This window comes from Bacteriovorax sp. BSW11_IV (genome assembly GCF_000447755.1).
Classification (GTDB): domain Bacteria; phylum Bdellovibrionota; class Bacteriovoracia; order Bacteriovoracales; family Bacteriovoracaceae; genus BSW11-IV.
The window spans coordinates 115,343-173,013 of record NZ_AUNE01000045.1; the positions used below are offsets into that span (position 1 = coordinate 115,343).

The following is a 57,671-nucleotide window of genomic DNA, read 5'->3' on the forward strand; positions in this document are numbered from 1 at the left end:
ATCGAGGGAGAGAAACTTCTTATTTATGCTAAAAGAATTTGTAATCTTATCAACGAAGCGCATGATCAAATCAAATTTGATATGTCACATGGTTTGATTCGCATTGGACTTCCAGAAGATATTGCGGGGTCATTTATTGCACCTGCCTTGGCCAAAATTAAGGCCAAATTTCCTAAAACACAGTTTTCTATAACCAGTGGTCTTAGTGCATTTTTATGGAGCAAGTTTAAAGAGGGGGATTTTGATATTGTTTTAATCAAACAACCAGAGGGTGAAACGACAGGAATCGCTAGCTGGGAAGAACCTCTTTGTTGGATTGATAATAAACAAATCCACAATTATAAATTAGATCCAGTACCTTTAGTTGTTTTCCCCTCTGGAGCTCTATATAGAGGGGATATGATCCACTATATGGATAGCATTGATCTGAATTGGCGTATTTCCTATGAAAGCTCAAGTGTGGCCAGTATTTGTTCTGCTGTAGAAAATGGATTTGGAATAACACTATTACCGAAGAGATTAGTGAAAAAAGATCATAAAATATTGAATGCAAAAAATGGATATAAGAGTCCAAGGCCATATGAGCTTGTTATGCATACACAAACAAGCTCTTCGTCCTTAGCAAGAGAGATTACTAAGGACTTGATTAGCGCTTTGAAGAAATACTAGTCGTATAGCTCTCCAACAAAACGGTTGAACTGTAGAGAGTGTGGTTCGTAGGCAAAGTTTTCAATATAATCATATCCAATGACTCCATATCCTTCTTGACCCCACTTAGGACCCCAGCTGTTCTTAAAAAGAAATTGTTTCTTAACGTCATCATACCCAACAAGTAAGATGGCGTGCCCAGCACAAAAGATTTCACCACTTTCACATTTATCATCAATTTCTTTATCAAAGTGGGCAAGTCCTGTTTTATCATCCCAGTTTTCTGGATTTACTTTTGCTGTAATCACCACAGGTCTTTGTTGTTGTAATCTGTCTTTAATAATTTCCACCTGAGTTTTAGAAGTCCAAAGTCTAGACATGTGATCGACTTCTAATCCAGAGTATCTTACTGGTTTAAATTTACTAAGATCTTCTACTGGTAAATGAGCAAAGCAATATGCCGGAGCTTTCTCTGGTTCTTTTAAAAACTGCGCACATGGTCCACCGTCTTCAAAAAGAGATTTTTCATAGGGAACATCTTTTTCCATGAACTGAATAGAGTCGCTTTTTAATTGAAGAAGAATATCATAGGGGTCACCATGTTCTTCGCTTACTCGGTGAAGGTGATGCGCCTTCGAGCGATGAATAATGTACTGTTCAGAAAGTTCAATATAGCGATTGAATTTCGAAATGAATAAACTTTCTAATAGGGCCGTACATGAGAAGTAAGCGCAGGTATTTCTGTTACACTGGTCTTTTACACGTGTTTGGTATGGCCTTAGGTCAACATCCCAAGCAGAAGCTTGAGCGATAAATAAAATAAAAAGAGCACTGATTTTAATAAATGATTTCATGCTCTATTTATAGTGGTTTATTGGGTGTTTGCTAAGGTTGCATGTAGAATATACTGGCGCTGTCTAAAGAATAAACGCCACTAAATATCTTTAATTTTAGAGGCTTATCCCAGCTTCCAAGGCGGCTTTATCGAAATCGGGAATAATAAGTTCAAGATCATTTATATTAATATTTTTAATATTTTGCATCCCGCTTCCCGTGTCAGCGGCTTCAAAAACTCCCGTGCAATTTTTTTTACATTTTAAAAAGATAAAACCATTATTATGACCGACATGGGCACCGCGATTTGTAGAGGAGAAGTAGCTACCGGCCGGTACGATACCATCCTGCATAGTTTCTTTAAAGCGTTCAAAGTCCACGGCCCTAATATTTCCTTCATCACCTAGTTGTTTTTTTATAGCGATATAGAACTTTTCAATTTTTTCACTAGGGATTTTATTCGCCTTAGCGAGTTCGGTGACTTCAATGAATTTATTTGTAATTGTCTCAATTGCTCTATAATGCTTCTGTTGCGCTGCTTGTTTGAATAGAGATAAATCTCTTTTAAGTTTTGGGGATACAGTAGCTCTAAGAGTACTAGCTTCTGATATCGTTCTTGTTGAAGATGCCGATGGACTTTTGGCATACTGCTCAAGCATTGACATGATTTCTTCATCAGTTGAACCATCATCGACGAGATAGAATGAACCATCATCGTGAGGAAGTTTACCTGTAATCCCTTCTCTCATGAGTTCATCTATCTGTTTTTGAGAAAGGCCGGCTTCTTTTAATATCCTCGCCTTTTCACGAAGCTCTTGTTGTGTGTATTTGAAAATTCCACTATCGCCATGATTGTGGGCAGTGATGATTGCCGCTCTCTGTTTCGCCGTTAAGGAGTCAATTGTTGTTAATTTTAATGCCGCAGCTATTCTCTTTTCATCTGTCAAAGTTGAGTTTTTAAGAACTCGACTAACTCTTTGCAATTCAGCCTGAGTCGTAATTTCTTTACCAGTAAGAGTACGATAGATACTTGAAAGTTTTTCATTCTGTTGATTGAGTTTTACTTTGTTTACAATCGCCGGAACAAATGGAAGAGCACCTAAAGCTGCAAAGGAAGAAGAAATAAGACATGATTTATAATCTTTTACTTTTTGTGCATTGGAATTGCTTGATGCATTGGAGCAAGTGAGCTGGCTCCAGTTTTTTGAAAGTTGCTCAGAATTTGATGTTGTTGCAATTTCATAATCAGAGCAAACATGGGCAGCATCTTTAATTCCCTGAGCAAAGAAAAAGGAGTCAGCGCTTAGAATTGCCGCCTTTGAAATTGTGGCCACTCGAGTTGCCGTTAACCCAAGTCTTGTCGCTAACATTGTTCCAGTAAAAGCTCCACCAACCCCAGTGGTCGCAGTAAGGGCCCCTGTTGCAATCGTTAACCCTGCATTGATTGCGAGATCTTTTGTGAAATTAGAAGCATTATCTTTGAGGCCGCGATACGAATCCATACACCAATGGAAAGTTGAAACATTTCTTATTCCAAGACCTTTGAGCTTTTCAGATTTTGCTGCATTTATATTTTCTTCGTGTGAATAGGCCTTAAATAAATCTGCCGATGGAGCATTTGAAATATGTTTTACAACTTCACTACAATCTCCTTCATTTCTGAGAAGACATGATTGATCTGAATTATTTCTAGCTATTTCTTTTATGAGGTCATTCTTGTTTTCTGTAAGTTGGGCCTTGAGAGCTTTTTGGAAATCTGCTTTATTTCCTTTGTTAAGATAATTTTGAATCTTATCTCCCATCACAAAAGGATAAGTTGCTTTTATTAATTCTTCATATTGTTCGAGCTCTTTTTTTCTTTCGGAGGTCGTTGTTCTCTTTTTCTTTTCTGCTTTTAATGCCAGAAGGGGTTCAATTGCATTTTCATAGATCTCTTCTTCGAAGTTCTTTGCAGATGAGACTTGCTTACAATTATTTGCCATGGCCAAGCAATCTTCTTTCAGTCTTGGGATAGAGATGTCGCTACAGCTGATTCCATCTAAGGCCGAAGTGTCGAGTGTTGCATTGAGATAGGCTAATTCTTGTAAAAGGTTTTTTCCTTCACGCCCAATTCTTAGAAGTGATCCATATGTGTCAGCGACCAGTGCTTTTTGAAAAGTGTCTCTTCTTTGATTCTGATTTCCCGGAATCTTTGAAATTATGGAATCAGGATCTTCGCCTGGAAAGCATGATTTAAGAGAGCTCTTTGAAATAAAATTATGAGAAAGACCAAGTTTTGAGTACTCATTTTTTGATAGTCTTTCTTCTAGTTCTTCAGCATCGTTAAAATCGCCTAGGTTGTTCAGTGCCCATTGGCATTTATCCCAAGGGGAGCTCGCCTCAAGAGAGAGAAAACCCCAACCTTTTTCAAAGTCATCTGCTAATTGTTTACCTATGGAAGATGGACAGGATGTTTTTGATTCAAATTCATGACAATTGAAAGTGAGTCTCGGGTTATTAAATTTAGAAACCTTGTCTTGTGATAACTCTAATGATGCTCCAAGAATATCTGATGTGAATTCTTCATCACATTTAGAAATGGCAATTGTATTTGTAAGTTCAATTTTTTGACCAGAGCTTTTACAAAGGCATTCTTTCTGATTAATAGGAGGGCAGCTCTGGGCACCACTATAAAAACTAATGGTCCACAGAATTGTGAATATGATTAATGTGCCTACTCTCAAATCTTTCACCTCAATAGAATAATGTCTATTCGGCATTTTTAGTTGAGATCTTTAGTAAACTATTGGACTTGCGATGGAATCATCAAGATTGCGTGCCCATGAAATTGGGCACTTACAAGTAGTCTTTCGCGAGAATTACTTTTGTTTGTTCATATCCGGCCTTAACAAGTTCTTCGAAGTGAATGGCACTTGTTCTAGAGTACTTGAAAAGATCCAAATTTATCGCTAAGTCGGCATCTTCAATTTGATCGCGAGTTCGTTGATCAATGGCAATATCGAGGGCATTGGTGGCAACATCAATAATGCTGTCTGGTTTCATGTAGGAAAAACTTCCATTTAGATTCACGGCCATAATAAAGCCTGATTCAAGTTTATGAAGAGCTGAGATTGGAACATTTTCGGTTAACCCGCCATCTACGAGAACTCTACCATCTATAATCTGTGGTGTATAAATTCCAGGTACACAACAGGAGGCGAGTAGGGCCTCTTTAAGTCTGCCTTGGCTTAATACTATGGCTTCTCCTGTTTCAATATCTGTCGTATGAATGGCCAAAGGAATTTCGGCCTGTTCAATAAGTGCATTCTTGGGCAAATAAGTTTCGATAAGTTTTATCAGAGGTCCATTTTCAAAAACACCAAGTGCGCCAATTTTAATTGAGCGTATATCAATGGGTCTTAATGTTTTAAGTGTTTTTTCTAGCTCATTAGGCTTCATTCCAAATGCATATAAAGCGGCGACGATGGCCCCTGCACTCGTTCCAGCAATATTTCGAATATCGATACGATTTTCTTCTAAGACTCTTAGAACGCCAATATGGGCAGCTCCGCGGGCCCCGCCGCCACCTAGGGCAAGTCCGATATTTCTTTTTAACATTCTATCGATAAAGCTAATCATTTTGAGTCCTTATTTTTAACCATCAATTGTCTCTGGCCGATGACAAAGGCGGGGGCAATTGATATATTGCACTAAGCATCTAAAGTGATAATAGCGAAAGGACTTAAAAAATGTCTAAGAAAATCAGCCTAACTGGTATAAAGCCTACAGGGGCTCCCCATTTTGGAAATTATATTGGCGCAGTAAGACCAGCTCTTGAAATGGCCAATAGTGATGAGTATGAAGGAATTTACTTTATTGCCGACTACCATTCACTAACTTCGGTTCACGATCCAAAACTTTTAAACGAATACATATATGAAGTTGCAGCAACATGGCTTGCTTGTGGATTAAATCCAGACAAGACGACAATTTATCTTCAAAGTCAGGTTTCTGAAGTGATGGAATTCAATTGGATTCTTTCATGCTTTACTTCAAAAGGTTTAATGAATAGAGCGCATGCTTATAAAGCATTCGTGCAAAAAAATGAAGAGCTTGGTCGCGATGAAGACCAAGGTGTTAATATGGGATTGTATACATACCCAATCCTTATGGCCTGCGATATTCTTATTCATAAGGCAGATGTTGTGCCTGTGGGTGAAGATCAACTTCAGCACGTGGAAATTTCTAGAGACATTGCGAATGCATTTAATCACAACTATAAAAAAGAACTTTTTAAGCTTCCTGAAGGGATGGCAAGAAAAGGCGTAATGCTTCCTGGTCTTGATGGACGCAAAATGAGTAAGTCTTATAATAATCACATTCCATTATTTTTGGATGAGAAAAAATTGCGTAAGACAGTCATGAAAATCACGACAGATTCAACTCCTCCAGAAGCACCAAAAGATCCTAATGCCTCTTTAGTTTTTGATCTCTTCAAATTCTTTGCAAATGAATCGCAACAAGCAGAACTTGCAGCTTGGTATAAAAGAGGGATTGGCTGGGGTGAAGCAAAAGATGAGTTATTCAAAGTGATGAATAATGAAATCGGCGAAGCAAGAGAGAAGTATAATCACTATATGAGTAACAAGCATCTTATAGATGAAATTCTTCATGCAGGTGCAGCTAAACTTCGTCCAGGTATTCAAGAATATCTAAAAGAAGTGAAAGAAGTTATTGGAGTAAGATAAAGTGGGGCGCATTAAACTTCGCCCTTACAAAAACCCTCCTCTCTTTAGAAAAGTTGCCATGGGAACATGGAGGACTGCTAAGGATCCCTCTGTCTATGGACTGCTAGAAATTGATATGAAAGCTGTCCTCGAACTTCTACCAGAATACGAAAAGAAACATAATATCAAAGTAACGGCTTCCCATCTTGTTGGGAAGGCCATTGCTTTTTGCATGAGTAAAAGACCAGAAATTAATGGTATGATTCGTGGTTCTAAACTCTACCTTCGCGAGAATATTACAGCGTTTTATCAAGTTAATGTTCCAGGTGCAAAAGATGAAATTGGCGGGGCCACTTTATCTGGGGCAACAATTGAAAAAATGGAATTAAAGACTGTTGGTGAAATTGCAAAAGAATTAAATTCAAAGGCAAGGAGAGTTAAAGAAGATCAGGATGACGATATTTCTAAAAATATGAGAATCTTTAAGTATCTTCCTTGGTGGTTGTGCTCAACCTATTTGAATATTTCATCATGGTTGGTTTACGGATTAAATATTAATCTAAAATTTTTAGGAATACCGAAAGACCCATTTGGTTCTGTGATGATAACCAATGTCGGAAGCCTCGGTATAGATATTGGTTTTGCTCCCTTATGCCCGTATACTCGGGTTCCCTTGATTTTATTAGTAGGAAGTATTCAAAAAATGCCATGGATAGTTGACGACGAAATTCAAGTAAGACCAATTCTAAAAGTTGGAGTTACCTTTGATCATCGTTTTATCGATGGGATACACGCTTCACAGATGGCCCGAGACTTTAAGAAATGTTTTTCCCATCCGGAGCAATATCTATTAAATGATTAGAATTCTGGTAAAGGGCCGTTAAAAATATGACGATAAGCTCTTTATGAAGAGTTTGAATGGTCTTATTTTATTATCATTAATTATTAATCCACTTTATGCGGATCAATTTCCAGTTGATGTTTCAATTCCTAAGTTACAAGGAAAAGATAGAGTAGATATCGCAAAAAATTTAATTAATGACCTAAGTCGTAGGGCCTCTTCATTAGATACAATTTTTGTTACAGTTCCAGATGAAGATTTAAATAAAATTGAAAATGAAATTTGTGTTGAGTGTGAAAGACTCACTCCTTTAGCATCTGAAATTAATGCTATCCTTAAAAAACAAGCACACAATCTTCCTGATTCAGACGAATTGAAACTAGAGACACAAAGTTTGGAAGGTATTATTTCTTACGTCAATATAGTTGAAAGTAATGGACAAACGAAATGCCATAAAATTGAAAATTTTGACACTACAGAAGAATTTCGAAGCATCAACAATGAAGAGTTAGTTTTTGTATTCAAAGAAGAAGTTGATGGTTTTAAAATGAGAACTGTAATGTTTTCAAATTCTGGAAACCAAACCGCCTATTTTCGTGGAAAAGGAAAGGATGCTGATAAACTTGTTCGTGTCGATATGGATGGACAGGGGAAGTCATACATTACTTACTACAGGATAAAAAACGTTAAAGACATTATTACTTATGCGGATGAAAAAAGAAAATTAGAACAAGACTTGGCCCTTCCTTCATTAGGAGATGGAAAAGCTCAAAAAGAAAGAATTGGAAAAGGTGTTATCGATTCATCTTTGAATACTCATTGGACGGGTGAAAATGGACATGTTCGTGCTTCTATTGGTCCAAAAGTGGAATACAAAAACTTTCTTCCAAATAAAGTAACAGTTGTAGACTTTGATAATGAAATTCAGCTTACAAGTAAAACGACAATTAAAAGTGATGCCATGGTGACCTCATCTGGAACTAAGGCGACGGCGACTATTGAGGATGAGAATATTCCTGGGGCGAAGGTTAAAACATCATATACATTTGAACCAGATAAACAATCTGTTGGGATGTCTGTAAAAGCAAAAGACGGCCCAGGCATTGCAGGAAATGTTGAGATTATAGATGAAAAAAGAAATGTTGATGTGAGACTTGTGAAAAAAGACGATAATCCTTATGTGTATATGAAGCTTAAAGATGAAGGGGATTATCTTGTGGGTCTTCCTTATCAATTAGAGTCTGGAGACTACGGTATAGGTGGTGAGCTTCAATATCAAAATACCGGTGAGCGCAGAGTGAATATGAGTGTTATGCACCAAGGAAAGTCTGTAGTTGATACTTCATTGGCCGCGACTGAGACTTCACGCTCGATAGGTGTGTCTAAAAGCAAAACCTTCAAAGATAATTCAACGTTGAGTATTAAGTTTGAAAATACTCGCAACACAGTCTCAGATGCGAGTGATAATACCTTCTGGTTAAGTTATAAGAAACGCTTCTAAAACAATGGATTTGAAAGAATTACTCATTCCAGGAGTGCCAAAGCTCTTGAATTTTCGTGATATTGTAATCATTTCCTAACCCCTTATGTTTATTTCTGGAAAAGATATGATTCCTCTCGAACGCTAGAGAGGGAGGGGGAAATGAAATTTTCAGTTATTTTTCTGGCCATGATTTTATCAATGCTTTCTCATGCAAATGAAAAGATGAGAATTACTGATCGAGAACTTCAAAGTGCAAATCTTTGCTCACTTTATGCCGTTTATAAAAATGGCAGTGAATTCAGTGAGGGGATCCCAAAAGTTGATTGCGATAATGGATCTTATATTCTGCCAATGACAGGAGTCATAATGGGCGGAGATCAAGATGCGGTACTTAGTGAAGTGAACATGAAAATGGAAACGGCCGGACTTTCTTATAAAGGCAAATTACCAATTACGCCTACAGAGTCAGACATCGAGAAAGATCAAAAAGTCGTCCAGCATCTATTTATGCGTTAAGACTATTTGTGGTAAGGGTGGCCTTGATAAATTGTCTGAGCACGATAAAGCTGCTCAATGAGAATTAGCCTGGCCATCTTATGTGGAAATGTTAACGGCGATAGCGAGAGTTTTGCGTTTGCCCTCTCGATAACCTTAGGTCCATGCCCTGAAGCGCCACCAATGACCAATACGATTGTCTCACTACGATTTTCTATTAGATCGTAATACCATTTTGAAAATTGCGGACTATCATAGATTTTGCCATTCTCTGCAAGAAGAATGACGTAGGCGCTGCCACCTTTACAAATGTCATCTATTCTTTTTAAAACCTCATCACCTTCAAGAGTGAGATTTTCTGCGTGTGATTTAACTTCGTGGAGTTTTAAAAGAGGATTCTTGAGGCGCTTTAAATAATCGGCCTCAAGAATATCTATATTTTTATCTTTGATTTTTCCAACAGAGATAAGGTGAACTTCTTTCATTTACTAAAAGTAGCCTCTATCATTGCTAGATGATGATGGGTTTTCATCAGAAGAGAAGTAGTATGATTGTGGGATCTCAACAGTCGGAGCACCTGTCCATAGATTATCTAGGTCATAAACATCTCTAGATGATTCAAGGAATACGTGAACGATGATGTCACCAAAATCGATAAGAATCCAATCAGCATCACTCATACCTTCTTTAGAAAGAACTTCGTGACCTCTTCTTCTCATTTGGAAACCAATTTCTTCTGCCATTGATTTTGCTTGAGTTAAGTTCGTAGCAGAACCTAAAACATAGTAATCAGCAAGAGAGCTTGTTTTAGAAACATCTAGGATTTTAAGATTAATCCCTTTGAAATTTCCTAGTACCCAAGCGGCCGATAGGGCCATATTTTTTGGGAAAGATAAATTTTTATCTTCAAAAATTTTATCAACTTCTTTTGTAATGAATTCTCTACTCATAATTAATTTTTTCCTTAACCGTTCAAGCTTGTAAGCATGAGGCCTTTGAGTATATCTATATTTCTTCCAGAACTAGATGAGATCGGAAGGACTTTTCTATCAATTTGTTCTTCGAAGAATTTTACAAATTTTTCAATTTCTTCTTCGGTCATAGCATCGATTTTTGTGAGGCAAACAATTTCACGCTTATTCAAAAGCTCTTCGTTATATTTTCCAAGCTCTTGTCTAATTATAACATATTGCTCAAACGCCTCAAATTCATCCAAACACCAAGAAACGTCTACTAAATGGACAAAGGCCTTAGTTCTTTCAATATGTTTTAAGAATTTAATTCCTAATCCTTTACCCTCAGAAGCATCTTCAATCAAGCCCGGAATATCGGCCACAACATAAGAAACTTCCTCGTCCATTTTAACAACCCCAAGATTTGGCTCTAGGGTAGTGAATGGATAGTCTGCGATTTTAGGCTTCGCCGCAGAAATTCTTGAGATTAGAGTTGATTTACCTGCATTTGGTAGACCGATAAGAGCGATATCAGCAAGAAGCTTGAGTTCAAGTTCTAGTTCAAACGTTTCACCTTCTTTACCTTCTTGGGCATAACGAGGGGCCTGGTTTGTAGAAGACTTGAAATTCATATTTCCTAAACCACCACGTCCACCTTGAGCGATAAGAACCTTCTCTTCGTGGGCCGTTAGGTCAGCAATAATTTCACCAGTATCAGCATTGCGAACGATAGTTCCTACTGGAACTTTTAGAATAAGATCTTCACCGTAACGACCATGCATTTGACGGTTCATACCATTCTCACCATCTTCAGCTTGATGGTGTTTTTTTCCGCGGAAATTTACCAGTGTGTTTACACCTTCATCAGCTTGGAAATAAACGTTTCCGCCACTTCCGCCGTCTCCGCCATCTGGACCACCGAATGGTACATATTTTTCCCTACGGAAACCTACGCAACCATTACCGCCACGTCCTGAACTTACAACAATTTTAACTTCATCTATAAAGCGCATAATGTCTCTTCCGTCTCATCGACTGTAGATATAATATTTAGGGGCGTTATATAATAAAAAAGGGGAATCTAAAAGATTCCCCTTTAATTATTATAACCTTTTTAGGTTTTTTAATTAAGCATCTACAACAGAAACGATTTTTGTAGTTTTGTTGTAGTAAGAGAACTTAACAACTCCATCTTTAAGAGCGTAAAGTGTCTTATCTTTACCAGTTCCTACGCCTTGTCCAGCGTGGATTTTAGAACCTTTTTGTCTAACGATGATGTTACCGTTAATAACTTTTTGACCACCGTAGATTTTTGTACCTAGCATTTTTGGGTTCGAGTCACGTCCGTTACTTGTTGAACCACCGGCTTTTTTGTGTGCCATTATATTACTCCTGGATCTTCTTTAAATTATTTTAAAAACTTCTTAGCTTCTTTAGAAGCTGCGTCGATTTTAACTGCGTTTCCGTTACCATCATTTACTTCAGTAATTAGAAGGGCCGTGTAGTGTTGACGGTGACCATTCTTTCTTCTGTAAGCACCTGGCTTTCTTTTGAAAACGATTACTTTTCTAGATCTGTCGTGCTTAATAACTTTAGCAACTACTTTAGCGCCGTTTACAGTTGGAAGACCAACTACTGGCTTCTCTCCACCAATGAAAAGAACGCTTGAAAACTCAACAGTAGATCCAGCTTCGTTAGCTAGTTTTTCTACGTCAAGTACGTCGCCTGCTTGAACTTTGTATTGGTGTCCAGCGATTTCTACTACTCCGTACATCAACTTCTCCTATTTTCGACAAACCAAGGGGTCCAGTCGGTATGACCAGAAGCTTTTAGGCCCCAGATTTGAGTCATTTTAGCTTATGAACCTATGACTTTTATTAATTTTTTGGCCCTATGTCAAGACAATTAAGTTGTGTAGGCAGGAAAAGCCTACCCTTAAGAAAAATTTATTTTGCGATGCCTTATCTCTGAAAGCAAGGCTCCGATAAGACCTATTGAGTAGGATAAGGTCCTAAATTAATGGACGAGGATAGGTGAATGACAACAAGCAAAACAAATTTTGATGAAGGTATTAAGTATACTTACTTTCAATATTTCAAAGACTTAGAGTTTCCAATATATATTAGAGTCTGTCTTGCGGACTTTGATCCTGACCTTGAAGGCTTTGTGCGAGAGATTGGCTTTACGGAGCTAAAGGAAGCGGAAGAGCAAAGAGTGTGGTCTGATTTAAAGATGCGCTCTTCAAGCCGTCTTTTGACAATTTCTGAGGCCTCAACTGTGGTGGCCAAGCAAATTGAAATGGCCCAAGAAAGTGATAAGTATGGCCATGAAAGTATTATTCCAAAAAATGGTTATGGTGTTTACCGCTATAAAAATGTGGCCATGATGGTTTATTCATTAGCTTCACATGAGTGGCAACTTGGGGTCTTTTCAGATTTTGGGAGTCCACGAGTTGAGTTTGCAAGCCGTGCTGTATTGAATCGTTTTCTTGCTTGGGCACTTAGTCCGCTTGGTATTGTCGGCTTTTGGGGATCATTAGTAGACGAAGGCGCAGTTGTGATGAAGCAATCAGAGGCCAAGGGAGAAGTTGTCTTTTTTGATATAGTAAAAAAAATGACTTTTTCAATGGATGGTCATAAGAAAATGAGAAGACGCTTTAAAATGATGAAGTTAAGCGAGTCTTTAAAGAATAGAAATATGCCAATGTCGCCAGAAGAGTTAATGAGCTTTTTGTCGGTGAATTGTTGTTACTTTGATCATAGAGGTCAAAGTGTCGCTATAAGACAATTGATTCAAACTGTTGCGCGAGAGTGTGAAGGACTCATTCATCCAAAAGAGAGTTTCGCCCCTAGAGCAAGCGCAAATAGATAATTCCTAACATTTACATGGTGAGTGCTCGGGGTTAAGATTTTGGAATGAATTATCCAAATATTGACCCCACTCTTTTTTCTTTAGGCCCATTACATGTTCGTTGGTACGGACTTATGTATGTGGTTGGCTTTGTCATTGCAAACTACCTTTTGAAAGTTCTTGTCCGAAAAGGATTTTTTAAAGTTACAGAACAAAAAATTGATTCACTAATAACTCATATGCTTATTTGTATGTTTATTGGTGCAAGATTTTTCTATGTGTTCATTTATAACTGGGATTATTACTCACAAAACCTTGGAGATCTTCTCGCTGTTTGGAAGGGAGGATTAAGTTTTCATGGTGCCCTCGTTGGACTTGTTGTTGGTGGAATCATTTTTGCGAGAAAGAATAATATAAGCTGGCTGCAAGTTTTGGATTCAGTAAGTCTTGCAGGAACTCCTGGACTATTTTTTGGAAGGATGGGAAATTTTATAAATGGCGAACTTTTCGGAAGAATAACGGATTCACCAGTTGGTATGATTTTTCCCGATGGCGGACCTTATCCTCGACACCCTTCACAGTTATATGAAGCCTTTTTAGAGGGTCTTCTTCTCACTTTGATTCTTTGGTTTATTATGAAAAAGTCAAAGACTTATGGAGTGGTGTCAGCATGCTTTTTAATTGGATATGGATTTTTTAGATATATTGTAGAGTTTTTTAGAGAGGCGGATGCGCAGCTTGGTTATTACTTTGGTGGAACTACAACAATGGGTCAGATTCTGTGTCTACTGATGATTTTCGCAGGATGTGGTCTTCTTGTATTTGTTCTTAAAAGTAAGCAACGTTTACTTCGTTCTTGATCCTGACATAATTTCTTTAATGAGCGGGGGAGTTGCTCCCGCTTGATCATTTTTAAAAATCGTTAAATATACAGGGAAGCATATAATGGTACATCCACCATTATAGATAATTTTATTATTGTCCTTATTGTTCCATACATACACTGCATGGTTTTCTTTTTTAAAGTAATGATCTTGTTTACCGAAGCGATTAATCAAAGCTTGATGAAAAAGATCGTGAGAGAAGTAACTAGGAAGTGTTGCGTAAAACCCTGTAGATTTTCCATTATCCGTTTGCAGATAAATAGGAAAGTTATAACGAATATGTCTTAGATAATATTTCGTTAGTTTCTGTTGGCCATTCTCTTTAATGATTTCGCCAATACCAAAGTCTTTCTCCACGGCTTTAATATCGCCATCAGGATAGAAAGGTTTAAGCATATCTAGACTGAAGTTATAGTTAGGCGCTTCGACCAAAGAATTTGCCGAGTTTACAAAAAACCAGTTGGCCAGAATAATTGAAAGAATAAAACATCTTTTATTCATAAGTCACATCATAAGATTTTATTAACCATTAGGGAAAGGGGAAATAAATGCAAGAAGCTTCAAAAAGTGAGGCAAAGTTAATTGGACTTGCAATGTTAGCAGGTCTTATTGTTGGTCTTATACTCTATTTCACTGGAACAGGTGAATATGTTGAATACGTAAAACCCATTGGAACTATCTTTGTCCGACTATTGAAGATGGTTATTATTCCACTCGTGTTTTCATCAATTTTTATGGCAATGTTTCACCTTGGAACACCTGAGGCCCTAGGGTCAATGGGAAGAAAAGCCGTTGCTTATTATTTCATTACAACTGTATGTGCAGTTTTTCTTGGAATCGTTTTTGTTAACCTTATCAATCCCGGAGTAGGGGCGGATTTAGGAGCAGCAGGGATTCATGGTTTAAACTCAACAATGCAACAGAAAGTAACTTCAACTCAAGGTCTTTGGTCGACAGTTATTGGTGTATTAGTTGATGCTATACCAACGAACCCATTTGCATCTATGGCAGATGGTACTGTGTTGCAAGTAATCGTGTTTGCAATCATGTTTGGTATCGTCGCTCTTTATCTTCCAAAAGAAAGTGAAGCTGTGATCAAATTCATGAAAAGTCTTGAGGCCATGACTCTTAGACTTACTCATGTGATTATGAAGTTTGCACCTATTGGTATCTTTGTACTGATGTTAGATGTCATGGCAAAGACAGGCTTTGATGCTGTTATTTCGCTTTCAAAGTATATGGCGACAGTTATCCTAGGTCTTGCTTGTCACTTTGTGATCTTACTTCTTATTGCAGCTTGGAGACTTAAAAAGAGTCCCGCGTTTATTTTAAAAAGTCTAAGTTCACCACTTCTTACAGCATTTTCAACTTCTTCATCGGCCGCAACATTACCAATTACAATGACAACTGTTGAAGAGAATCTAGGTGTTAGAAAAGATACAGCGAAATTTGTTCTGCCACTAGGAGCGACTATAAATATGGATGGTACTGCTCTTTATGAATCAGTTGCTGCAATTTTTATTGCTCAGGCCTACGGGATTCATTTAGGAATTGATAAACAAATCATCGTCTTTATGACAGCATCACTTGCGGCGATTGGAGCGGCGGCAATTCCGGGCGCAGGTCTTATTACAATGTCAATTGTTTTAGGAGCGGTTGGACTTCCTATCGAAGGTATTGGACTTATCCTTGCCGTTGATAGAATATTAGATATGTTCAGAACAACGGTTAATGTTTTTGGCGATTGTGTAGGAACAATTGTTGTAGATTCACTTCTTGAAGAGAATGATTTTCAAGAGGACGAACCTGAGGGTGAAGTTGTAACACCTTAGAAACAGATAAAGCTTAATCGTGGTTTTTTGTTTATATGGTAAAATTCAGGAGGCTTTAGTTGACTGCCTCCTGCCATAGTATAAAATATGATGATTAATTGACCCTTCAGGAAGATAAAGGGTTTATCCATGGAAGTAGAAAAAGTGAATATGAAAATAAGATCAATTAGTTTATCAGTTTTGTCTGTTATTCTATGTAGCTGTGCTTCAGTTAAGAAAACGGAAACTCCTCAAAAGCCAGTTGAAACAGCAGACTATTCACAACACAAGGCCTGGACTGTTGAGGCCCAAGGTCGTGTTGAGAAACATTCGGAATCAACAATTGTTGGTTCTGCCGTAATTTCAAAACCTGAACAATATGATGGAAAAACATATTTTCTCTACGGTGCTGAACATCTTAATCTAGAAAACTATTATTTTGATATCCCTGTTGTTTACAATGCAGCAGTTAAAAAGTGGATTAACTACTTTTTAAATCGCGGTAGGGGATTCTTTGAAAGATACGGTGCTAGAGCAGGTCGTTATGCTCCAGTTCTTGGAAAAATTCTTGAAGATCACGGACTCCCAAGGGACCTAATTTTCTTAGCTATGGCGGAGAGTGGGTTTCAAAATAAGGCCAAGTCATGGGCCCGTGCCGTTGGTCCTTGGCAGTTCATGCCTTACACTGGAAAGCGTTATGGTTTGAAAATAGATTGGTATGTCGATGAAAGACGTGACCCAATTAAAGCGACTATTGCAGCTTCAAAATATCTAAAGAAACTTTACGGTGATTTCGGTGCTTGGGAATTGGCCGCTGCCGCGTACAACGCAGGTGAAGGTAAAATGTCTCGCGCCATTCGTCGCTATAAGACAGAAAACTTCTGGCACTTAACGAAAGGTCGCTACCTTAAAGCTGAAACAAAAAACTATGTTCCTAAGATTATGGCCCTTGCTATTATCGGAAAGAACTTAAAGTCATTTGGATTTGATGAAATCAATTTTCACGAGCCCTTGGACTTTGAAGAAATTAAAGTTCCAGGCAATACAGATATTATGTTAGTTGCTGAAGCTCTTGGAACAGACTTTGAAGAAATGCAAAGATTAAATCCAGAAGTTCTAAGATGGTTTACTCCACCAAATATGGAAGAATATGTTCTTCGCGTACCTGTTGGAACTAAAGTTGCTTGGGATGATTGTTGTAAAGATGCAAAGCTCTTAGCATCTGATTACCAACAGTATAAAATTCTTGGAAGTAAAAGTGATCTAGAAGATGTGGCCAGAAAATTTAAAATTAAGGATCCGAAAGTTCTTTTAGCACTAAACCCTGACTTTTCTTTGAAACAAAGATTACCTAAGGGAGCAATGTTAACATTGCCATTTAGAAGTGGTCAGAGCAAACAAGATGAAATGTATGCAGATCTTTATGAGAAGCCTCGTAAAGAAGTAGTAAGAAAGAAAAACTACAAGAGAAGAATCTCGGTGGCCAAATCTCGAGCAAGACCAATTACGAACCCATCGCGCTATTATGTCGTGCAAAAAGGTGATTCTTTATGGGCCGTTGCAAAAAAGACTGGAATTAGCTTAGACACACTGATCGTATCTAATTTAAAAATCCTACAAAATAGAATGATAAGGGCCGGCGATAGGCTGGTTGTTGAATAAAAGCTCCCGAAAGGGAGCTTTTTTTTTGTCAGTAGACTACTTCTTGTTGTACACTCTGGGCCTTGAAACATTGATTCTAAGAGGGGATTAAGGCATGGCCTATAGCGAGTTAAAGAAACTTAAAAAAGTTGAAGCAAATGAAAATGAGAGATTTTTTATTCGCTATCTCGTCGTTGGAAATGACTTATTTGCAGTGGAAACTTACCGCTCTTTAGTTGCTAAACATGGTGAAGAAAATGTTCGTCTTCTTACTTCAGTTGAAATCACCAAAGAGCTTTTACGTGTAAAAGGTCCTAGCACAATTCGTGGTGAACAAAATATTTCATATATTGAAAGAAACGCAGAAGAATTAATCACTTTCAAATCAGATAAGATGTCTCGCTTTTACAAAGAACTAAAGTTTAAAAAGTTTGGAGGTCGTTCGAAATCTGAAACTTTACTTTGGGGTGAAGAGTATTACACAACTCCAAAAATCACTATCGATTTAGAAAAGAAATTTCCGATTCTATCAGATGAAGAACTTGTTAAAGAAATTAATAACAAGGCCGTTAAGAATTACATTCGTTCAGTGAATAGAGTTTTAGCAAATGATCTTGTAGATAATGCAAGTTATGAAGTTGAATGTGCTAACGGAAAAATGTTTGCCTGTGAAAAGTTGTTTTGGTCGCTTGGTCCATCACAATTTCTTCATTTTTTTGAAGCTAAAAACAAATTAAGTGATGGTTTCATTGAGTTTTGTGAAAGTACACAAACGCCTTCTGCGCTATATATTCGTTATATTTTTGATAAACCAATTTGCGAAAAAACATATACGATGTTTGTTCCATTAAGTTATACGCATGAATGGGGTCATTTCATTGGTGATTTTGAAGAAAAAGAAGGGAAGCAAACAGTAGAGTTTGTTCACTTTATTGATAAAAATAATACGACTGATGAAGAAATAAGCAGAAAAATCAAACTTTTGAAAAAAAATATTGAAAAAATTTTTCCTGATTCTAAAAATATTTCGTCTCAAGAATTCATCACAATCACTGACGAGACGATGAGTCTAAAAATTGACGACACTCTCTATGAAACTCTAAAGGGTGAGCATACGAACCTTACATTTATCAGCTTTAATGCACCTCTTGTTGTTTCAGCCGATAAAAACGAGGAGTGCGCAGATTCCAGTGAAAGTGTTTCGCACCTTGTTAGGGCGATGAAGGTTCAGTCAGAGTTGGCGAATATTCTCTAAAGATTTACCAAAAACACAGTGATTCTAGAGTATTGACAAAATTTCAAAAGGCCTTGAAGATTTAAGGTAATAACAAACTGAATTATTTCGTACTGTTTTTAACTTAAACGATTACAAACTAGGGATGTAATCAAATCAATCAAGGAGATGATCGATGAAAAAGCACGTACTACTAGCAACTGGTCTTGCAGTACTTTCAACAAGCGCTTTCGCTACTAAAGCTAGAATGGAAGCTCTTGGTCAAGACAACAACGGTGGATTTTACATTCAAGACGACAGAAACGTTTTCAGAAATGCTTCTGCTCTTAACAACACAAAAAACTACCTAGTTACTGAATGGGGTCAAGATTCTAAAGCTGAAGGTGGATTCTTCAGAGAAATGGGATCTTTCGCTTACGGTTTATACCTAGGTAACGACGGTGACGATAGACCAACTACTCCAGCTGGTTTCGAAAATCAACAAAACTCTATTGACCTTATGTTCGCTGGTGACATGGGTGTTAAATGGGGTGCTAGAGTTCATTACTCTGACTTCGATAACAAATCAACTAACAAGTCTGCTGAAGGTATGGGACTTGGATTTGGTATGGAAATGGGAGACATCAAAGCTTACGCTAACCTAACTCTTAAAGATGAGTCTAAAGGTTCTACAGCTCTAGCTGCTGATAAATTTGACGGTGACCGTATGAACGTTGGTGCTTCATACATGTTCTCTGGAATGACTTTCTTTGCTGACTACGACAAGTCTACAAAAGAAGTTACAAACAACGCTGTTAAGTCTGAAACTGATTACACTAACCTAACAATTGGTGTTGGTAAGATCATGGAAGTTTCTTCAACTGCTAGAGTTTTCACAGATGTTGCTTACGCTACAACTGAAGAAAAAGTTAAGTCAGGAACTAAGACAACTACAACTTCACTTCCACTTACTATCGGATTTGAAGCAGATGCTACTTCTTGGTTAACTCTTAGAGGATCAATCTCTCAAAACGTATTCATCAACGAGAAAAAAGTTGGTTCTGTTAAGGAAACTCAAGGTAACACAACTGACGTAGCTGCTGGTGCAACTCTTAACTTCGGAAAACTTAAAGTTGACGGTGTTATCGGTAACGACACTACAAACGGTGAAAACGGTGCTCTTAGAACTGACGAACTTATGTCAAAAGTTGCAGTTCACTACTGGTTCTAATTTAAATAAAAAATCGAGCCTCCAAGTTTGACTTGGGGGCTTTTTAGCATTCGCGGATTTAATATTCACGGAGGAATGAAATGAGAAAGCTTCTTTCTACACTAGCGATCGCAGCAGTTTTTGCTCCTGCAGCTAATGCCACAACTGCGAGAATTCTAGCTCTTGGTAATCAAGAAATTGATGTTGAGGGTTCATACTATATTGAAGATAACAGAAATATCTTTTTAAACGTTGCTAATATGCACGACTTTGCTGACCAAGTAATTATCGAATGGGGTAAGAACGGTAAAGTAAACTCTGGTGATAGCGCAACTAACAACACTGTTGTTACAGATTACGCTCCAAAGGCCCAAGGTGGGATGCTTAAGAAACACGGAAACTTCGTTTACGGGGTTTACCTTGGTAATGAATCAAATACTTCTTCTATGCTAAGAATTCTTGGTTCTTCTCAAGCTGCTATTGTTGCAGGTGCTGCAACAAACAGTTCTGCTACAAGTCCACACCTTTTAGACACAACAGATAACCAACTTGATCTATTTTTTGGTTGGGAAGCTGCTGGTCTTAAATGGGGTACAGGATTCCTTTACTCTAAAGACGAAAACAAAGGAACTCAAAAAGAAGAAGATAAGGCCATGGCAGCTCGCTTTGGTGTAAAAGCTTCTAATTGGGATGCTCACGTTAACCTTTCACTTGCTTCAACGTCAAAAGAAACAGTTGCTTTCACGGGAGCTCTTTCTGGTCTTGGATCATTTGATCATGAGTTTGACGGAAAGTTTGGTATTCATGCTGGTGGATCATACCACATGGGTAAAAACACTCTTTGGGGATATGTAAAACACTTCTCTTGGGAACAAAAAGATTCTTTTGATTGGGCAACTAAAGGTGCAACAGTTAACTCTGCATCAGCTGGTTCATCTGCTAGAGCTAAAACAGGTACTTCAGAAGGTGAATTCACAACAATCCAAGTTGGTTGGGGTGCTAAGCACGAAGTTGGTGAAGGTACACTATTTACTTCAGTTCACCTAGACAAGAAAGATATCGAATTAACTCTTGCTTCAAAAGCTGAAGTTTCAGTTACTAAGATTCCTCTAGTTCTTGGTTACGAAGCAAAAGCTACTGAGTGGTTAACTCTTAGAGGTTCTGTTACTCAAAACCTTTATGGTAAATCAGACAACAAAAACCTAAGTAAACTAAATGCTGCTGCTGAAAATTTAGCTAAAGCAACTTTTGGTGGAGAAGGTAAGACAACTATCGCTAACTCAACAGATGTTAGAGCTGGTGCTACACTTACTTTTGGAAAGTTAGCAGTTGATGGTTTAATTGGTGCTACAAACACTAATTCAGCTACTACTGAAGCTGGTACATTAAGACTTGATGAGCTTATGTACAGAGTGGGTATGACTTACAAATTCTAATTAAGTAATTTACACGTCATAAAAAGAAGGCCTGGAGAAATCCAGGCCTTTTTGTTTTTAGAATATGTAACCAAGATTAATACTTAATGTATGTCCGTCAGCATCGTATTCAGGAGCACTCTTTTCTTTATAAGTACCCGTTAGGAATCCGTATTTTGCGTTGAATTCAATATTTGATGTTCTAAATCCTGCACCAATTCCATAGATTGAGTAGAATTCTTCTTCCTCTGATTCTGATGATGTTGATTTAGTTACTTCAACTTCTTCAGAGTTTAAGGCCAGAGCTGGTTTAATGTAGAAGTTTTCATTGATTTTGTATTCAAGCTCAAGTTCGATAGTTGAAATTGTCGTTTCTTTTTCGTAACCAGATTCTGTAACTTCACCTGATTCGTTTGAAACACTTGCTGTGAATTCAAGATTATCTAATGCATAGAGGTAGTTGATTTCAACGATTGATCTAGATGGTTGAATTAGGAATTTCCCACCGCTTTCATCACCTCTATTTTCAGAGTTCAGTTTAATGAAACCTTCAATTTGGTAACCATTATCATTTTCAAAGTTCTCATGACCAATACCAGCAAAGAAAGTTGTCGTTGAAACATCGTAGCTTGGGTTTGTCATTGGTACCTTTTCAGTTCTCTTCGAGCCAATTCCAAAACCAATGTAAGTTCCATTTTCAAGATTAATTGAAGCTCCTAGATCAACATCAGAAGCCGTTGTTTCATCTCCATTTTGTTCTTCACTACAAATAGAATTCACACCAAGAGATAATCCGAATGTCTCAGTTAGTTTGAATCCCATATTGGCAAGAACGACTGTGGAATCATTTGTTGATCTTGTTGATGAAGTTTGAGACTTAATACGACCAGATCCTAAAGCGTATTCGATTGAGAAAATCTCTCCGCCATATCCACCGCTGATAGAACCAATTTTTGTGTCTCCATTGGCCAGATTATTACCATTTTGTTCGATGTCATATTTAATGACATCATAACCTGCGCCTATAAAAGTTTTTTTCGTCCAGATTGTCGAAAGCGAATGCGATCCCGTTGTAAGGCGGTCACGGCTTCTCGTTGGTAGGATATTGTTGTCGGCGATGGCCGATACAGATGCGCACGCCAAGCTTGCACATACGATTGCTTTTCTCATCTTCTCTCCCTGAAAATAATCTTTTATTTATTTTGGAATAAAAGACGAGAAATAACAATCTTCATTTTGAATTTGTCTTAAGTTAGTTAGCTTTTCTTACCAAGTTTGCAAGTGTTTATCCCAAGCAAATGATAAGGTGGACACCAACCAACAAGTCCTGTCGCAACTGGTACAAGTCCCAATAAGAACCATAAATTTTGCGGGCCAATAAAGGCCATTGAACACAGTCCTAGACCAATAATGACTCGTGCAGCTCTTTCAATAGGATGAATATTTTTTGTCATAATAAACCCCTCTTAATAATTATTATCTCGCAAATTAATGATCTCCACACTTAATTTAGGAAAAATTAAGCGCGGCCTTTTAACATACCTTCCCAATACAGAAGTGGTAGCCCATAGAGTTTTAGAAGATACATAGAATATCTTTCTTGGGCCTGATCAAAAGGAAAAGTTTCGGCCGGGGTTCCATCGTAATCGAATTCCGCAAGAATCAGTGAACCGTATCCAGTTACAATCGGACAAGAAGAGTAACCATCATATTTAGCATTTAGAGGTTTTCCGTCCATGTATGAAATTAAGTTTTCAACTAACACCGGCGCTTCTTTTCTAATGGCCGCACCAGTTCTAGATGTCGGAAGTGAGCTGGCATCCCCGAGAGAGAAAATATTTTTAAAAGTGTTGTGTTGGGTAGTGTATTTATCAACGTCGACCCAACCATCTTTATCAGCAATTTGAGATTGTTTAATAAAATCAGGTGAACTCATTGGGGGAACAGCGTGGAGCATATCAAACTTTTTAACGACTTCTTTTTGATTTTTTAAATCCATAAAGATTGCTTCTTTTGATTCTCCTCGAACGGCAATGAGGTTGTGCTCATAAAAAGGATTGATCTCTTTTCTTTCGAGTACGTGCTCAAGGGCATTTCTATACTTTTCAACGCCGAAAATACGGGGGCCAGCGAGAGCGAATTGTACATCTACTTTATTTCTTAAATTATTTTTTCTGAAATAGTCTTCGGCCAGATAGAGTGCTTTTTGAGGTGCTCCTGCACATTTGATTGGCATTCCTGGTTGGGTAAATAGAGCAACTCCTTCTTTTAAAGAATGGATATTCTCCCAGGTTTTGTGAACCGTTTCGTATGAATAGTTGCTACATACTCCGTTTTTTCCAAGAGTATCTGTGAGTCCGTCAATCTTATGCCAATCAATTTGAATTCCTGGACAGACGATGAGAAATTCGTAAGCAACTTTATCGCCGCTACCGAGTTCTATAAAATTGTCAGTTGGGTGAAAACCTACAACTTTTTCTTTTAACCATTTAACGTTTTGAGGGATGTAATCTTTTTCATCTCGACATGATTTTTCTTTTGGAAAAATTCCGCCACCAACTAAGGTCCACATCGGTTGGTAGTAATGTTTTTCAGAAGGTTCAATGATAACAATGTCGAAATTTCTGTCCTGATGTTTTCTCTGTAGTTGTGCGGCAACTGTAATACCTGCTGTTCCGCCACCAACGATTACGATTTGATGTTTGTGAGTTGTCGTCATAAAAGCCTCCCATGTCATATTATAATCTCATGACCGTCAGGTTTTTAATGATGATTAAGATCAAACTTTATTTATAATAAATTTGTCGTAAGGCTTCGTAAGCCGCTGAAGTTGCAGCATTCGCAAGGTTTAGTGATCTTATGTGTTCACTGAACATTGGAAGTGCGTAGGTCTTGGTGGCGAATCTCTCAAGAATATCTTCAGGAAGTCCCTTGGTTTCACTACCAAAAACAAGATAGCAGTTCTCTTTGTAAGGAGCTTCATAGTAGGGGCTTTGTTGTTTGAAGCGGCTAAAGAAAATCAGATTGTCTGGTGATTCATTGGTAATGAACTCATCCCAGTTTTTATATTCAACAATCTCTACATACTTCCAGTAGTCAAGGCCAGCTCTTCTAACAGCTTTCTCTGAGAGGTCAAAGGCAATAGGGTGAATGATGATGAGACGTAAATTGAGTGCGACACACGTTCTCCCGATACTCCCGGTGTTGCCGGGAATTTCAGGAGAATAGAGAACTATATTAAAACGTGTGTCGTTACTCATAAATTAGCTATTTTTTAAAAAATCAACAAGTGTTCTAACGATTAGACCAGAAGCGCCTTTAGCTGGACAGTATGGTAGGTGTCCTTGGCTATCACCGATACCTGCGATATCTAAGTGGGCCCATGGAATATCATTCTTAACGAATTCACCAAGGAAAGATGCTGCTTTTGCAGATCCACCGAAGCTTGATTTTCCAATATTTCTTAGGTCGGCACAGTTCGATTTAATATCGTCACCGAATTCTTTAATAACTGGAAGTTTCCACATGTATTCATCAGTTGCTTTCGCACTTGCGATAAGCTTGTCTTGAAGTTTGTCGTCGTTACCCATAAGACCACAAATTTCAGAACCAAGAGCAACAAGAACTGCTCCAGTAAGAGTTGCAGCGTCGATGATTGCATCTGGGTTTTGATCACAAGCGTAGTCAAGACAGTCAGCAAGAACAAGTCTTCCTTCAGCATCTGTATTTAGAATTTCAACAGATTTACCATTTCTACCGTGAACGATTGAATCTGGCATTGTTGCAAATGAGTTTACTGCGTTGTCTGTGATACCAAGAATACAAGTGATTTTAACATTAAGTCCAAGTTCAGCAGCAGCTCTGAAAGCGGCATAAACAGTAGCTGATCCGGCCATGTCAAATTTCATATTCATCATTGAGCCACCTGGCTTAAGTGAGTAACCACCTGTATCGAATACAAGTCCTTTACCTACTAGAGCGATGTGCTTAGTATTTTTTGTTGCTTTTGCTGGAGTATAAGTTAGGTGAACTAGTTGTGGTTCAAATCCCGATCCTGAGTTAACAGAAAGGAATAGTCCCATCTTTTCTTTTTCAAGTTCTTTCTTTCCAAGAACTTTGCACTTAACACCTTTGAGTTTTGCAACGTCAGCTTTAATTCTTTTTGAGTACTCTGTACTTCTAAGAACGTTTGGTGGTTCGTTAACAAGATCTCTTGCGTAGTTGATTGCAGCAGTAACTGTTTTAGCTTCGTTAAGAGCAGCTTCTAGTTTTTTTGCTGCAGTTTTCTTTTCAGCTGAATCAAAAGTTACAACTTCAAGAGCTGTTTTTGTTTTTGCAGAAAGGTATTTATCAAAACTGTATGAAGTAAGGTAAAGAGATTCAGCAATGGCCTGAAGTGTTTCAGCATTGTGAGATCCTTTTACAAATCCATCAAGCTCAACAGAAACATTTGTGTATTTCTTATTGATTGCTTTGTAGATATTTGCAAAAGTTTTTCTTAGTGATTCAAGTTCAAGATCTTTCTTGTCACCAAGACCGATAACCATAACTTCTCTTCCATCAGCAAGAGCGAAGAAATAGTTTTCACCTTTTCCAGCTTTGAAAAGCTTTGAAGATTTTTGAGCATCAAAAGAAGTTTTGAATTCTTTTGCCCAGTGAGAAGATACTACTTCAGTAGTTGCTTCTTTCTTTTTTCCTTTTGCTTCAGTTTTCTTTTGAAAAGCTGAAACAATAACAAGTTCTTTTCCAGAACTTTCTTTTGCGCCTAGATTTAACTTTAATTCCATGAATAATCTCCTAGGATATTTACTAAAAAGCTTGCGCTTTATTGTTTATTGCTATTTGGCGGTATAAACTATCATAGTACATTTCAAATTGCCATTTTTGAGGTAAAACGAAACATGCTTAAGGTTTCAGAGCGCTATTTAGTCGCATCTTTCATTCCGCCCTTTATTTTTAGTACCCTGTTTTTCGTGGTCTTTCTACTGACGTCACAACTCTTTCGCATAACACGTGTTGTTACAAAAAAAGGCGTCGAGTTTGGGCAGGTCATAGAGATCGTGACCCAAATTGCAGTTTCATTTTTACCGATGGCGATTCCCTTATCGGCTTTTTTCTCAATTATCTATACTCTAAATAAAATGAGTGAAGACTCTGAGGTTGTGGCCATGAGATCGTTTGGGATGACTAAATTCGATCTTTTTAAGCCTTACCTGATTATCGGTGCGTTTATTTCCATGGCCGTTTTCTCATTGAATGAGAGTCTGATTCCATACTCAAGAACTCAATACCAGAATACTTTAATCAAACTTACGTCAAAAGGGGTTTTGATTGATATTAAGCCTGAGCAGTTTTTTACGGAGATTCCAGGTGTCACTTTATTTGCTGAGCACGTTGAGGAAAGCGGTGAGACCTTAAAGAATGTCTTCATTAAATTTGCGCGCAGTAGGGATGGCTCAGAGCAGATTATTATGGCGAAAAAAGGTGTGATCATTAAGCACACAGACGACGAGTGGGATGTGCCAACTCTAAGAATGAGACTTATTGATGGAAATATCTTTAAAACAACTGTCAGTGGAAAAAAAGAAAAAGTTGTTTTTGAGAAGTATGAATTCCCCATTATCGAAGGGGGAGGAAGTATTGGACTGGTTACTAAAACAAGTATGAAGACCAATAGTGAGCTGTCGCGAGAGATTCAAGAGATTGAAGGAACTTTAAAGACAAATATCTCAGAAAAAGAAAAGGACGATCTAGAAGGTGATTTGGCCAAACTCCAAAAGGAGTATTGGGAAAGATTCAATATGCCAGTTCAGTGTATAGTTTTTATTTTTCTAGGTTTTTGTCTTGGTATTAAGCAGGCAAGAGGCAAGGGCAGAAATACTTCGGCCATTGGTCTAGGCCTGATTATTTTATATTACACTCTATATTTTACAGGTGTGTCACTTTCGAAAAAAGGGGTTATCCCCGCAAGTGCCGCGGCCCTAGTTCCAAGCTTTATCGTTTTAATTATTTCTGTTTATTATTATCGAAAACTAGATTGGGCGAGTTAACCTCGCCCATATTAAGAATTATTCTTGCTCAATCTCATCAGAAGTAGAAACTGAACCATCTTTGTTGAAAACAAAAAGTGGTAGTCTGTATTTTTGAACACTTTCGTTAGGAAAAACTAAGCTCTTCACGCCAGATTTAGATGAAATATCAAGGAGCTTGTTGTTTAGGAAAATCTTAGTAACGTGTACATTTCCTAAAAAGACTCTGACTTCATCACCGCGGATCATGAGCATTTTACCTTCTTCAAGGACAAATTTCTTCACAGGATCATTGTCTGCTTTATAAGTAATCCAAGAGCTTCCTTCGACAGCATTGATGAAGATATTTTGCTTACCTTCTACAACTGAGTTTTTAAAATTCTCAGGGAGCCATTCTGTGAGTTCATCAGTTGATTTTTTGCTGATGGAGTAAAGAGGGGTTGGGATGGGGCGAAGTTCGAGTTTTTCGTCTTTCTTTTCATCCTTTTTTTCTTCTTTCTTTTCTTCTTTCTTTGGCTCTATTTTAGCTTCTACTTTCGGAGCTTCGACCTTTGTAACTTCAATAGGAGTTTCTTTTTGTTCTTCAATTTTTGCTAATTCTTCTTTTGCCTCGGCCAAGTTTTGAACTTCAACAGAAGGTCCATTTGTATCAACAACTGTTTCAGTTGTTTCTGGAACAACTTCATATTCTTTTTCTTGGAGAGTATTATTTGAAGCGGCCTCATTGGCCTGTTCATTATTTGATGCATTTTTGAATAAATAGAAACTAAGCATAACCGCTGCGACAATCACTCCAGCGATCTTTACAACTTTATTACTTGTCTCTTGCTTAATTTCAGTCTCAAGTGGATGTGGCGCTTCAACTTTAATCTCAGTTTCAGGAGAAGGCATGTGGAATTCTTCTTCATCTTTTCCATATGTCTTAATCAGCACATCTACAGCTTGGTCTTGGTTAAGACCAAGGATCTTAGCGTAGTTTCTTACGAAACCTTTTAAGTAAGCAATGTTTGGCAGTTCTTCAAAACGATTTGACTCTAATAGTTCTAGATTCGTTACACTGATTTTAGTATGGCTTGCTACAACTTTAATTGAGAGCTTCTTTTCTTCTCTCACTGATTTAAGATAGCTACCAATTGATTGTCTTGTTACGACAGCAGAGTGATCGTGTGAGTTTGTATTCACCTCGTTTTGCGTTTCGATAATTTCCTCGTCTGTTTTTTTGTCGTTAGTCATAATTTTGATCTTAGAAATTTGGAGATTCGAAGGTCTCTTCGTTTAACTCATCACCATTTTTTTCTTTTTCTAAGTTGTATTTTCGCCTAATTTCATCATTTTGTTTAATGGTGAACATTTCTTCCCTTTTTACCTTCTTCAATTCTAGATCGGCAGTAATTGCATAGGGGCTTTTTGGGAAGTTCTCTTTGATCTCGATGAATTTTTTTGTCGATAGATCATATTGGCGAAGATCTCTGTATGTCAGTGCCATAGCAAAGTGAGGCTCTACATTCGTTGTGCATGTTCCTTGAATAGAGCTTTTATACCACTCAAGGGCTTCTTGGTATTTATGTTCACCACGATAGATATTACCTAATTGGTAATTAGCAGCACAGTAATCTTGCTTAAGTTCAGATGCTTTTTTGAAATGCTTTATGGCCAAAGCGGTATCGTTTTTTCTCTTAGCGATAAGCCCAAGATTAAAATATGTTCTGAATTGATGTTGATAAATAAGATCAGATAAAACTAATTCATACTGTTCTTGTGCCTTATCAATATCTCCAAGAGTTAAGTAGATTGAAGCTAGATTATTGCGAGCATCTGAATTCTTCGGATCAACTTCAATAGCTTTTTTCAAATTAGTAAGGGCCAAATCATTTCTTTTTTTAAAAAAGTAGGCCATTCCTAAATTGTTCAAAATTTTTGAATCAACTGGATTTAATTCATTGGCCTGAAGAAGTAGAGCAAGAGCTTCCGTATAATCTTCAGACATTAATTTCTCAGTTCCATGAGTATAAAATATTTCTGCTTTTTTTGCTTCTGTACTATTTTCTTTTGGTGCATGAGCACAAGAAAATGCAAATAGAATTGTCAAAACTAGTCCTAATGACTTTCTCTTAATATTCATAGTATCTAACTCCTGATGACACTTTGTTTAATTTTAGTTGATTGCCTCTTGGAATGCAATTCTAGAGGCGCTTAAGAGTAACAATTGTTTCAAAGTGTCTCGTGCCTGGAAAAAGGTCTACGATATATATTTTATCTAGAGCGTACTGGTCAGTTATTGTCACAAGATCTCTTACAAGATTTGGACACTCACATCCGATGTAGATGATAAACTCTGGGCCTTTGAGCTCATTAACAAAATCTTTTATATTCTTAACACCACTGCGAGGTGGATCAAAAATTACAACATCAGGTTTTTTTGTAACAAGGGATGAAACTTGCTTTGGAGCATTTTTTCCATACAAATTGATTCGTTTGTAAGTTTGATGCTCTTTCGTTTTGATATGCTTTTCTTCGGTAGCATCTACAACTAGCGTCTCTAGGTGAGGGCTTTGTGCCGTTAGATTTCCACTTCCACCAAAAAGATCGAGGGCCGCTCCAGATCGCGTTGCTAGCATTTCTTTAACAAGCTCAATCATCTTCTCATTCATTTCTTGATTAACTTGAGTAAAACCACCTTCAGCATAGGGTTTGTTGAAAGAGATACTGACTTTTCCGTTTCTCTCGTAAAGTTCAATATGGCCTTCAGTCTTTGCGTCTTTTGGAATTATAGATTTCCAATTTTGGTAGAGATTTTTTAGCTCAACTTCTATGGCCTTTGTGGGCAGAAGACAATCTTTGGCACTAACAACAGATTCTTCCATGACATTTAAGTAGCCAAGTGTGTCTGCCTCAAGGTCGTAATGGAGTTGGATTCTGTTGCGATAATGATAACGCTCGGCAGCTTCTATGAAAATAATATCGTCAACTTTTAGCTCTCTAGAAAGAGGGATAAAGTGGCGAAGAAGAGCATTTTTCTTAAATAAAACTTCGTTATTATAGCCCGTGTGGAGGTAGTGACATCCTGGGCAATTTTCAAAAACAGGGCAGTCTGATTTTTGGCGTAAAGGCGAGTGTTCATCGATCTTTGCAACTTTTGCAAAGGCCACTTTCTTTTTCGTTCTAAGGATCTCACAAGTACCCGACTCATTTGGTAGAGTTTTAGGGATGAAGATGATTTGATCGTCTATTTTACTAACGCCTTGACCTAGAGGGTCAATATGAGCAATTGAAAACTTTTGTTCTTTCACGTTGACTCTTCTTTTTAAAGGGTGGAAAAAGTAACCCTAAGCATACTTTTACTGAATTAGTATTATCATTAAGTTATGTACCAAATATTACAGAAAATTCCGTTTTTGTTTGAACTCTTTTTCAATGGAACTTTTATCCTCTTTTATTCAATGAGGACAATGAATCGCGTTCCTGCGAACTGGAGTATTGAGCTCATTGATAATGGGCTGAAGTTTGGTGCAAAAGTTGTCCCTTTCATAATACTAATGTCGATGATTGTAAATTTTATCTCAGGTAAGGGGATAGAAGACTTTTTAAGAAAGCACGTTTTTTCAATTTTAGTCTTTGTTCCATTAATGATTACTTGGGGTGATTTAGAGTTTGCCTTCGGCCTTTGTTCGGCCCATCTCATTGCATCCGTTCTTTCTTTATATGATGACGATAAAGGGGGAACGATAGATCTTATTGAAGAGAAAGTGATTAGATCTTCATCTGAGATTTTAGGTGTTAAACTAAAACCGGCCCAGCTTGTTCTTCTTTCATTTGCAGCAGTTATCTTTATAGGGGCCTTTTTATTAAAGCTGCCAGTATCAAGTGCGACAGGAAAGAGTATTGATTTTATCGACGCCCTTTTTATGGCCACGTCAGCAACCTGTGTTACTGGACTTGGTTCAATTTCATTGGCCTCAGACCTGTCCTTATTTGGACAAATTGTCATTCTTATATTGATTCAAATTGGTGGACTTTCAATTATGACGCTTTATTCTTCAATGACTATCCTCCTTGGAAAGTCCATGAGAATGAAAGACCGTATCATTATGCAAGACCTTCTCGATGTCTCTTCGTTAGAAGAACTCTTCAGAATGATCATTGATATTATTACTTATACTCTTATGATTGAGCTATGGGGTGCGATTGTTTTGACGATTGCTTTTACTTTTGAAGGTTTTGAATTCTCAAAGGCCATTTACTTTGGATTCTATCATTCGATATCAGCTTTTTGTAATGCGGGGTTCGCGTTATTTGATAACTCTCTTGAGAGTTATGCTACGTCACCTCTTATCCATGGAACAATTGCTATTTTGATTACTCTTGGTGGTCTTGGCTTCATTACTCTAAAAGAATTAAAAGAAGTAATCGTTAAAAAGAAGTCTATCGTTAGACTAGGAGTTCACTCGAAAGTTGTGCTTGTAACTTCATTCTTTTTAACAATGTCTGGTTTTGTGATTATCTTTTTTGGAGAGTTCTTAAATGCACTCGACAATTATACTTTGTGGGAAAAAATCCAGATATCAATGTTCCAATCAGTAACGCTCAGAACTGCGGGATTTAATACAATCCCAATGACATCACTAAACAATTATACAATTTTTGCGATGATTCTTTATATGTTTATCGGGGGTTCTCCGGGATCAACTGCTGGTGGTATTAAAACGTCAACTTTGGCGATTCTTGTTCAATCAATTCGATCGACACTATCAGGTCATAAAGACGTTACAGTTTTTGATCGCAAGATTCCTTCGCAGATCGTTGTTCGCTCAATTGCACTGACGTTCATCTCTGTTTTCATTGCTTCATTCTTTGTCTTTCTAATGATGAAGTTGGAGCCTGAGCAAGGATTCTTGCCGCTCGTTTTTGAAGTTTTCAGTGCTTCGGGAACAGTTGGCCTATCTCTAGGGATTACAGGTTATTTAAGTTTTATGGGTAAATTAGCTATATCTGTCTTAATGCTTATTGGAAGAATTGGGCCACTAACTCTAATTCTTGCTATTGGTGAGAAGAGTGCGGGTCAGTCAAAGGCCGACTATCCTCACGGGCGTATTATGATCGGATGATTGGATTGGAGTTTTTATGTTAGTTGCCGTTATTGGGCTAGGAACATTTGGTGCGAAAACAGCTGTTAGACTTTATGAAAAAGGTGCAGAAGTTATTGCTATCGATAAAGATCAAGAGCTTGTTGATAAAATTAAAGATAGAGTAACTCACGCAGTTGCTCTAGATGTTACAGAGGAGAGATCACTTCGCTCTGTACACATTTCAGATGTAGACGTTGCCGTTGTTGCAATCGGGGATTCAATTGAAAACTCAATTATGGCCGTAACGATGCTTCGTAAACTTGGGGTTGGTCGTGTAATTGCCAGAGCTACTTCAACTCTACATGAGCACGTTCTTCATGAAATCGGTGCATCTGAAATTATTAAAGTTGAAGAAGAAATGGGTGAGATCATTGCTTCGAAGATTGTTGCCCCACACGTTCTTCAGCGCTACAACTTCGCTGCAGGATATTCAATTGTTGAGATCAAGCTTGGGAAGAAGTTTGAGGGAAGAACTCTTGTAGAGAGTAAGATTCGTCAGAACTATAACTTAAATATTGTCGCTCTTCAGAAGAAAGTTCCTTTTATTTCTGAAGATGGAAAATCTGCTTACAGAATCGACATCAATGACTGTCCAATGCCTATGGATGTTATTGAGGCCGATGATATCGTTGTTCTTGTTGGGAGTGAGAAGAACTTCAATAAACTATTTGCAGATCTAGCAGAGGGGTAACAAGTGAATTTATCACTTAAAAATCGTGTTGCAGCAAGTTTTGGTATTGCAACGATCGTCGTACTTATTCTGATTTTTATGGTTTTTCATTTTCTAAATTCATTGAATAAAGAAATTGAAATCATCACAGTAAAGTCAAATAAGACATCAATTTCGGCCGACCAAGTAAGAATATCAGCTGTTATGATTATGAAAAGATCGAGAGAGCTTCTTACTAAGAAGAATAGAGCTGAGACGATTGAAAAGTTAACAAATCTTTGTGACAACATGACCTCTGAGCTTCAGGCCCTAGATGCGCTTTACCGTGACGGGGAAGCAAAGCAAATCGTGAAGCAAATGCTCTCATATGTTGATTCACTAAAAATTGTTCTTTCTAAATCGAGTGTATTCAATAGAGATGATCCAAATTTGGCCTCGATTGGTGATTTGGCCGATAAGATTTTAGATGCCTTTTCTGAGTTTCAAGATATTCAAAGTGAGTTTAATAACGAACGAGAGCGCAAGTTTAAGAGTATTATTGAAGAGACAAAAAAGAATATGATGATCACTCTCATCATTGGATTTTTAGGTTCAATCATTCTTGCACTTGTTGTTCCAGGAAAGATTGCACTACCGTTCAAGAAAATTAAAGATGCCATTCGTGAGCTTCAAGATTGTAACTTTGACGTTTCAATCTATTATTCACAAGACGATGAGATCGGTGAGATTGCTCGCGAGATGAATAAAATGATTCAATCGTTCAAGGTTTTTGAAGAACTTCGAACAGATAGAATTGGTTTAGAGAATAGAAAGTTCGACGTTCTTGCAAATATGGTTAAAAGACCAGTTTTAATTGCCAATGCTAATGGCGAACTTATTTATATGAACAACCAGCTTTACTCCCTTCTTCAGGTACAATCTGTGGAAGTTATCGGTAAACAAATGGTTGATACGGTTATGCCGAAGTCAATTATCGAGACATTTGAAATTGCGATTAAGAGAAGGTCAAAAATTGAAAATGCTCAGGTTGCTATTGAGGCCAAGCGTGAAGAAGAAAAAGATATCGCTGAGGCCATCCATAGCGAGCTTGATGAAGATGGAAAAGAAGTTGTTGCTGGTGAAGAGGAAGAAGAAGTTGTTGAGTATGTCTATCAAGGGTATGCCAACGTTATTCCAATTCGTGGTAAAGACAGCTCCCTAGATTATTACCTCATGGTACTTTCGAAAGAAGTTTACGTATAAAAAAGGGCCCAATTTGGGCCCTTTTTTGTGTTGCATTAAATATATTAAATAATTTTTCCTCTAAAACCTGCGCTTTACGCTGTGCTCAGCGGTTTTGCTTTGCAAAATGACCCATCTAAAGTATAGAGTTTTCTTCACTTCTTTATTAATAAATTCAGTAACCTTTGCTAGAATAACGGAACTTATTTTGCTTTATAGTTTGAGGATAAAATCAGCATGATCGACAGAAAATTCATTAGAAACTTTTCAATTATTGCCCATATCGACCATGGTAAGTCGACTCTTGCTGATCGTCTTATCGAGCAGACTAATTCCATTACAAATAGAGAGAAGAAAGATCGTCTTCTCGACAATATGGATCTTGAAAAAGAAAGAGGGATTACGATTAAGGCGCAAACGGTGCGTATTAAGTATAAGGCCCAAGATGGCAATGAATACTTTCTTAATCTAATCGACACTCCGGGACACGTTGACTTCTCTTATGAAGTTTCACGCTCGCTCGCTTCATGTGATGGAGCACTACTTGTCGTTGATGCTTCTCAAGGTGTTGAAGCGCAAACTCTTGCAAACGTTTATATGGCCATGGAAAATGATTTAGAAATCGTTCCTGTCCTAAATAAGATTGATCTTCCTCATGCCGATCCTGAGCGTGTGAGAAAAGAAATTGAAGATGTCGTTGGAATTGAAGCAGTAGATGCTGATGAGGTTTCTGCAAAATCAGGTATAGGAATTGATGGTCTTCTTGAAACAATCGTAAGAAGAATTCCTTCACCAAAAGGAAATCCAGAAGCTCCACTTCAGGCCATGATTTTCGACTCGTGGTTTGACCCATACCAAGGTGTTGTGTTCATCGTTAGGGTTGTTGAAGGAACGATGAAGAAAAAAGAAATGATCCATTTAAAGCACTCGGATGAGAGCTACGAGATTTTAAAACTTGCAGTTAACACACCATTTTTCACAGAGCTAGAAGAAATTGGCGCTGGTGAAGTAGGGATGGTTATTTGTGGTATTAAAAATATCCGTGACGTCAAAGTTGGGGATACTGTAGTTCACGCAAAACAAAAAGATAAAACACCATCTCTTGGTGGTTATGAAGAAGTTAAGCCAATGGTATTTTGCGGGATCTTCCCAGTGGATTCTGTAGATTATGAAAACCTAAAAGACGCACTAGAGAAGCTCGCTCTAAATGATTCATCATTTACATATGAACCAGAAACTTCGCAGGCATTAGGTTTTGGTTACCGTTGTGGTTTCCTTGGTCTACTTCACATGAATATTATTCAAGAGCGTTTAGAGAGAGAGTTTAGTTTAAACCTTCTTTCCACGGCTCCATCGGTTTCTTACAAAGTAACTTTGAATAGTGGTGAAATGAAAGAAGTTTCAAACCCTTCTGAAATGCCAGATCCATCAAAGATTATGAAAATTGAAGAGCCAGTAGTTGGTCTTTCAATTCACGTACCAAATGAATTTGTTGGAAAGATCATCAAACTTTGTGAAGAAAAGCGTGGAATTCAAACAGACATGAAGTACATCACACCTGAAAGGGTTCAAGTAATGTACGATCTTCCACTTTCTGAAATGGTTTTTGATTTCTATGACAAGATGAAAGGGATGACTAAAGGTTATGCCTCACTTGATTACGAACTTAAAGACTACCAAGAAGCTGATCTTGTTAAAGTAGATATACTATTAAATGGTGAACAAGTTGATGCTCTTTCTATTATCTGTCACAGAGCTTCTTCTTTCTATAAAGGAAGAGATCTAACTGAGAGACTTAGAAAAGTAATTGATAGACAACAATTTGATATTGCAATTCAAGCTTCAATTGGAGCGAAGATTATTGCAAGAGAAACAGTTAAGGCCCTAAGAAAGAACGTTCTTGCAAAATGTTACGGTGGTGACGTTTCAAGAAAGAGAAAGCTTCTTGAAAAACAAAAGGCCGGTAAGAAGAGAATGAAGATGGTTGGAACTGTTGAAGTTCCTCAAGAGGCATTCCTTGCTGTTCTTAGTATGGACGAGGATTAAAAATGGATGTTGCATTAAGAGAGCATCTTGAAAAAGCACTAACTAAGTATACTTCAGAAGAGTATTTCAAAGATCTAGTGTCTGCAAAAGATGAATACTTTGCCATGGCGGGAAAAGTTCTCGAAGAAGATGATGATTTTGAAAACAGGATGAGTTCTTTCAATCTTTGGTATTTAATGCAAAGAAGAGCTAATGAAAAGAGCTCAACTTATATTGAAACGTACGTAAAAGAAAATGAACTTGAAGAAGATGTTGGTAACGCTCTGGTGGGCGCGAACCACTCTTTGTTTGAATATAGTGGAACTAACTTTAGAAAGAAGCATGTGATTAAAGATATTCTTCACGATAGAAAAATCTATCTTGAAAAAGATTACATCATGCCTTCAATTGTAAAAGACGATATTTTCATTGGACGTACTCTTGATTTTAAAGAGAAATCATTTCTCCTAGATGGTATTACTGTAGTACCAGGGGATGTGAGAAGTGTTCTTGTAAAAGAATCGAAGAAAGTAAGAAAGCTTCAGGATCTTAAAAGAGACTTTCAATTTCTTATGCAGATTGAGGCCTTTAAAACTAAGTGGCGTCGCTACGGCCACATTGATGCGAAAAAAATATTTCAATTCAGAATATAAAAAAAAGGCCCATTCGGGCCTTTTCTTATTCGAGGATTCTGGCCTCGACTTTAAGTGTTGCTCTACTTCCTTTTAAATTATTTGATACTGCTGTGATACGAATGGCCTGAATATTTCTGCCATTAGGGGCAATAATTGTATGTCCTTTTGAACGACCTTCTTGCAGTCTTCCTTCAAGTTCTCCGATTTTTTGAACTTCACCATTTCCAAAAAGAATTCTTGCATCAGTAATTGTTACATCAGCAGTTTGCGCCTCAAGGCGAATGGCCTTTACTCTTTGACCTTGAACTTCAATCTCTTCTGAAGATTCGAAAAATTTAGAAACTCTAAATTCTTTTAAAGTCACAACGCGTGCTCTTGGAGCAGGAGTTCTTTCTTCAAGAACGATAGCAATTCTTTTGATTTTGATATTTCCTTGAAGAGCTAGTTGCCATACACCTTTTGAGTCTCGTGATGGGTTATCTAGAACAATTTTTGAATATGTATCAATATTGTTGTCTTGGAAATCGTAAGGTCTGCCATCAATAATTTCGCGAAGAGAGTGATCATCTCCAACAGTTAAAGAAATTTTTCCTTGTCCTTGTTTACTTTTGGCAAAGACTACAACTTTTACGAGTTCTTGATTTTTAATTTCAATTCGATGTTGTTGTTTGAGTTCTTGTTTTAATTTAATAGTGTTTTGGCCTTGTAGATGTAAGTCGTTCATCTGTAAAACAAGCCGTTCATTTGCAAGTGTATTTACACAAGTTGATAAAATAACAAAGGCCGTAATTAAAAATGTCTTCATCCCTCTCCCCTTAGTTGGACGTTTACAAAAGCATTTCATCAATTCATTCGATGAGTGGCGGTAGTTTGTAAGAGAGCAATGAGCGTGCCAAAACGGCTACAAGTGATTTTAGTTAGAAGACGCGTTGCTAACTATTATTTATTGGGGCATTTTGCTACTGATGGCCACAATGATACTGGTGCAATTTGTTGAATTTAAAAGTTTTCAGCTTCTTTAAGATTATGGTGCTTACCAAAGAAAAGGTAGGGAATCACACCAAGAAGGTTCACACAAACAGCGGCCAAGAAGTAAAGATTGAATAAACTGGCCCCGCCTGAAATTCCTACGAAACCAAAAAGTTCATTAAAGATAAGGTGACCTACTCCGGCCCCAGAAGGTGAAATTGGTATGGCCACTGCAATAAGTCCGGCCGGAACGAATGTGAAAACTTGAGATAAGAGAAGATCTTTACCGTAAAAGTTTTTCGTTAATAACCAAAAGGCCATGATATTGAAAAATTGCATAACCATACTTAGTGCTAAACATGTAAGAAGGGTTTTCTTGTTGCTGCCAATGAGCCAAACATCGCTCATAACTTTTGAAATCTTTGCTCCGACAACAGGAATCTTATTAAACAAATTCAAGAAAAGAGTTTGTAATTTTTTTGGAATAAAAAGGAGCATGATAAAGACAATTGCACCGAAAAAAAGTACGAGATTAAAACTTACAATACTCTTCATACCTTTAGAAATTGAAAACATTTCTTCAAAATGAGTAAGAGTAAAAATCCCACTTAGAAAAAGTAGTCCCATGAGTCCTAAAATTCTATCCAGCATAACTGAAGAAAATAAAAAACTGCGAGTAAGATTTTTATCTATATCTTTAGCATAAACGAGCTTTAATAAATCACCTGTTACAGCACCTGGAAGAACAGTATTAAAGAACAGACCAATCCAAGTTAGAGCAAGAGCGCTAAGTTTTGGAATAGGTGAAGAGGCCTTTAGGTCCAATAGCATTTTCCAGCGGTAACTAGAAATCATGGCCTGGGTGAAAATAATTGCAACGCCAATATAAGCAATAAATCCACTAGAAAAAGCTCTTTTGACTAACGAGAAGTCGAGCTTACCGCTTGCCACCATCCAAATGATGATGCCGAGGGCCAGTGCAATTTTTGCAATAGTTTTTAACATTTTAGAGTTGCCTTGCGTTATTTAGGGTCTTTTCACTCCATATTGCGAAAAGATGATGGTATTGTAAACAGGTTATTTTAATGAAGGAGCTAAGATGAAAGTATCAGTTATTGGAACTGGTTATGTGGGCCTAGTTAGTGGAACTTGTTTTGCTGAAATCGGTCACCATGTCACATGTATTGATATTGATGAAAATAAAATTAAAACTCTTAAAGATGGAAAGTCACCAATTTACGAACCAGGACTAACTGATCTTTTAGAAAGAAATATCAAATCAGGGCGCTTACTTTTTTCTACAGGTTATGAATCTGTAAAAGACGCCAAATCTATTTTCTTAGCTGTAGGAACTCCTTCAAGTGATGATGGTCAGGCCGATCTACGCTATCTTGAAGCAGCTGCTGTTGCTGTTGCAAAAGAGCTTAGTGATGATGCAATCATCGTTATCAAGTCAACTGTGCCAGTGGGAACTTGTGAAAAAATTAAGGCCCTTGTTGCAAAAAATACGACTAAGAAATTTCATATCGTAAACAATCCTGAATTTTTGAAAGAAGGTTCAGCAGTTGAAGATTTTATGAAACCAGATAGAGTTGTTATTGGGCATGCTGATGAATATGCAGCAAGCGCAATGGCCGAGCTTTATGAGCCACTTGTTCGTCAAGGCAATCCCATTTATATGATGTCAAATCTCTCTGCAGAGATGACGAAATATGCAGCGAACTGTTTTCTTGCAACTAAAATCTCATTCATCAACGATATTGCAAAACTTTGTGATTTCACAGGTGCTGATATTAATGAAGTTAGAAAAGGGATTGCTTCAGATCAAAGAATTGGTGGGCACTTCCTATATCCAGGTCCTGGTTATGGGGGGAGCTGTTTTCCAAAAGATGTTAAGGCCCTTATTTTTACGGCCAAAGAATATGGAACTAATCTAAGAGTTGTTGAAGCGACTGAAGATGTAAATGACGATCAGAAGGTTCGTATGTTTGAAAAAATGAAAAAACACTACGGAGATCTGAAAGGTAAAACTTTTGCTTTTTGGGGTGTTGCCTTCAAAGCAAATACAGATGACGTAAGAGAAACTTCTGCAATCTATATGGCAAAAGCACTAATTGAAGAAGGTGCGACTGTTCACTTCTTTGATCCTGTCGCTTCTGAAAATTTCTTAAAAATTATGGATCACAATCCAGCACTTAAGAAATTTGATAACAAGTACGACGCCTTAACTGGTTGTGATGCACTAGTGACAATGACTGAATGGAGAGAATTTAGTTCACCAGATTTTGAAGAAGTTAAAAATCGTTTGAAAGCTCCTGTTCTATTTGATGGAAGAAACCTTTATGACACTCATAAAGTTCTTGAACTTGGGTTTAAATACTTTGCCATCGGTAAATATATTCCTGCATTATGAAAATAGCATTAATTCAAATCACATCAGTTTTAGATTATAAAATCAATCTGGAGAAGATTCAAAACCTTCTCCAGAAGGCCAAAAGCGAAGGGGCGAAAATAGCTTTTTTACCAGAGTGTTTCTACTCTATGTCAGATGGAAAAAAACCTACGCCTTATTTGATTGAAGACAATAATGAGCACTACAATAATATTAAAAATCTTGCCGTTGATTCAGGTCTATATATTATTGGTGGAAGTGCCGCAACTTTAGTTAATGGAAAAATTATTAATAGGGCCTTTAACTTTTCTCCAGAAGGAAAGGACATTGGTCACTACGATAAAAGAAAACTCTTTTCATGTGATATCGTTAAAGAGGGTGTGAGAAAGAAAGTTGACGAAGGTGATATCTATACTCCTGGTAATGATGGAAAAATCATAGACGTTGAGGGGTGGAAGATTGGTTTAGGAATTTGCTTTGATGTAAGGTTTAGCGCATTTGCAGATCAGTACAGAAAAAGTGATGTCGATATTCTTACTTATGCATCGGCCTTCACTGTTCCAACAGGAATGGCCCATTGGCATTTATTAAATCGTGCAAGAGCAGTTGAGAGTCAATGTTATGTTGTTTCAAGTGCACAAACTGGACAGAATTCTGAAGTTGTTTCAACTTACGGTCATTCTTTAGTTGTTGATCCATGGGGAGATATTCTCTCAGATTGTGGAGAAAAAGAGGGCATGAGTGTTGTTGAATTATCTAAAGAGAGAAAAGATCAGGTTCGCAAGCAAGTTATAATGACTTTTTAAAAAGCGTATAGTTGCTTCCGTTTTTTCCAATAAGTTCTATGCTATCGCCCGTGAAATTTTTAAAGAACGTGCGATAGCTCATTTCTTCATTATCATTTCCAAAAATAAGTAACTTTCTAGCAATATTAATTTCTGCCATTGAGTATTTCTCAATATGGCCATTTTGGTTGTAGATTTCAACTTGGTCTTTAAAGATTTGAAAGTGAGTTTTTCCAGTTGCATCCACCCATTTGCCTTCAAGACTTGAAGTTAGTGGGCCACATGACGCCAGTGTAAATAAAAAAAAGTGTAATAAAATCTTAGCTTTGCACATACTAGGTTAATTAAACATCTATTTGGAAAATTTTTAAAGACTTTTCTTGAGTTTCTTTTAAGATTTGTTTCGCAATGTGAAAAATTGTGTAAAGAACTCAGGTAATCGTGACGAAGAGTATAATAGAATAAGGAGTGATTCTATGGGAACTCTAGAAATGATTATTATTGGATCTGTTGCAGCACTTTGTTTTGGTGGCGGGGCCATTTTTATGACTCTTCGTTATTATTCAGAAGAGATGCATGAGTTTGAAGAAGAGGCCAAAAACTTACACGCCCCAATTCGTCCGCATGAAAATTACTTCACTGACGCTGAGGCGCGATTGTCAGAAGAGAAGAGATCGGCCTAGGGCCTACATGAAGGGATTTGCACCCGCAGCGTGATCTGTAACATCAACAACTTCTTCGATTTCAGGAAAGTTGCGCTTAATTAATGTCTCAATTCCATCTTTAAGAGTTGCCGATGAGCTTGAACAGCCTTGGCAACCACCTTGTAGTCTTAAAAAAACTTTGTTGTTATCAATATCTACAACTTCAACGTTACCACCGTGAGCGGCAAGGGCCGGTCTTACTTGTTCGTCTAATAGGGCCTCAATTTTTCTAAACATATTTACCTCATTAATACTTTAATCATATCACATTTTTCTTGGATTTCATTGCTAACAAATCAAGTTGTCCAAGTGCTGCAAATGTTGCGATTTCCACTCTTAAAATTGATGGGGAAATCTTAATTTCTTTGTAGCCCAACTCTTTAAAGATTTCTACCTCTTTCGAAGTAAAGCCGCGCTCAGATCCCAAAGCAAGTGTAATCGGTCTATCAAAATCTAAGTTCTCATCTAAGAATGTATTTTCTGTGAATGGAGAAAGAATATATTTTTGATTCTTTGATTGGAATAGCTCTCTATTAATGTGTTTATGCACTCTCAGTTCAGGAGTTTGATAAAGGCCATTTGATTGAGAAATTCCCAAGTGAAGTAGCTCTTCGTATTCTTTTTCGGAAAATAATTTTGCATTAGCATAGCTTTTTTCACTCAATGCACCTGTGAAAAAATCGAATGAGCTCACGCCCATACTTGTTGCGTGCTCGATGACTTTTTTACAAGTTTGAGGTCTGCTAAGGCCAACGATGAGATGGATATTTCCTTCTTTGCCGCTAAATTGTTCAACGATATTTAAAGTTAATGAAGACTCATTTAAGGAAATCACTTTACCAGTTGCGAGTCCTTTGTTCTCTAAAACGATTTTAATATCGTCCCCAATACTTAGTTTTAAAATATTGCGAACATGGTTAACTCTAAGGCGATCACTTAGTGTGATTGCTTGGAGAGTAGGTAAATATTTAGAGTACTCTCGTTCAAAGATAACGAGTCTATTCATTTAAACCTCAAAGATTCAATAGGTTATTTAATTGATTTCATACAATAATTTTGAATAGGAGGCCATGGATAACAGCAATATTTTTACTTCATTAACCCTAATTCCCTCATCTTTCACACTTATGATTGCGCCCACAGGTTGGGGAAAGACAACTCTAGTCCTTGAGTTGGCCAAAGTTCAAAAAATTGTCTTTATTTCTCCCCTTAGAATAATTGCACAAGAGTTTGAACAACGTGCGGCCCGAACTCATAACATCTTTTCAACATGCCATACGAGTACACCAGAAGTCCTTTCAAGGTTCTTGAAGGCCAAGAGAGGGATTCTTATAACAACGGCCGAGAAAATTTATGATTATCTAGAATGCTTCAATGATAAAAGCATCTTATTTGTTTTAGATGAAATCCATCTTTTTTGGCACTGGGGAAAAGATTTTCGACCGGTATTAAAAGAAGTTCTGATGGGCGTTTGTGGGCAAGGTTTTAAATTGTTAGGTCTTAGTGCAACGATTGATAAATCAATTATTGATAAAGAGTTGCCTCTCTATGGCGCTGAATATGAACATTCATATCTTATCGATCTTACTCAGACACAAAAATCTAGGCCAACAAATCGAATTTTGGGAATGAAGAATGTCCCCAAAAATATTTTTCATAACCTTGTGTTGAATGAGGCCCTAAAAAACAAAGAAAATACACTCTTGTTTGTGAAATCTCGAAAGGAAGTGGATTTCTATTGTGACTTCTATGCAAAAAAAGGTCTGCAGGTTCTTGGATGCAAAGGAGGAGAAGTTTATAAATTCTATTTGGAGTTAATTAAAAAGTCAGGTCCGATGTTAATTGTATCAACGACAGCGCTTAGTCATGGTGCGAACTTACCCGTAATTAGAAAGGTTTTTATAAATTATGAAGTCACAGAAAATGATTTCTTTGTACAAATGAAAGGGCGTGGTGGGCGAGATGGTGGGGGATTTGATTTCTTTCATTGTAATGAATTTGATCTTTCCTTCAAAGAGAGCTTGAAAATAGGACTTATAAGTGTTTTATTGAAAGGAAGATTTATTTGGCAAAAATATGAAGACAAAAGTAGAAGGGATTCTCTTATCGAAAACTCCCTATCAAGAAAGACACGTTATTGGAAAAGTTCTGCTAAGAAGTGGCAGAAATATTTCTGTAGTTTTCTTTGGTGGTCAAGGTGGGGGAGCTAAAAAACGATCGAGTATTTTAGAAGTGGGCCATATGCTCTCTATTGAGCTGTCTCATTCAAAAAATACGACAACTGTTTATCAGGCCAAAGAGACTTCTCTCATGTGGGCCCATAAAAATATAAGATTAAACCACCGTGCATTTTATCTTATGTGTTTCTATTTGGAACTTGCCCAAAAAATTTCTCTTGAAGATAATCTACATGATGAACACATGGATTTTGATGATTCTACACTCGGTGTTTTTCGCGTACTAAGTAATGCACTATTTTTTTTAGATAAATCACTCACAGATAATAATTTTAAAGATACTTCTGAACTTGTGACTTACTTAGCAAAGGTTGCTGTAGAGACGGGAGTTTTTCCAGATATAAAACATTGTGTTGTTACAGGGGCTCCACTTGATCAGTTTAAAACAATCGTCCTTCTTGCTGAACAGGGTGGATTTGCAGACTACGAGTGTTTAAATATTGATGAAAAAAGAAGTTACGCAACTAACGATACCGCACTTCTGGTTGCGATGAGAAAAGTTGCGAATTTAAAATATGGGGAGCTTCCTGTATTTGATTTTATTTCGATGGATCATGCGAGATCTCTTCTTTCATTCCTATGCTTTCAGCACCATCTCGAAAGAAGAGACTTTAAATCTTTGAGTTTACTTCTTTAAACATTCAATCGAATTTAATGTTCCTTCAATTGAATCTTTGTAAAGTTCTGCATGCTCTTTTGTTGCAAGTGTGGAGATATTGTAAATTAATCCGTTACAGTTAAAGAAATACATCTTTTCAATATAGGTAGAACCTAGGCCTGAGTATGTATGGCCAAAGATTACCGTAGTTCCCAATTTACCGAATGTTTTAGTTTCAGGATCAAAAAAACCTAGAGATTTGGCATTATTAAGTTTCAACCATTCAAAGCGTGACTTTTTATAGTCTTCAAAATCCCCCCAAAATTTAGGGTTTTCAAGCTTCTTGGCGTCTTGTTGAGTATGGCTAATACTGATGGCCGGGCGCTTGTCTCCATCATAGGGACCAAAGAGCATTAGTGGGGCAGAAAGGAATGCCTCAGCGTATTGCCAATTTTTTTGGATGCCTAACTGAATTTTGTTTGGACCTATTTCAAAGGTTTTAACCTCTTTACCTAAACATTTACCTGAGTGAAGAACTCCTGTTAATACGATTACTTGTAAAGACGACTTTAAGATTTTGGCAGCAATTTTCTTGTTCAACATAATTTACTCACTTTTTTAAGAAAATGAATTCTTTGTCATATGGCACACTATCGTAATTATAAGAGAAAAAATTAGTAAGTTTTTCTTAAAGATTTTTTAAACTTACGACGATTAATCTCAAGAGAATGTTAAGGTAGAGGAAAGAGAAAGTTAAGTATGCTGAAGAAAATTAAAACTGCCATTTTAATGACGACTTTAACCCTCAATGCTTCGTTAGCAATTGCTACAGAAGTTATTCCAGATGCTGGAATATCTTCAGAAGAAGCACTGGTGAAGGCCTTTGAAGACACATACAAAAAGTTTGCAATTGAGTGTGTAGATTCAGAAGCGGAGTCAATTGCGCCATCTGTATTAATTGATGGGAAACTAGAAGAGTGTCAACAAAAAGCAAAAGAAGTTGAAGCTCTTTATCTCGATACAAAAGAGAAGATTGGAGAGCTTGATAAAGTTCAAGTTGCTTGGGCACAATGTAAGGAAGACGGTAAGTATAAAACGATTAAAGATCTTATCGATTCTGTAAACAACGTGAGTTCAAAAGTCTCTTGTGTAAAAGAAGAACAAAGATCTTGTATGTCAGATCTAGGTTGTAATGTTGTTCGCTCTTTCGATTCAATGATTCGTAAAGGAGGAACACTTCTTTCTGCACTGTCTGACAAAATCCAAGATAAAATGATTGATTCTGGTGCTGCTGACAAATCTTGTTTCGACAAGAAAAATGGTAACTGTCTAGAAGAGCTTGTTGGTGCAGCAGTTGGAAACTTAATTAGTACAGGTCAGAGTTTGTGGTCTGTTGCTAAATCAATCTGGGGCTTCTTTAGCTCTGGTTCTAAAATGGTTAACACAACATCTAATAATCTTCATACTGCGGTAACAACTTCAGTTAATGGTGTTAAAAACTTCGCATCAAATCCAATTGCGTGGATGATAAACAAAGTAAACTCAATGATCACTGGGGTTAAAACTTGGTTGAAGTCAGAAGTTTTCTGCCAAAAATGGGAAGGCCTTGCACACGCAAGTACTTGTGAAGAGCCAATGGATTCATTTGAGTGTCTTGATTGTAATGATTCTTTAAATGCTGTTTGTGCTGCCGGTGGTTTTGCAATCTCAGAGCTTGGAATTATGGTTTTAACTGGTGGTACTGGAGCCATGGTTTCTGTCGGAGCTAAAATCGCTATCAAAGGAGCTGCAGTTTCAACAGCTAAGATGTCTGCAATGTCTGCGAAGGCCATGGCCAAAGTTGAAAGTATTGTTCCAGAAATTAGAATGCTTAAGAAGAAAAAAGAAGCTCAAAAACATGATGCTGCATCAAAAATCAAAGCATTTGAAATGGCCCAAGGTGCGATTAAAGCATTCCAAAATCTTGATATTAATAAAATGAAAGAAAGAGTTGCGCTATTTTCAAAAGAAAAAGTTGCCCTCGCAAGAGCGAAGTCAAAAACACTTGATAAGGTTGCATCCGCTGCAATTGTTACAGCTAAGACAACACAAAAAGTTGTTAAAGTTGGAACAGATACAGTTGCAAAAGTAAAAGGTGTCTCAGATGGTGCTTTAGAGAAAGCATACAATGCTGGTGGTAAAATTGCGGAAAAGGCCCTAGAAAAAGCTACGGGTGGAAGACTTCGTGTAACTCATAAAGCGGGTTCTACGAAAACAGTTGCTATCACAAATGGTGGAATTGTTGTTAATAATGCCTTTGGTACTAAAGTCACTGGTACATCGGCAAAAGTCGTGGCCGCTGGAAGATTACCGTCTTCAGTAAAAAGAAATGTACGTGAAGTGAAAGACGATAAGTTTAATTTAGAAAGATTTAAAGAACAAACAAGCGGCCAAGCACAATCTGCTAGAAAGCCTGGTGATAATAGTTGGGAACACCCAACGGCAAGCAACCAGTCTCAAACGCATAATAACCAACAATCGAATAATACAGTTGGTGGACCAAGTGCTTACTCACTTGCAAATGAGTCTAAAATTATCGGCCAGGCCGCAAGAGAATTTGGAAGACAAACAGCTGATGTTGCTTCTGCTGTAGCGGGTGAAGCTGTAAAAGGAAAACCAAGTCGCTTTGTAAAATATGCTGATAGTCGCAAGAAAGATTATATGACTGCAGCTGTCGCTGGTGCTGGTGTATATAAAGGTTTTAAAAGTAATGAAGAAGTAAAAAATGACACTTTTGATAGTTACTTGAAAAAACTTGAACAAAAGAAAATTGCTAAGATTGCTGTTGAAAAAGTTATTAAGACAAACGATTCAGTAAGTTTTGATAGACTTGGTGATTCAGAAAAATCAATTCACAAAGCAAGTAAAATCCTTGGTGTTGATAATTCAACAGATATATCGAACACGACTTTTTTGAATCAGAAGTATAATGAACAACAAAAAATCTTCTCTGATGAAAATAAAGAGAACTTTGCAAAAGAATATTCACAAAGAACTGGTGTTAGTGAAGACGTTGCAAAAGATGTATTTGATACTAGAAAAAGAGAGCTGAGTGCAGCTAAAGAATACCTACAAAGTTATTCTAAAACTGTTGCAAGTACAATTTCACAAGGAGCAAGAACAACAGCTTCAACGAATCTTTCGCAACCGATAAATTCATTTAATGCTCAAGAAGCAAAAGCTAAAGATCTTGAGTCAAAAATTGCAGCAATGGAAGCATCACTAGATGATCTTTCTAAAGAAGATAAAAAACTTGATGCTACTAAAGTTGCAAAAGAAGTTGTTGCTAAAAAAACTGATGAGCAAACTCCAAGTAGAGCTCCTGCAAGTGCTCCGGTACGCAAGTCTTCATCTGTGGCCTCAGCGGCTCCAGTGAGCAGTGGTGCAAGCTTTGGTTCAGGACCATCTTTTGCTAGCTCAAACTCTGAAGCTGCTCCAACGATAGCTTCATCTGCCCCTGCGGCCAATAACTTTGCGGGTGGGGATAGAAGTGTGGCATCTACGGATGTTAAGGCCCAGGCTCAAGAGGCAGTAAAAGAAGAAAGCGTTAAAGCTAAAATGATTACGGCCACAAAAGAAGAAGCCCCTAAGAAGTCTCGTGCTGAGAGCTTAAGTAAACTTCTTAATATCAAAGGTCAGAAGGCCAAGATATCTGAGAATGAAGAACTTCCTTGGACACTTGCCGAGATCCTAAAGGGTAAAGGTGACAAGCAAGATAAGGATAGATTAGCGGCCCTGATTAATAAAAAAGAGAAGTTTAAGAAGATGGAAGAATTTGATGGTGGTAACTTTAAGCTGCACATCATCGAACTTTCAACTGGGGATAAATTTTCTGTAAAGGTGCAAGGCCGTTCAATGGAAATTATCGAAATGAAGAGTGCTCTTGAATTAAAAGATAAAATATTAGCTAAATAGCCTATATCTCGAATCATGCCCTCGTTTACGAACGCTATCGTTCAAGCTAAACTAGGGCATGATTAAATTACTTAGAAACCAATTATTTCCATATATAATTCCTCATAAATCTAAAGTTATCGGCACGATTCTTTTATCGTTTGTTATCGCCGGAGCAGGTGCGTTGCAAATTAGGCTTGTAAAGCCCATATTTGACCACGGTCTCAGTCCTAATGCTAATTGGGAAGAAGTCGTTTATCTAGCAGGGGCCCTGTTATTAATTGGTCTTATTCACTTTCCAGCTCGTTTTTTTCACTTTTACTGGATTCGCTACATTGTTGATCGCGCGACTTGTTCAATTCGTGAAGATATTTTTAGAAAGATGCAACATCTTCCAACGGCATACTTTGCAAAGAGTAAACAAGGGAATTTGATTTCAAGCATCGTTAACGATACTCAGGTTTTCTCCCTTGGTTTTAAATCAATTGTCGATTTAGTGCGTGAGCCATTAAAGGCCGCTGCATTCTTGGGAATGGCCTTTTATAGTGATTGGCAATTAACTCTTGTGATTTTTTTAATTGCACCTTTCTTAGTTCTTATTTTTGATATCAGTGGAAAAAAAGTTAAGAAGAATCAAGGAATTGTTCAACATGAACATTCTGAGTTGACTCACGCCATTGCAGAAGGACTTTCTGCTCATAAATTAACGAAGGCGTTTAATCTACAAAATTTTATTACAACAAGATTTGTAAAGGCCCAAGACCATTTCTTTAATGCTCAAATGAAAACTTCTCTTGTTGAAGAGCTTGCGCACCCTCTTGTTGAGCTTGTGGGGACTCTTGCATTTGCGGCAACGATTTTATTTGCTCACTATCGTGTAAGCACTGGAGCAACAACTGTAGGGGACTTTGTTTCTTTTGTGGCGGCCCTTGCACTATTCATGGACCCAATCAGAAAATTTTCTCAGGCCAATGTAAAGTTGTCACAGGCAAAGGCCGCTTCTGATCGCATCTTTGAAGTTTTAAAACTGGAAGAAGAAAAAGATGAAGGCGTAAAAGAAGTCACTTCATTTGAAAATGCTATCGAAGTTAAAAATCTTTCATTTGCCTATGGCGAAAGTGATGTCATTAGAAATTTAAACCTTTCAATTAAAAAGGGAGAGAAAGTTGCCCTTGTGGGACTTTCCGGTTCTGGAAAATCGACACTGATTAATCTTTTATTGAGACTATATGATGTTGATAGAGGTGAAATTCTTATTGATGGTACGCCAATAAAAGATATTAAGCTGCGCTCACTACGCGACCTCTTCGGTTTAGTGAGTCAGGATATTTTCCTCTTTCACGATACGATCAAACATAACTTAATGCTTGCTAAAGATTTCTCTGATGAGCAGATCTTAAGGGCCCTAAAAGTTTCGTACGCTGATGAATTTGTCGATAAACTTCCAGGTAGAGAGCAAACTGTTGTCGGTGACCGCGGGGCCAGACTTTCTGGCGGGCAGCAGCAGCGAATTACAATTGCAAGGGCCTTCCTGCAAAATACAGATATCCTACTCTTTGATGAGGCCACATCGGCCCTTGATAACGAGTCGGAGAAGGTTGTTCAAAAGGCGCTTGAGAGTATTGCTGGGGATAAAACTGTTATTGCAGTGGCCCACCGTCTAAGTACAATTGCCCACTTTGACCGTATTTATGTGATGAGAGAAGGGGAAGTTGTCGAGGAAGGAAACCATGAGGCCCTTATGGCCAAAGGCGGCGAATACTCTAAACTTTACGAGTTGAGTCAGAAGTAAATTCTCTTCATTTTAAAGCTTATCAACTAGAAGGTGTTTTGATACACTTATGCCGTATTATGCCTATGAATTAGTTAAGGGGTGCATTGTGTCAGAAACAAACCTAAAAGACATGCAAGATTTAGTGAGTCTTTGTAAAAGAAGAGGATTCATTTTTCAAAGTTCTGAGATTTATGGTGGTCTCGCTTCATGTTGGGATTACGGTCCCCTTGGTATCGAACTAAAACAAAATATTAAAAATTCTTGGTGGAAGGCCATGACGTTAAGAGATGACGTTGTTGGTGTTGATGCTTCTATCTTTATGCACCCAACTGTTTGGATGGCCTCTGGTCACGTTGAAGGCTTCAACGATCCTATGGTTGATTGTAAGCAGTGTAAGTCACGCTTTCGTGCAGATAAAATTGATCTAGCAAAAGCTTGTCCTGTATGTGGTAGCTCTGGCACATTTACTGAGCCAAGAGATTTCAACTTAATGTTTAAAACACAAATGGGTCCTGTAGAAGATTCTTCTGCACAAGTTTATCTAAGACCAGAAACAGCTCAAGGGATTTTCGTAAACTTCTTGAACGTTCAACAAACAATGAGAAAGAAACTGCCATTTGGTATTTCTCAAATTGGTAAAGCTTTTAGAAATGAAATTACTCCAGGTAACTTTATTTTTAGAACTCGTGAATTCGAACAAATGGAAATGCAATACTTCATCAAGCCAGGTACTCAAAAAGATGCAATGGAGATGTGGAAAGAAATTCGTTGGAACTGGCACGTAAGTAACGGTATTCGTCCAGAGCATTTAAGATGGCATGAGCACTTAGGAAATGACCTTGCTCACTATGCAGATGCTGCTTTTGATATTGAGTACAAGTATGCAATGGGTTGGGGTGAGATGGAAGGTATCCACTCAAGAACTGACTTCGATCTTAAGCGCCACGAAGAATTTTCTAAGAAAAATCTTAAGTATCTTGATGCTGAAGATGGCAATAAAAAATATCTTCCATACGTACTTGAAACTTCTGTTGGATGTGACAGATGTCTTCTTGCAGTTCTTTCAGATGCCTATAGAGTTGAGAATGAAGGACAAGGAGAGGCTGAGCGTGTGGTAATGAAATTTCACCCAAGACTTGCACCAGTTAAAGTTGCCGTTCTTCCTCTTGTTAAGAAAGAGCCGGTTGAAGTTCCTGCAAGAAAACTTTTTGAAGAACTTCAAAAGAAATATCCAGCTGAATACGATGTATCGGGTTCAATTGGTAAACGTTATAGAAGACAAGATGAAATTGGTACTCCGTTCTGTATCACATTTGATTTCGATTCCCTTGAAGATAACGCTGTTACGATTAGGGATAGAGATACAATGGCCCAGGAAAGAGTATCTCTTGATAGGGTACAAGAATATCTAGACAATAAACTAAAAATGTAATGATTGAAGGAGGCACGGTTGCCTCCTTTTTTATGAGCTCAAGCAGAGGTAAAAATGACAAAATGGGTTTATTTATTCAGTAAAAACAAAACTGAAGGTGATCGTTCAATGAAAAACCTTCTTGGTGGTAAGGGTGCCAACCTCGCAGAGATGTCTTCTCTTGGCCTCAATGTTCCTCCAGGTTTCACTGTAACTACTGAAGCATGTATCAATTATCAAAATAACAATTCAACGATTTCAGAAGATATTAAAAAAGAAGTTCTCCAAGCTTTAAAAGAAGTTGAGGCTGCCACTGGAAAAAAATTTGGCGATGCTTCTAATCCACTTCTTTTCTCTGTTAGATCAGGAGCAAGAGTTTCAATGCCAGGGATGATGGACACAGTTCTAAATCTTGGGATGAACGATTCAACGGTTGAAGGAATGGCGAAGCTTACTGGTGACGCTAGATTCTCTTGGGATTCATACAGAAGATTTATTCAAATGTATGCTAACGTTGTTATGGGATTTAACCACTCACTTCTTGAAGCGACTCTTGAGGATCTAAAAGATGCTAGAGGAGTTCACGAAGATACACACCTAACGGCCGAAGATTGGAAAGAGCTTGTTAGTGTTTATAAGAGAATTATTCTTGAAGAAAGTGGGAAGTCATTTCCAACTGATCCAATGGAACAATTGTGGCAAGCAGTTGCTGCAGTATTTAGATCGTGGAGTAACCCAAGAGCTTTCAAATACCGCGATATCAACGGAATTGATCACAACTGGGGAACAGCTGTAAACGTTCAGGCCATGGTCTTTGGAAATATGGGTGATGATTGTGCTACAGGTGTATGTTTTACTCGTGACCCTTCTACTGGAGATAAGCGCTTTTTCGGAGAGTATCTTATCAATGCTCAAGGGGAAGACGTGGTTGCCGGTATAAGAACACCACAACCAATCAACAATGATTCTAAAAACGATGCCAACCAAAGTTTGAGAACACTTGAAGAAGTGATGCCTGAAACATTTGCTGAGCTTACTCGTGTTTATAAAATTCTTGAGTCTCACTATAAAGACATGCAGGATATCGAGTTTACGATTGAAAAAAATGTTCTTTATATTCTTCAAACAAGAAATGGTAAAAGAACAGCTAAGGCCGCAATTAAGATCGCTTCAGATCTTGTTTCTGAAGGACTTCTGTCTAAAGAAGAAGCGATTCTTAGAATCGATCCAGAAATGCTTAACCAACTTCTTCACCCAGGACTTGATCCAAAAGCGAAGAAGAATGTTCTAACTAAAGGTCTTCCTGCATCTCCTGGTGCGGGTGCTGGTATGATCGCTTTCACTGCAGATCAAGCGGTAACTTGGGCCGAGTCTGGTAAGAAGGTTCTTCTTGTTAGACAAGAGACATCACCTGAGGATATCGGCGGAATGCACATGTCAAAAGGTATTCTAACTGCTCGTGGAGGGATGACTTCTCACGCGGCCGTTGTTGCTAGAGGGATGGGAAAGCCATGTGTAGCTGGTTGTAATGATCTAGTCATCGATTACAAAACTAAAACGATGAAAGTAAAAGGTATGACTTTCAATGAAGGTGATTACCTAACAATTGATGGTGCTACTGGTGAAGTTATTGAAGGTCTTGTGCCAACAATTGATGCTGAAATCACGGCCGAGTTTTCAAACTTTATGAAATGGGCCGATGAATTTAGAAAGCTTGGTGTAAGAACTAATGCGGACAACCCAGAAGATTCTGCTGTTGCTAATAAATTTGGTGCAGAGGGGATTGGTCTTTGTCGTACAGAGCACATGTTCTTTGAAGCAGAGAGAGTACTTGCTGTTCGTGAGATGATCTTTGCTGAAAATAAAGCAAATAGAGAAAAGGCGCTTGCTAAACTTCTTCCATTCCAGAAAAAAGATTTCCTAGGAATCTTTAAAGAAATGAAAGGCAAGCCTGTTAATATCAGACTTCTTGATCCACCTCTTCACGAGTTCCTTCCTCATTCTCAAGATGAGAAAGCTGAGCTTGCAGAATATCTTGGAATTGATATTCGCGAAGTAGAAGATCGTGGTGAAAAACTTCATGAGTTCAACCCAATGCTTGGACACAGAGGTTGTCGTCTTGGTGTAACTTTCCCTGAAATTTACAATATGCAAGTTCGCGCCATTATGGAAGCGGCGGTGGAGTGTTCAGAAGCAGGTGTAGAAGTATATCCTGAAATTATGATTCCACTTGTGGCCGTAGATAAAGAGCTTTCAACTCTTCGTGGTGAAGCTGAGAACGTAATCAAAGCAGTATTTGCTGAGAAGAAAAAAATAATTAAGTATAAAATTGGTACTATGATTGAGCTTCCTCGTGCCGCAATCACTGCTGGTGAAATTGCTCCTCACGCTGAGTTCTTCTCATTTGGTACAAACGATTTAACTCAAACAACTTTTGGTCTTTCTCGTGATGACGCTGGAAAGTTTCTTCCAGAGTATGTTGGTCGTGGAATTTTAGGAGTTGATCCTTTCGTTTCTCTTGATCAAAATGGTGTTGGCTTTCTTGTGAAGCACGCCGTAACAGAAGGAAAGAAAGTAAATCCAAATATGCACATGGGTATCTGTGGAGAGCACGGAGGAGAGCCTAAGTCTGTTGAGTTCTGTCACCATGCTGGACTTGATTACGTAAGTTGTTCACCATACCGCGTACCTATTGCAAGACTTGCAGCTGCACAAGCGGCCCTTCGTAAGTAAAGGAATGAGAGGCAATGATTAATAAGTTAAGAAACATTTGCCTTGAAAATTTCGATAAACAGAACTTCGATCGCCTAGCGTTCGGAGTTCTGGATTTTAAATCTCATACATTTGAAACATTTGAAATTCACGAAGGCCATGAAGTTGATTCTGGCCTTTGTCTTTTTGATCTTGCTAGTTTAACGAAGGCCCTAACTCTAGGATTTTCTTTCGCTAAATTTAGAAGTGACATCGACCATAAAATTTTAAGTTTAATTGAGCACAGAGCGGGACTTCCTGCCTTTGGTCGTCTTTCCAAAAAAGATTGGAAAGAGCAAATTCTAAACTACAAAATCATAGAGGATACTCAAACTGTCTATTCAGATTATTCAGCTTTAAGAGCAATGTTAGAGCTTGAAAAAAAATGGGGAACTTCACTTTACGAAAAAGTCTCTCCTCTATGGTCAAAAGGCCTTATTCACTGGAGTGACATCACTGATTGGACAGATTGTCCCATCACTGGATGGCGCCAAGGAAAAGTCATTCAAGGTGATGTAAATGATGACAATGCCTTTATCATAAAAGAAAAACTCACTCACGCAGGACTTTTTTCCAATATCAACTCTCTTTGTGAAACTCTCATTAACATAGATAAAAATCACGACCTGATTGCAACCATGATGAAAGAAGAGTTTTCGCGTGGCCGTTTTATCGGTGGTTTTGACACTGTTAAAGACCTCGAAAATACGCTCGCAGGCAAAGGGGCATCTCTTTCTACCTTCGGTCATCTTGGCTTTACAGGAACTTCATTTTGGATTGATGGAGAGAAAAAGCTTGGCCACGTTCTTTTAACAAATGAGACGAAGAAGTATTGGTATGACCGTGCTCGTTTGAATGAGCTTCGTCGCAACTTAGGTCAGATGGTATTTAATTAAAATGCTGAAATTTATTTTAATTCCTTTATTCACTCTTTTTTCTCAATATTCTTTTTCAAATGAAGAGAAAGTTGAGTGCGTCTTAGTGGATAGAGTAAAATGTATGTGTCATGCACCCTTGATCGTTAAATGTGGTTTAATTGAGGGCCATATTGAGGCGCAGGCCTTATCTGTGAATAAAAAGTTGCCTAAACTTGGAAGTAAAATTTTCTTATCAATAGATTCTATTCTTTATCTTGGGCCCAATGATAGAAGGCCCTTGGGAAGCTTAAAAAGCTTAATTAAAAAGCCTCAACCATAATTGACATAAACTTTACTTTTAATGCTTCACTTTTCATTTATCCTGTTAGCTATTAGGAGGATATATGAAAAATATTAAGTTAATAACTTTAACTTTTGTCGTCGCTCTTCTTGGAGCAAGTTGTGCTGCACCTACGGCCAAAAAAGAAGGGGCGCAAGTATATAATGCTGTATTAGATGGGTATGAGTACCCACATGATGTGCATTTGTTTGAATTTGATAGCCAAAAACAAAAACTTAAAATGGCCTATATGTACCTTACAAACGAAGGTGCAAAAAAGACAGTCGTGCTTTTACATGGAAAGAACTTCTCAGGTTTTTATTGGGAGAAGACGGCACAACTTCTTCTAAAAGAAGGTTACAATGTTTTGATTCCAGATCAGATTGGATTTGGAAAATCGTCTAAACCAGAAAATTATCAATATAGTTTTTCCCAGCTTGCTCTTAATACTAAAAACTTAATGGATAGTTTAAAAATTGAGAACGCGACAATTATTGGTCACTCAATGGGTGGGATGCTTGCCACAAAATTTAATAAAATTTATCCAACTTATGTAAAAAAACTCATTCTTGTTAATCCAATTGGTCTAGAAGATTATCTGCGCTACACAGAATATAAAGACGTAGAATTTTTCTATAAGAATGAGCTTAAGAAGTCGGCAGAAGGTATTCGTAAATATCAAATGGCCAACTACTATGATGGAAAATGGAGTGATGAGTATGAGGAACTTATTAAGTTTCAAGTTGGTCAAACGCTTCACAAAGACTGGCCAGTTGTTGCTTGGAATAATGCTCTAACTTATGATTTGATTTTTTCTGAACCTGTCGTAGATGATTTTAAATTTATTAAAAATCCTACTGTTCTGATTTTAGGAACTCGTGACCGTACGGGACCAGGTAAAGGTTTTATGAAAAAAGGCGAAAGCTATAAATTAGGTCAATATCAAAATCTAGGCAAAAGAGTTGTGAAAAACTTTAAAAATGCGAAGTTGATTGAGCTTGATGGTCTAGGACATATGCCTCAGTTTGAAGATTTCGATCGCTACCAAAAAGCACTTTTAAAATCGTTATAATATTTTTTAAAAACTCCACCCAGAAATGGGTGGAGAGTGCTCTTAAACTTTCTTTTAAGTAAATAGTCTATATAGTTGAAAGTCTCCGAAATTATTGATGTTTATGGGAACTTCCGTGGTGTTAAATGTATTTCGTGTGATAATATATTTCGATGCTTTCAAAACTTTTTTTCACATTGTTCTTTCTTCTCAGTGGCCTTGGGGCCAACTCGAGTGAATTTACTAAATTGTGTATTGCCTCTGATGTAGATGAAGTCGTCCCCAAATTAAGGTTTATTCTAAGCGATATTTATAATGATATTGGAATTAAGGTTAGTGTAAGGGCCTTACCTTCGGCCCGTATGATTAAAGACTTTAGAAGTGGTGATTGTGATTCAATTGCGATTCTTTCAAAAGTTATTGAAGGGGATGAATTTATTTTCGTAGGAGATCCTGTGTTCGGCCAACTTCCTTATGGGTTGTGGAAAAGAAAAGACTCTCATCCAGTAGATATAAAGAAGGCAAAGATAATAAGAACTCGAGGCAATATTTATGCTGACTACTATATGGCAAAATTTGGTTATAAAAATGCCGTTGAATCAATAGATATACCTAATGGATTTACTCTACTAGAAAAAGGAAGAGGGGATTTTTTGATAGCTGCTCAAACAAGTATTATCTTTGCCAAAGACAAAGATAAATTTGTCTTTGTTGAAGATAATGTTGAAAAGCTGGACCTCTATCACGTCATTGGACGTAAAATTTCACGTTACGAAAAAAGCTTGGCCGTTGAAATAAAAAAGAGAATTGATAAAGGGGCCTTTGCCGTCAAGAATATTGTCGGTCAAGTTGATGATAATTATATTGAGTATTATAGAAATAATCTTAAATAGTTTAACAAAAAAAAGGCCACGCAAAATGCGTGGCCTTTATTATTAATCAATAATTGAGTTGAAAGTTTGTGAAGGTCTCATGGCCTTTGTAACTTTAGCTTCGTCAGCGTGGTAGTAACCACCGATATCTACTTTCACACCTTGAGCACCGTTCAGTTCTGCAAGGATTTTTGCTTCATTCTCAGAAAGCTTAGCGAAGATACCCTCGTAAGTTTTCTTAAGTTCAGCATCGTCATTTTGATTAGCTAGTGCTTCTGCCCAGTATAGAGCTAGGAAGAAGTGTGAT

52 protein-coding genes and 1 pseudogene (2 of these 53 running past the window's edge) are annotated in these 57,671 nt (G+C 37.6%); 29 read left to right on the plus strand and 24 right to left on the minus strand.

What is annotated here, in order from left to right; translation table 11 throughout:
• Positions 1 to 669, plus strand: partial view of a LysR family transcriptional regulator gene (locus M899_RS12465; RefSeq protein ID WP_155897209.1) — the 3' portion only. It extends 201 nt beyond the left edge of the window; only the last 669 of its 870 coding nucleotides appear in the window; its start codon lies beyond the left edge, outside the window; the stop codon is at positions 667 to 669.
• Here the strand turns inward: M899_RS12465 and M899_RS12470 are convergent.
• The 3 genes from M899_RS12470 to M899_RS12480 all read right to left on the minus strand — a co-directional run bounded on the left by M899_RS12470 (position 666) and on the right by M899_RS12480 (position 5,100).
• Entirely contained in the window at positions 666 to 1,502 is an 837-nt protein-coding gene (locus tag M899_RS12470; RefSeq protein ID WP_021271816.1) for a C1 family peptidase, read from the minus strand. The two genes, M899_RS12465 and M899_RS12470, sit on opposite strands and share 4 nt — an antisense overlap.
• A 96-nt stretch (positions 1,503 to 1,598) precedes the next feature.
• The gene (locus tag M899_RS12475) at positions 1,599 to 4,205 is read right to left on the minus strand and encodes a hypothetical protein (RefSeq protein WP_021271743.1); all 2,607 of its coding nucleotides are present in this window, start codon (positions 4,203 to 4,205) and stop codon (positions 1,599 to 1,601) included.
• Between the two features lie 112 nt (positions 4,206 to 4,317).
• The gene (locus tag M899_RS12480) at positions 4,318 to 5,100 is read right to left on the minus strand and encodes a patatin-like phospholipase family protein (RefSeq protein WP_021271884.1); all 783 of its coding nucleotides are present in this window, start codon (positions 5,098 to 5,100) and stop codon (positions 4,318 to 4,320) included.
• 110 nt (positions 5,101 to 5,210) lie between these two features.
• Between M899_RS12480 and M899_RS12485 the strand changes: the two genes are divergently transcribed.
• From M899_RS12485 to M899_RS12500, 4 genes are all read left to right on the plus strand, one after another.
• A complete protein-coding gene (locus tag M899_RS12485) occupies positions 5,211 to 6,209 on the plus strand; it encodes a tryptophan--tRNA ligase (protein ID WP_021271727.1) in 999 nt (332 codons plus the stop codon).
• A gap of 58 nt (positions 6,210 to 6,267) precedes the next feature.
• Entirely contained in the window at positions 6,268 to 7,050 is a 783-nt protein-coding gene (locus tag M899_RS12490; protein ID WP_155897210.1) for a 2-oxo acid dehydrogenase subunit E2, read from the plus strand.
• Positions 7,051 to 7,093: 43 nt separating this feature from the next.
• Entirely contained in the window at positions 7,094 to 8,530 is a 1,437-nt protein-coding gene (locus M899_RS12495) for a hypothetical protein (RefSeq protein WP_021271855.1), read from the plus strand.
• Positions 8,531 to 8,671: 141 nt separating this feature from the next.
• Positions 8,672 to 9,028 (plus strand): hypothetical protein, encoded by a 357-nt coding sequence (locus M899_RS12500; protein ID WP_021271761.1) that lies wholly within the window; start codon positions 8,672 to 8,674, stop codon positions 9,026 to 9,028.
• Between the two features lie 2 nt (positions 9,029 to 9,030).
• On the opposite strand, the gene M899_RS12505 is transcribed toward M899_RS12500, so the two are convergent.
• The 5 genes and pseudogenes from M899_RS12505 to rplU all read right to left on the minus strand — a co-directional run.
• A complete protein-coding gene (locus M899_RS12505; protein WP_021271928.1) occupies positions 9,031 to 9,492 on the minus strand; it encodes a 23S rRNA (pseudouridine(1915)-N(3))-methyltransferase RlmH in 462 nt (153 codons plus the stop codon).
• Positions 9,493 to 9,495: 3 nt separating this feature from the next.
• Positions 9,496 to 9,957: a ribosome silencing factor gene (gene rsfS, locus M899_RS12510; protein ID WP_021271849.1), complete on the minus strand. Its 462-nt coding sequence runs from the start codon at positions 9,955 to 9,957 to the stop codon at positions 9,496 to 9,498.
• Positions 9,958 to 9,971: 14 nt separating this feature from the next.
• Entirely contained in the window at positions 9,972 to 10,973 is a 1,002-nt protein-coding gene (gene obgE, locus M899_RS12515; protein WP_021271938.1) for a GTPase ObgE, read from the minus strand.
• Between the two features lie 114 nt (positions 10,974 to 11,087).
• The gene (rpmA, locus tag M899_RS12520) at positions 11,088 to 11,342 is read right to left on the minus strand and encodes a 50S ribosomal protein L27 (protein ID WP_021271903.1); all 255 of its coding nucleotides are present in this window, start codon (positions 11,340 to 11,342) and stop codon (positions 11,088 to 11,090) included.
• Between the two features lie 92 nt (positions 11,343 to 11,434).
• Positions 11,435 to 11,734 (minus strand): annotated as a pseudogene (gene rplU, locus M899_RS12525) (50S ribosomal protein L21); the annotation flags it as partial.
• A gap of 263 nt (positions 11,735 to 11,997) precedes the next feature.
• Between rplU and M899_RS12530 the strand changes: the two are divergent.
• Complete coding sequence (locus M899_RS12530; protein ID WP_021271844.1) at positions 11,998 to 12,831, plus strand: hypothetical protein; 834 nt, start codon at positions 11,998 to 12,000, stop codon at positions 12,829 to 12,831.
• 44 nt (positions 12,832 to 12,875) lie between these two features.
• Positions 12,876 to 13,670 carry a prolipoprotein diacylglyceryl transferase gene (gene lgt / locus M899_RS12535; RefSeq protein ID WP_021271859.1) on the plus strand — a complete coding sequence of 265 codons (795 nt, stop codon included), beginning with the start codon at positions 12,876 to 12,878 and terminating at the stop codon, positions 13,668 to 13,670.
• Here the strand turns inward: lgt and M899_RS12540 are convergent.
• Positions 13,656 to 14,195, minus strand: a complete 540-nt coding sequence (locus M899_RS12540; protein ID WP_021271774.1) for a hypothetical protein — start codon at positions 14,193 to 14,195, stop codon at positions 13,656 to 13,658. The two genes, lgt and M899_RS12540, sit on opposite strands and share 15 nt — an antisense overlap.
• 47 nt (positions 14,196 to 14,242) lie before the next feature.
• Here M899_RS12540 and M899_RS12545 point away from each other — a divergent pair, with 47 nt between their 5' ends.
• From M899_RS12545 to M899_RS12565, 5 genes are all read left to right on the plus strand, one after another.
• Positions 14,243 to 15,526, plus strand: coding sequence for a dicarboxylate/amino acid:cation symporter (locus M899_RS12545; RefSeq protein WP_021271802.1), 1,284 nt, complete (start codon positions 14,243 to 14,245; stop codon positions 15,524 to 15,526).
• Positions 15,527 to 15,655: 129 nt separating this feature from the next.
• Positions 15,656 to 17,167, plus strand: a complete 1,512-nt coding sequence (locus M899_RS12550) for a lytic transglycosylase domain-containing protein (RefSeq protein WP_021271848.1) — start codon at positions 15,656 to 15,658, stop codon at positions 17,165 to 17,167.
• Positions 17,168 to 17,261: 94 nt separating this feature from the next.
• Positions 17,262 to 18,401, plus strand: a complete 1,140-nt coding sequence (locus M899_RS12555) for a hypothetical protein (protein ID WP_021271762.1) — start codon at positions 17,262 to 17,264, stop codon at positions 18,399 to 18,401.
• Positions 18,402 to 18,555: 154 nt separating this feature from the next.
• Complete coding sequence (locus M899_RS12560) at positions 18,556 to 19,590, plus strand: hypothetical protein (RefSeq protein WP_021271772.1); 1,035 nt, start codon at positions 18,556 to 18,558, stop codon at positions 19,588 to 19,590.
• An 80-nt stretch (positions 19,591 to 19,670) separates the two neighbouring features.
• Complete coding sequence (locus tag M899_RS12565) at positions 19,671 to 21,005, plus strand: hypothetical protein (protein ID WP_021271880.1); 1,335 nt, start codon at positions 19,671 to 19,673, stop codon at positions 21,003 to 21,005.
• A gap of 57 nt (positions 21,006 to 21,062) precedes the next feature.
• On the opposite strand, the gene M899_RS12570 is transcribed toward M899_RS12565, so the two are convergent.
• The 5 genes from M899_RS12570 to M899_RS12590 form a co-directional block, all read right to left on the minus strand.
• A complete protein-coding gene (locus tag M899_RS12570) occupies positions 21,063 to 22,154 on the minus strand; it encodes a hypothetical protein (protein ID WP_021271939.1) in 1,092 nt (363 codons plus the stop codon).
• An 86-nt stretch (positions 22,155 to 22,240) separates the two neighbouring features.
• Positions 22,241 to 22,438, minus strand: coding sequence for a YgaP family membrane protein (locus M899_RS12575; RefSeq protein WP_021271797.1), 198 nt, complete (start codon positions 22,436 to 22,438; stop codon positions 22,241 to 22,243).
• A gap of 65 nt (positions 22,439 to 22,503) precedes the next feature.
• The gene (locus M899_RS12580) at positions 22,504 to 23,703 is read right to left on the minus strand and encodes an NAD(P)/FAD-dependent oxidoreductase (RefSeq protein ID WP_021271768.1); all 1,200 of its coding nucleotides are present in this window, start codon (positions 23,701 to 23,703) and stop codon (positions 22,504 to 22,506) included.
• Positions 23,704 to 23,770: 67 nt separating this feature from the next.
• Positions 23,771 to 24,244, minus strand: coding sequence for a tRNA (cytidine(34)-2'-O)-methyltransferase (locus M899_RS12585; RefSeq protein ID WP_021271866.1), 474 nt, complete (start codon positions 24,242 to 24,244; stop codon positions 23,771 to 23,773).
• Positions 24,245 to 24,247: 3 nt separating this feature from the next.
• Complete coding sequence (locus M899_RS12590) at positions 24,248 to 25,771, minus strand: leucyl aminopeptidase (RefSeq protein WP_021271912.1); 1,524 nt, start codon at positions 25,769 to 25,771, stop codon at positions 24,248 to 24,250.
• Positions 25,772 to 25,885: 114 nt separating this feature from the next.
• On the opposite strand from M899_RS12590, the gene M899_RS12595 reads away from it, so the two are divergent.
• Positions 25,886 to 27,034: an LptF/LptG family permease gene (locus tag M899_RS12595; RefSeq protein ID WP_034729205.1), complete on the plus strand. Its 1,149-nt coding sequence runs from the start codon at positions 25,886 to 25,888 to the stop codon at positions 27,032 to 27,034.
• An 18-nt stretch (positions 27,035 to 27,052) separates the two neighbouring features.
• Here the strand turns inward: M899_RS12595 and M899_RS12600 are convergent, their stop codons facing one another.
• The 3 genes from M899_RS12600 to M899_RS12610 form a co-directional block, all read right to left on the minus strand.
• Positions 27,053 to 28,246 carry a helix-turn-helix domain-containing protein gene (locus M899_RS12600; RefSeq protein ID WP_021271828.1) on the minus strand — a complete coding sequence of 398 codons (1,194 nt, stop codon included), beginning with the start codon at positions 28,244 to 28,246 and terminating at the stop codon, positions 27,053 to 27,055.
• Between the two features lie 10 nt (positions 28,247 to 28,256).
• Positions 28,257 to 29,135: a tetratricopeptide repeat protein gene (locus M899_RS17885; protein ID WP_021271765.1), complete on the minus strand. Its 879-nt coding sequence runs from the start codon at positions 29,133 to 29,135 to the stop codon at positions 28,257 to 28,259.
• A gap of 61 nt (positions 29,136 to 29,196) precedes the next feature.
• The gene (locus M899_RS12610) at positions 29,197 to 30,303 is read right to left on the minus strand and encodes a class I SAM-dependent RNA methyltransferase (RefSeq protein WP_021271864.1); all 1,107 of its coding nucleotides are present in this window, start codon (positions 30,301 to 30,303) and stop codon (positions 29,197 to 29,199) included.
• A 75-nt stretch (positions 30,304 to 30,378) separates the two neighbouring features.
• Between M899_RS12610 and M899_RS12615 the strand changes: the two genes are divergently transcribed.
• From M899_RS12615 to M899_RS12635, 5 genes are all read left to right on the plus strand, one after another.
• On the plus strand, positions 30,379 to 32,118 hold the full coding sequence (locus tag M899_RS12615; RefSeq protein ID WP_081653829.1) for a TrkH family potassium uptake protein: 1,740 nt from the start codon (positions 30,379 to 30,381) through the stop codon (positions 32,116 to 32,118).
• Positions 32,119 to 32,134: 16 nt separating this feature from the next.
• Positions 32,135 to 32,830, plus strand: coding sequence for a potassium channel family protein (locus M899_RS12620; RefSeq protein WP_021271886.1), 696 nt, complete (start codon positions 32,135 to 32,137; stop codon positions 32,828 to 32,830).
• A 3-nt stretch (positions 32,831 to 32,833) separates the two neighbouring features.
• Positions 32,834 to 34,051: a HAMP domain-containing protein gene (locus tag M899_RS12625; protein ID WP_021271829.1), complete on the plus strand. Its 1,218-nt coding sequence runs from the start codon at positions 32,834 to 32,836 to the stop codon at positions 34,049 to 34,051.
• A 216-nt stretch (positions 34,052 to 34,267) separates the two neighbouring features.
• On the plus strand, positions 34,268 to 36,076 hold the full coding sequence (gene lepA / locus M899_RS12630) for a translation elongation factor 4 (protein ID WP_021271763.1): 1,809 nt from the start codon (positions 34,268 to 34,270) through the stop codon (positions 36,074 to 36,076).
• Between the two features lie 2 nt (positions 36,077 to 36,078).
• Positions 36,079 to 36,708, plus strand: a complete 630-nt coding sequence (locus tag M899_RS12635) for a hypothetical protein (RefSeq protein WP_021271868.1) — start codon at positions 36,079 to 36,081, stop codon at positions 36,706 to 36,708.
• Between the two features lie 25 nt (positions 36,709 to 36,733).
• Here M899_RS12635 and M899_RS12640 read toward each other — a convergent pair whose 3' ends face one another.
• Together M899_RS12640 and M899_RS12645 are read right to left on the minus strand one after the other, a co-directional pair.
• Positions 36,734 to 37,495 carry a hypothetical protein gene (locus M899_RS12640; RefSeq protein ID WP_021271738.1) on the minus strand — a complete coding sequence of 254 codons (762 nt, stop codon included), beginning with the start codon at positions 37,493 to 37,495 and terminating at the stop codon, positions 36,734 to 36,736.
• A 194-nt stretch (positions 37,496 to 37,689) separates the two neighbouring features.
• The gene (locus M899_RS12645) at positions 37,690 to 38,664 is read right to left on the minus strand and encodes a lysylphosphatidylglycerol synthase transmembrane domain-containing protein (protein WP_021271915.1); all 975 of its coding nucleotides are present in this window, start codon (positions 38,662 to 38,664) and stop codon (positions 37,690 to 37,692) included.
• Between the two features lie 94 nt (positions 38,665 to 38,758).
• Between M899_RS12645 and M899_RS12650 the strand changes: the two genes are divergently transcribed.
• Positions 38,759 to 40,072, plus strand: a complete 1,314-nt coding sequence (locus M899_RS12650; protein WP_021271791.1) for a UDP-glucose dehydrogenase family protein — start codon at positions 38,759 to 38,761, stop codon at positions 40,070 to 40,072.
• Entirely contained in the window at positions 40,069 to 40,857 is a 789-nt protein-coding gene (locus M899_RS12655; protein ID WP_021271787.1) for a nitrilase-related carbon-nitrogen hydrolase, read from the plus strand. The genes M899_RS12650 and M899_RS12655 overlap by 4 nt, the downstream gene beginning before the upstream one ends.
• Here the strand turns inward: M899_RS12655 and M899_RS12660 are convergent.
• Complete coding sequence (locus M899_RS12660; RefSeq protein WP_155897211.1) at positions 40,841 to 41,170, minus strand: hypothetical protein; 330 nt, start codon at positions 41,168 to 41,170, stop codon at positions 40,841 to 40,843. The genes M899_RS12655 and M899_RS12660 overlap by 17 nt on opposite strands.
• Before the next feature lie 142 nt (positions 41,171 to 41,312).
• Here M899_RS12660 and M899_RS12665 point away from each other — a divergent pair, with 142 nt between their 5' ends.
• Positions 41,313 to 41,519 carry a hypothetical protein gene (locus M899_RS12665; RefSeq protein WP_021271900.1) on the plus strand — a complete coding sequence of 69 codons (207 nt, stop codon included), beginning with the start codon at positions 41,313 to 41,315 and terminating at the stop codon, positions 41,517 to 41,519.
• 3 nt (positions 41,520 to 41,522) lie between these two features.
• On the opposite strand, the gene M899_RS12670 is transcribed toward M899_RS12665, so the two are convergent.
• Both M899_RS12670 and M899_RS12675 read right to left on the minus strand, forming a co-directional pair.
• Complete coding sequence (locus M899_RS12670; RefSeq protein WP_021271896.1) at positions 41,523 to 41,777, minus strand: NifU family protein; 255 nt, start codon at positions 41,775 to 41,777, stop codon at positions 41,523 to 41,525.
• Between the two features lie 22 nt (positions 41,778 to 41,799).
• Positions 41,800 to 42,546, minus strand: coding sequence for an RsmE family RNA methyltransferase (locus M899_RS12675; protein ID WP_021271750.1), 747 nt, complete (start codon positions 42,544 to 42,546; stop codon positions 41,800 to 41,802).
• A gap of 64 nt (positions 42,547 to 42,610) precedes the next feature.
• On the opposite strand from M899_RS12675, the gene M899_RS12680 reads away from it, so the two are divergent.
• On the plus strand, positions 42,611 to 43,750 hold the full coding sequence (locus tag M899_RS12680) for a DEAD/DEAH box helicase (protein WP_021271877.1): 1,140 nt from the start codon (positions 42,611 to 42,613) through the stop codon (positions 43,748 to 43,750).
• Between the two features lie 652 nt (positions 43,751 to 44,402).
• On the opposite strand, the gene M899_RS12690 is transcribed toward M899_RS12680, so the two are convergent.
• A complete protein-coding gene (locus M899_RS12690) occupies positions 44,403 to 44,978 on the minus strand; it encodes a hypothetical protein (RefSeq protein WP_021271854.1) in 576 nt (191 codons plus the stop codon).
• Between the two features lie 156 nt (positions 44,979 to 45,134).
• Between M899_RS12690 and M899_RS12695 the strand changes: the two genes are divergently transcribed.
• The 7 genes from M899_RS12695 (at position 45,135) to M899_RS12730 (ending at position 57,385) form a co-directional block, all read left to right on the plus strand.
• Positions 45,135 to 48,329 (plus strand): hypothetical protein, encoded by a 3,195-nt coding sequence (locus M899_RS12695; protein WP_021271858.1) that lies wholly within the window; start codon positions 45,135 to 45,137, stop codon positions 48,327 to 48,329.
• Between the two features lie 58 nt (positions 48,330 to 48,387).
• Positions 48,388 to 50,100 (plus strand): ABC transporter ATP-binding protein, encoded by a 1,713-nt coding sequence (locus M899_RS12700; RefSeq protein ID WP_021271764.1) that lies wholly within the window; start codon positions 48,388 to 48,390, stop codon positions 50,098 to 50,100.
• Between the two features lie 88 nt (positions 50,101 to 50,188).
• Positions 50,189 to 51,514, plus strand: a complete 1,326-nt coding sequence (locus tag M899_RS12705; RefSeq protein WP_021271841.1) for a glycine--tRNA ligase — start codon at positions 50,189 to 50,191, stop codon at positions 51,512 to 51,514.
• A gap of 54 nt (positions 51,515 to 51,568) precedes the next feature.
• The gene (ppdK, locus tag M899_RS12710; protein WP_021271807.1) at positions 51,569 to 54,226 is read left to right on the plus strand and encodes a pyruvate, phosphate dikinase; all 2,658 of its coding nucleotides are present in this window, start codon (positions 51,569 to 51,571) and stop codon (positions 54,224 to 54,226) included.
• 14 nt (positions 54,227 to 54,240) lie between these two features.
• A complete protein-coding gene (locus M899_RS12715; RefSeq protein ID WP_021271842.1) occupies positions 54,241 to 55,140 on the plus strand; it encodes a serine hydrolase in 900 nt (299 codons plus the stop codon).
• Positions 55,141 to 55,505: 365 nt separating this feature from the next.
• Complete coding sequence (locus M899_RS12725) at positions 55,506 to 56,513, plus strand: alpha/beta fold hydrolase (RefSeq protein ID WP_021271792.1); 1,008 nt, start codon at positions 55,506 to 55,508, stop codon at positions 56,511 to 56,513.
• Positions 56,514 to 56,665: 152 nt separating this feature from the next.
• Complete coding sequence (locus tag M899_RS12730) at positions 56,666 to 57,385, plus strand: hypothetical protein (protein WP_034729210.1); 720 nt, start codon at positions 56,666 to 56,668, stop codon at positions 57,383 to 57,385.
• A 42-nt stretch (positions 57,386 to 57,427) separates the two neighbouring features.
• Here M899_RS12730 and M899_RS12735 read toward each other — a convergent pair whose 3' ends face one another.
• Positions 57,428 to 57,671, minus strand: the 3' portion of a protein-coding gene (locus M899_RS12735) for an NADP-dependent isocitrate dehydrogenase (protein WP_021271795.1). Its footprint extends 1,973 nt past the window's final position; the window shows 244 of its 2,217 coding nt (coding positions 1,974–2,217); its start codon lies beyond the right edge, outside the window; the stop codon is at positions 57,428 to 57,430.

What these genes read in the sequence shown, in the direction of transcription:
- M899_RS12615 (WP_081653829.1), top strand. Translation starts at nt 30,379, where the DNA reads ATGTACCAAATATTACAGAAAATTCCGTTTTTGTTTGAACTCTTTTTC.
- M899_RS12585 (WP_021271866.1), bottom strand. Translation starts at nt 24,244, where the DNA reads ATGAGTAACGACACACGTTTTAATATAGTTCTCTATTCTCCTGAAATT.
- M899_RS12675 (WP_021271750.1), bottom strand. Translation starts at nt 42,546, where the DNA reads ATGAATAGACTCGTTATCTTTGAACGAGAGTACTCTAAATATTTACCT.
- M899_RS12650 (WP_021271791.1), top strand. Translation starts at nt 38,759, where the DNA reads ATGAAAGTATCAGTTATTGGAACTGGTTATGTGGGCCTAGTTAGTGGA.
- M899_RS12715 (WP_021271842.1), top strand. Translation starts at nt 54,241, where the DNA reads ATGATTAATAAGTTAAGAAACATTTGCCTTGAAAATTTCGATAAACAG.
- M899_RS12505 (WP_021271928.1), bottom strand. Translation starts at nt 9,492, where the DNA reads ATGAAAGAAGTTCACCTTATCTCTGTTGGAAAAATCAAAGATAAAAAT.
- M899_RS12670 (WP_021271896.1), bottom strand. Translation starts at nt 41,777, where the DNA reads ATGTTTAGAAAAATTGAGGCCCTATTAGACGAACAAGTAAGACCGGCC.
- M899_RS12690 (WP_021271854.1), bottom strand. Translation starts at nt 44,978, where the DNA reads ATGTTGAACAAGAAAATTGCTGCCAAAATCTTAAAGTCGTCTTTACAA.
- M899_RS12570 (WP_021271939.1), bottom strand. Translation starts at nt 22,154, where the DNA reads ATGAGAAAAGCAATCGTATGTGCAAGCTTGGCGTGCGCATCTGTATCG.
- M899_RS12725 (WP_021271792.1), top strand. Translation starts at nt 55,506, where the DNA reads ATGAAAAATATTAAGTTAATAACTTTAACTTTTGTCGTCGCTCTTCTT.
- M899_RS12595 (WP_034729205.1), top strand. Translation starts at nt 25,886, where the DNA reads ATGCTTAAGGTTTCAGAGCGCTATTTAGTCGCATCTTTCATTCCGCCC.
- M899_RS12530 (WP_021271844.1), top strand. Translation starts at nt 11,998, where the DNA reads ATGACAACAAGCAAAACAAATTTTGATGAAGGTATTAAGTATACTTAC.
- M899_RS12565 (WP_021271880.1), top strand. Translation starts at nt 19,671, where the DNA reads ATGAGAAAGCTTCTTTCTACACTAGCGATCGCAGCAGTTTTTGCTCCT.
- M899_RS12640 (WP_021271738.1), bottom strand. Translation starts at nt 37,495, where the DNA reads ATGAAGACATTTTTAATTACGGCCTTTGTTATTTTATCAACTTGTGTA.
- M899_RS12550 (WP_021271848.1), top strand. Translation starts at nt 15,656, where the DNA reads ATGGAAGTAGAAAAAGTGAATATGAAAATAAGATCAATTAGTTTATCA.
- M899_RS12485 (WP_021271727.1), top strand. Translation starts at nt 5,211, where the DNA reads ATGTCTAAGAAAATCAGCCTAACTGGTATAAAGCCTACAGGGGCTCCC.
- M899_RS12700 (WP_021271764.1), top strand. Translation starts at nt 48,388, where the DNA reads ATGATTAAATTACTTAGAAACCAATTATTTCCATATATAATTCCTCAT.
- M899_RS12620 (WP_021271886.1), top strand. Translation starts at nt 32,135, where the DNA reads ATGTTAGTTGCCGTTATTGGGCTAGGAACATTTGGTGCGAAAACAGCT.
- M899_RS12655 (WP_021271787.1), top strand. Translation starts at nt 40,069, where the DNA reads ATGAAAATAGCATTAATTCAAATCACATCAGTTTTAGATTATAAAATC.
- M899_RS12500 (WP_021271761.1), top strand. Translation starts at nt 8,672, where the DNA reads ATGAAATTTTCAGTTATTTTTCTGGCCATGATTTTATCAATGCTTTCT.
- M899_RS12545 (WP_021271802.1), top strand. Translation starts at nt 14,243, where the DNA reads ATGCAAGAAGCTTCAAAAAGTGAGGCAAAGTTAATTGGACTTGCAATG.
- M899_RS12590 (WP_021271912.1), bottom strand. Translation starts at nt 25,771, where the DNA reads ATGGAATTAAAGTTAAATCTAGGCGCAAAAGAAAGTTCTGGAAAAGAA.
- M899_RS12600 (WP_021271828.1), bottom strand. Translation starts at nt 28,246, where the DNA reads ATGACTAACGACAAAAAAACAGACGAGGAAATTATCGAAACGCAAAAC.
- M899_RS12575 (WP_021271797.1), bottom strand. Translation starts at nt 22,438, where the DNA reads ATGACAAAAAATATTCATCCTATTGAAAGAGCTGCACGAGTCATTATT.
- M899_RS12490 (WP_155897210.1), top strand. Translation starts at nt 6,268, where the DNA reads ATGGGAACATGGAGGACTGCTAAGGATCCCTCTGTCTATGGACTGCTA.
- lepA (WP_021271763.1), top strand. Translation starts at nt 34,268, where the DNA reads ATGATCGACAGAAAATTCATTAGAAACTTTTCAATTATTGCCCATATC.
- obgE (WP_021271938.1), bottom strand. Translation starts at nt 10,973, where the DNA reads ATGCGCTTTATAGATGAAGTTAAAATTGTTGTAAGTTCAGGACGTGGC.
- M899_RS12730 (WP_034729210.1), top strand. Translation starts at nt 56,666, where the DNA reads ATGCTTTCAAAACTTTTTTTCACATTGTTCTTTCTTCTCAGTGGCCTT.
- rsfS (WP_021271849.1), bottom strand. Translation starts at nt 9,957, where the DNA reads ATGAGTAGAGAATTCATTACAAAAGAAGTTGATAAAATTTTTGAAGAT.
- M899_RS12635 (WP_021271868.1), top strand. Translation starts at nt 36,079, where the DNA reads ATGGATGTTGCATTAAGAGAGCATCTTGAAAAAGCACTAACTAAGTAT.
- lgt (WP_021271859.1), top strand. Translation starts at nt 12,876, where the DNA reads ATGAATTATCCAAATATTGACCCCACTCTTTTTTCTTTAGGCCCATTA.
- M899_RS12495 (WP_021271855.1), top strand. Translation starts at nt 7,094, where the DNA reads ATGAAGAGTTTGAATGGTCTTATTTTATTATCATTAATTATTAATCCA.
- M899_RS12680 (WP_021271877.1), top strand. Translation starts at nt 42,611, where the DNA reads ATGGATAACAGCAATATTTTTACTTCATTAACCCTAATTCCCTCATCT.
- M899_RS12645 (WP_021271915.1), bottom strand. Translation starts at nt 38,664, where the DNA reads ATGTTAAAAACTATTGCAAAAATTGCACTGGCCCTCGGCATCATCATT.
- M899_RS12695 (WP_021271858.1), top strand. Translation starts at nt 45,135, where the DNA reads ATGCTGAAGAAAATTAAAACTGCCATTTTAATGACGACTTTAACCCTC.
- M899_RS17885 (WP_021271765.1), bottom strand. Translation starts at nt 29,135, where the DNA reads ATGAATATTAAGAGAAAGTCATTAGGACTAGTTTTGACAATTCTATTT.
- M899_RS12580 (WP_021271768.1), bottom strand. Translation starts at nt 23,703, where the DNA reads ATGACGACAACTCACAAACATCAAATCGTAATCGTTGGTGGCGGAACA.
- M899_RS12555 (WP_021271762.1), top strand. Translation starts at nt 17,262, where the DNA reads ATGGCCTATAGCGAGTTAAAGAAACTTAAAAAAGTTGAAGCAAATGAA.
- M899_RS12540 (WP_021271774.1), bottom strand. Translation starts at nt 14,195, where the DNA reads ATGAATAAAAGATGTTTTATTCTTTCAATTATTCTGGCCAACTGGTTT.
- M899_RS12665 (WP_021271900.1), top strand. Translation starts at nt 41,313, where the DNA reads ATGGGAACTCTAGAAATGATTATTATTGGATCTGTTGCAGCACTTTGT.
- M899_RS12660 (WP_155897211.1), bottom strand. Translation starts at nt 41,170, where the DNA reads ATGTGCAAAGCTAAGATTTTATTACACTTTTTTTTATTTACACTGGCG.
- M899_RS12470 (WP_021271816.1), bottom strand. Translation starts at nt 1,502, where the DNA reads ATGAAATCATTTATTAAAATCAGTGCTCTTTTTATTTTATTTATCGCT.
- rpmA (WP_021271903.1), bottom strand. Translation starts at nt 11,342, where the DNA reads ATGGCACACAAAAAAGCCGGTGGTTCAACAAGTAACGGACGTGACTCG.
- ppdK (WP_021271807.1), top strand. Translation starts at nt 51,569, where the DNA reads ATGACAAAATGGGTTTATTTATTCAGTAAAAACAAAACTGAAGGTGAT.
- M899_RS12560 (WP_021271772.1), top strand. Translation starts at nt 18,556, where the DNA reads ATGAAAAAGCACGTACTACTAGCAACTGGTCTTGCAGTACTTTCAACA.
- M899_RS12480 (WP_021271884.1), bottom strand. Translation starts at nt 5,100, where the DNA reads ATGATTAGCTTTATCGATAGAATGTTAAAAAGAAATATCGGACTTGCC.